The sequence below is a fragment of the Micromonospora sp. NPDC005299 genome (assembly GCF_042872345.1).
In the GTDB taxonomy this organism is placed as follows: Bacteria; Actinomycetota; Actinomycetes; order Mycobacteriales; family Micromonosporaceae; genus Micromonospora.
The window spans coordinates 165628-221492 of the sequence record NZ_JBIAKG010000012.1 but is presented as its reverse complement, the minus strand read 5'-3'; the positions used below and the strand labels follow the sequence as shown (position 1 = coordinate 221492).

At 73.1% G+C, this 55865-nt stretch carries 54 protein-coding genes (1 of these 54 running past the window's edge); 29 read left to right on the top strand and 25 right to left on the bottom strand.

Going from position 1 to position 55865, the window contains the following annotated elements; translation table 11 throughout:
* Nucleotides 1-79: 79 nt before the first annotated feature.
* Nucleotides 80-955, bottom strand: a complete 876-nt coding sequence (locus ACFYPD_RS28610) for a biotin--[acetyl-CoA-carboxylase] ligase (protein WP_387119962.1) — start codon at nt 953-955, stop codon at nt 80-82.
* 96 nt (nt 956-1051) lie between these two features.
* Here ACFYPD_RS28610 and ACFYPD_RS28605 point away from each other — a divergent pair, with 96 nt between their 5' ends.
* Entirely contained in the window at nt 1052-2635 is a 1584-nt protein-coding gene (locus tag ACFYPD_RS28605; RefSeq protein WP_387119960.1) for an acyl-CoA carboxylase subunit beta, read from the top strand.
* Between the two features lie 48 nt (nt 2636-2683).
* Here ACFYPD_RS28605 and ACFYPD_RS28600 read toward each other — a convergent pair whose 3' ends face one another.
* From ACFYPD_RS28600 to ACFYPD_RS28580, 5 genes are all read right to left on the bottom strand, one after another.
* Entirely contained in the window at nt 2684-3562 is an 879-nt protein-coding gene (locus ACFYPD_RS28600; protein ID WP_387119957.1) for a hypothetical protein, read from the bottom strand.
* The gene (locus ACFYPD_RS28595; protein WP_387119954.1) at nt 3555-4058 is read right to left on the bottom strand and encodes a SigE family RNA polymerase sigma factor; all 504 of its coding nucleotides are present in this window, start codon (nt 4056-4058) and stop codon (nt 3555-3557) included. The genes ACFYPD_RS28600 and ACFYPD_RS28595 overlap by 8 nt, the downstream gene beginning before the upstream one ends.
* 58 nt (nt 4059-4116) lie before the next feature.
* On the bottom strand, nt 4117-5100 hold the full coding sequence (locus tag ACFYPD_RS28590) for a ketopantoate reductase family protein (protein ID WP_387119951.1): 984 nt from the start codon (nt 5098-5100) through the stop codon (nt 4117-4119).
* Nucleotides 5101-5210: 110 nt separating this feature from the next.
* Nucleotides 5211-5678 (bottom strand): class I SAM-dependent methyltransferase, encoded by a 468-nt coding sequence (locus tag ACFYPD_RS28585; protein WP_387119947.1) that lies wholly within the window; start codon nt 5676-5678, stop codon nt 5211-5213.
* Nucleotides 5679-5721: 43 nt separating this feature from the next.
* Nucleotides 5722-6465, bottom strand: a complete 744-nt coding sequence (locus ACFYPD_RS28580) for a M50 family metallopeptidase (protein ID WP_387119944.1) — start codon at nt 6463-6465, stop codon at nt 5722-5724.
* 100 nt (nt 6466-6565) lie between these two features.
* On the opposite strand from ACFYPD_RS28580, the gene ACFYPD_RS28575 reads away from it, so the two are divergent.
* On the top strand, nt 6566-7126 hold the full coding sequence (locus ACFYPD_RS28575) for a Uma2 family endonuclease (protein WP_387119941.1): 561 nt from the start codon (nt 6566-6568) through the stop codon (nt 7124-7126).
* Nucleotides 7127-7252: 126 nt separating this feature from the next.
* Nucleotides 7253-8005 (top strand): GH25 family lysozyme, encoded by a 753-nt coding sequence (locus ACFYPD_RS28570; RefSeq protein ID WP_387119938.1) that lies wholly within the window; start codon nt 7253-7255, stop codon nt 8003-8005.
* Between the two features lie 97 nt (nt 8006-8102).
* Here the strand turns inward: ACFYPD_RS28570 and ACFYPD_RS28565 are convergent, their stop codons facing one another.
* Nucleotides 8103-8333 carry a hypothetical protein gene (locus ACFYPD_RS28565; protein ID WP_387119935.1) on the bottom strand — a complete coding sequence of 77 codons (231 nt, stop codon included), beginning with the start codon at nt 8331-8333 and terminating at the stop codon, nt 8103-8105.
* An 89-nt stretch (nt 8334-8422) separates the two neighbouring features.
* Nucleotides 8423-10399: a serine/threonine-protein kinase gene (locus ACFYPD_RS28560; RefSeq protein ID WP_387119933.1), complete on the bottom strand. Its 1977-nt coding sequence runs from the start codon at nt 10397-10399 to the stop codon at nt 8423-8425.
* Nucleotides 10400-10490: 91 nt separating this feature from the next.
* Here ACFYPD_RS28560 and ACFYPD_RS28555 point away from each other — a divergent pair, with 91 nt between their 5' ends.
* From ACFYPD_RS28555 to ACFYPD_RS28530, 6 genes are all read left to right on the top strand, one after another.
* The gene (locus ACFYPD_RS28555; protein ID WP_387119930.1) at nt 10491-10703 is read left to right on the top strand and encodes an acyl-CoA carboxylase subunit epsilon; all 213 of its coding nucleotides are present in this window, start codon (nt 10491-10493) and stop codon (nt 10701-10703) included.
* Nucleotides 10704-10803: 100 nt separating this feature from the next.
* Entirely contained in the window at nt 10804-11256 is a 453-nt protein-coding gene (locus ACFYPD_RS28550; protein ID WP_387119929.1) for a hypothetical protein, read from the top strand.
* On the top strand, nt 11253-12620 hold the full coding sequence (locus tag ACFYPD_RS28545) for a hypothetical protein (protein ID WP_387119926.1): 1368 nt from the start codon (nt 11253-11255) through the stop codon (nt 12618-12620). The genes ACFYPD_RS28550 and ACFYPD_RS28545 overlap by 4 nt, the downstream gene beginning before the upstream one ends.
* 2 nt (nt 12621-12622) lie before the next feature.
* Entirely contained in the window at nt 12623-13735 is a 1113-nt protein-coding gene (locus tag ACFYPD_RS28540) for a S8 family serine peptidase (protein WP_387120012.1), read from the top strand.
* A 10-nt stretch (nt 13736-13745) separates the two neighbouring features.
* Nucleotides 13746-14402 carry a Maf family protein gene (locus ACFYPD_RS28535; RefSeq protein WP_387119923.1) on the top strand — a complete coding sequence of 219 codons (657 nt, stop codon included), beginning with the start codon at nt 13746-13748 and terminating at the stop codon, nt 14400-14402.
* 9 nt (nt 14403-14411) lie between these two features.
* Nucleotides 14412-15065, top strand: a complete 654-nt coding sequence (locus ACFYPD_RS28530; RefSeq protein WP_357940917.1) for an O-methyltransferase — start codon at nt 14412-14414, stop codon at nt 15063-15065.
* A 74-nt stretch (nt 15066-15139) separates the two neighbouring features.
* Here ACFYPD_RS28530 and ACFYPD_RS28525 read toward each other — a convergent pair whose 3' ends face one another.
* The 4 genes from ACFYPD_RS28525 to ACFYPD_RS28510 all read right to left on the bottom strand — a co-directional run bounded on the left by ACFYPD_RS28525 (nt 15140) and on the right by ACFYPD_RS28510 (nt 19000).
* On the bottom strand, nt 15140-16483 hold the full coding sequence (locus ACFYPD_RS28525; RefSeq protein WP_387119920.1) for an MFS transporter: 1344 nt from the start codon (nt 16481-16483) through the stop codon (nt 15140-15142).
* Nucleotides 16484-16546: 63 nt separating this feature from the next.
* Complete coding sequence (locus ACFYPD_RS28520) at nt 16547-17302, bottom strand: ABC transporter permease (RefSeq protein ID WP_107076419.1); 756 nt, start codon at nt 17300-17302, stop codon at nt 16547-16549.
* Between the two features lie 17 nt (nt 17303-17319).
* On the bottom strand, nt 17320-18279 hold the full coding sequence (locus ACFYPD_RS28515; protein WP_387119917.1) for an ATP-binding cassette domain-containing protein: 960 nt from the start codon (nt 18277-18279) through the stop codon (nt 17320-17322).
* A gap of 121 nt (nt 18280-18400) precedes the next feature.
* Complete coding sequence (locus tag ACFYPD_RS28510) at nt 18401-19000, bottom strand: PadR family transcriptional regulator (RefSeq protein ID WP_387120009.1); 600 nt, start codon at nt 18998-19000, stop codon at nt 18401-18403.
* Between the two features lie 131 nt (nt 19001-19131).
* Here ACFYPD_RS28510 and ACFYPD_RS28505 point away from each other — a divergent pair, with 131 nt between their 5' ends.
* Complete coding sequence (locus ACFYPD_RS28505) at nt 19132-20883, top strand: acetyl/propionyl/methylcrotonyl-CoA carboxylase subunit alpha (protein ID WP_387119914.1); 1752 nt, start codon at nt 19132-19134, stop codon at nt 20881-20883.
* 81 nt (nt 20884-20964) lie between these two features.
* Nucleotides 20965-22404, top strand: coding sequence for a GuaB1 family IMP dehydrogenase-related protein (locus tag ACFYPD_RS28500; RefSeq protein WP_387119911.1), 1440 nt, complete (start codon nt 20965-20967; stop codon nt 22402-22404).
* A gap of 46 nt (nt 22405-22450) precedes the next feature.
* Here the strand turns inward: ACFYPD_RS28500 and ACFYPD_RS28495 are convergent, their stop codons facing one another.
* Complete coding sequence (locus ACFYPD_RS28495) at nt 22451-22999, bottom strand: TetR/AcrR family transcriptional regulator (RefSeq protein ID WP_387119908.1); 549 nt, start codon at nt 22997-22999, stop codon at nt 22451-22453.
* A 102-nt stretch (nt 23000-23101) separates the two neighbouring features.
* On the opposite strand from ACFYPD_RS28495, the gene ACFYPD_RS28490 reads away from it, so the two are divergent.
* Genes ACFYPD_RS28490 through ACFYPD_RS28480 form a run of 3 tightly spaced genes read left to right on the top strand, consistent with a single transcriptional unit; the run spans nt 23102 to nt 27485 of the window.
* The gene (locus tag ACFYPD_RS28490; protein ID WP_387120006.1) at nt 23102-23623 is read left to right on the top strand and encodes a MarR family winged helix-turn-helix transcriptional regulator; all 522 of its coding nucleotides are present in this window, start codon (nt 23102-23104) and stop codon (nt 23621-23623) included.
* On the top strand, nt 23617-25350 hold the full coding sequence (locus ACFYPD_RS28485; protein ID WP_387119905.1) for an ABC transporter ATP-binding protein: 1734 nt from the start codon (nt 23617-23619) through the stop codon (nt 25348-25350). The genes ACFYPD_RS28490 and ACFYPD_RS28485 overlap by 7 nt, the downstream gene beginning before the upstream one ends.
* The gene (locus ACFYPD_RS28480; protein ID WP_387119902.1) at nt 25347-27485 is read left to right on the top strand and encodes an ABC transporter ATP-binding protein; all 2139 of its coding nucleotides are present in this window, start codon (nt 25347-25349) and stop codon (nt 27483-27485) included. The genes ACFYPD_RS28485 and ACFYPD_RS28480 overlap by 4 nt, the downstream gene beginning before the upstream one ends.
* A gap of 46 nt (nt 27486-27531) precedes the next feature.
* Here the strand turns inward: ACFYPD_RS28480 and thrS are convergent, their stop codons facing one another.
* Entirely contained in the window at nt 27532-28764 is a 1233-nt protein-coding gene (thrS, locus tag ACFYPD_RS28475; RefSeq protein ID WP_387120004.1) for a threonine--tRNA ligase, read from the bottom strand.
* A 508-nt stretch (nt 28765-29272) separates the two neighbouring features.
* Between thrS and ACFYPD_RS28470 the strand changes: the two genes are divergently transcribed.
* The 3 genes from ACFYPD_RS28470 (at nt 29273) to ACFYPD_RS28460 (ending at nt 31051) form a co-directional block, all read left to right on the top strand.
* Nucleotides 29273-29944 (top strand): DedA family protein, encoded by a 672-nt coding sequence (locus tag ACFYPD_RS28470; protein ID WP_387119899.1) that lies wholly within the window; start codon nt 29273-29275, stop codon nt 29942-29944.
* Nucleotides 29941-30273 (top strand): helix-turn-helix domain-containing protein, encoded by a 333-nt coding sequence (locus ACFYPD_RS28465; RefSeq protein ID WP_387119896.1) that lies wholly within the window; start codon nt 29941-29943, stop codon nt 30271-30273. The genes ACFYPD_RS28470 and ACFYPD_RS28465 overlap by 4 nt, the downstream gene beginning before the upstream one ends.
* Nucleotides 30274-30373: 100 nt before the next feature.
* Entirely contained in the window at nt 30374-31051 is a 678-nt protein-coding gene (locus tag ACFYPD_RS28460) for a DUF998 domain-containing protein (RefSeq protein WP_387119893.1), read from the top strand.
* Here ACFYPD_RS28460 and ACFYPD_RS28455 read toward each other — a convergent pair.
* Entirely contained in the window at nt 31029-32432 is a 1404-nt protein-coding gene (locus tag ACFYPD_RS28455; protein ID WP_387119890.1) for an NAD(P)H-quinone dehydrogenase, read from the bottom strand. The two genes, ACFYPD_RS28460 and ACFYPD_RS28455, sit on opposite strands and share 23 nt — an antisense overlap.
* A 106-nt stretch (nt 32433-32538) precedes the next feature.
* Here ACFYPD_RS28455 and ACFYPD_RS28450 point away from each other — a divergent pair, with 106 nt between their 5' ends.
* Nucleotides 32539-32994, top strand: a complete 456-nt coding sequence (locus ACFYPD_RS28450; protein WP_091260426.1) for a gamma-glutamylcyclotransferase — start codon at nt 32539-32541, stop codon at nt 32992-32994.
* Nucleotides 32995-33066: 72 nt separating this feature from the next.
* Here ACFYPD_RS28450 and ACFYPD_RS28445 read toward each other — a convergent pair whose 3' ends face one another.
* From ACFYPD_RS28445 to ACFYPD_RS28430, 4 genes are read right to left on the bottom strand one after another with little or no spacing between them, the layout of a single operon-like run.
* Nucleotides 33067-34032 (bottom strand): GNAT family N-acetyltransferase, encoded by a 966-nt coding sequence (locus ACFYPD_RS28445; RefSeq protein ID WP_387119888.1) that lies wholly within the window; start codon nt 34030-34032, stop codon nt 33067-33069.
* A gap of 42 nt (nt 34033-34074) precedes the next feature.
* Entirely contained in the window at nt 34075-34815 is a 741-nt protein-coding gene (locus ACFYPD_RS28440; protein ID WP_387119885.1) for a hypothetical protein, read from the bottom strand.
* A gap of 43 nt (nt 34816-34858) precedes the next feature.
* The gene (locus tag ACFYPD_RS28435; protein ID WP_387119881.1) at nt 34859-35800 is read right to left on the bottom strand and encodes a hypothetical protein; all 942 of its coding nucleotides are present in this window, start codon (nt 35798-35800) and stop codon (nt 34859-34861) included.
* Nucleotides 35801-35806: 6 nt separating this feature from the next.
* Nucleotides 35807-36436: an MBL fold metallo-hydrolase gene (locus ACFYPD_RS28430; protein ID WP_387119878.1), complete on the bottom strand. Its 630-nt coding sequence runs from the start codon at nt 36434-36436 to the stop codon at nt 35807-35809.
* A 122-nt stretch (nt 36437-36558) separates the two neighbouring features.
* Here ACFYPD_RS28430 and ACFYPD_RS28425 point away from each other — a divergent pair, with 122 nt between their 5' ends.
* Nucleotides 36559-37515: a DUF4349 domain-containing protein gene (locus ACFYPD_RS28425; RefSeq protein ID WP_387119875.1), complete on the top strand. Its 957-nt coding sequence runs from the start codon at nt 36559-36561 to the stop codon at nt 37513-37515.
* Here ACFYPD_RS28425 and ACFYPD_RS28420 read toward each other — a convergent pair.
* Both ACFYPD_RS28420 and ACFYPD_RS28415 read right to left on the bottom strand, forming a co-directional pair.
* Complete coding sequence (locus ACFYPD_RS28420) at nt 37472-38731, bottom strand: amidohydrolase (protein ID WP_387119872.1); 1260 nt, start codon at nt 38729-38731, stop codon at nt 37472-37474. The genes ACFYPD_RS28425 and ACFYPD_RS28420 overlap by 44 nt on opposite strands.
* 638 nt (nt 38732-39369) lie before the next feature.
* On the bottom strand, nt 39370-40953 hold the full coding sequence (locus ACFYPD_RS28415; RefSeq protein ID WP_387119869.1) for a methylmalonyl-CoA mutase: 1584 nt from the start codon (nt 40951-40953) through the stop codon (nt 39370-39372).
* A 202-nt stretch (nt 40954-41155) separates the two neighbouring features.
* Between ACFYPD_RS28415 and ACFYPD_RS28410 the strand changes: the two genes are divergently transcribed.
* Complete coding sequence (locus ACFYPD_RS28410) at nt 41156-43201, top strand: protein kinase (protein ID WP_387119866.1); 2046 nt, start codon at nt 41156-41158, stop codon at nt 43199-43201.
* Nucleotides 43202-43250: 49 nt separating this feature from the next.
* Complete coding sequence (locus ACFYPD_RS28405; RefSeq protein WP_387119863.1) at nt 43251-44915, top strand: phospho-sugar mutase; 1665 nt, start codon at nt 43251-43253, stop codon at nt 44913-44915.
* Nucleotides 44916-44939: 24 nt separating this feature from the next.
* Here ACFYPD_RS28405 and ACFYPD_RS28400 read toward each other — a convergent pair whose 3' ends face one another.
* The 4 genes from ACFYPD_RS28400 to upp all read right to left on the bottom strand — a co-directional run bounded on the left by ACFYPD_RS28400 (nt 44940) and on the right by upp (nt 48120).
* Nucleotides 44940-45617, bottom strand: a complete 678-nt coding sequence (locus ACFYPD_RS28400; RefSeq protein ID WP_387119860.1) for a GPP34 family phosphoprotein — start codon at nt 45615-45617, stop codon at nt 44940-44942.
* Nucleotides 45618-45735: 118 nt separating this feature from the next.
* Entirely contained in the window at nt 45736-46785 is a 1050-nt protein-coding gene (locus ACFYPD_RS28395; RefSeq protein WP_387119857.1) for a CU044_5270 family protein, read from the bottom strand.
* Nucleotides 46786-46795: 10 nt separating this feature from the next.
* Complete coding sequence (locus ACFYPD_RS28390) at nt 46796-47335, bottom strand: RNA polymerase sigma factor (RefSeq protein WP_387119854.1); 540 nt, start codon at nt 47333-47335, stop codon at nt 46796-46798.
* Between the two features lie 152 nt (nt 47336-47487).
* Nucleotides 47488-48120 carry a uracil phosphoribosyltransferase gene (upp, locus tag ACFYPD_RS28385; RefSeq protein ID WP_387119851.1) on the bottom strand — a complete coding sequence of 211 codons (633 nt, stop codon included), beginning with the start codon at nt 48118-48120 and terminating at the stop codon, nt 47488-47490.
* Between the two features lie 136 nt (nt 48121-48256).
* Here upp and deoC point away from each other — a divergent pair, with 136 nt between their 5' ends.
* From deoC to cydD, 8 genes are all read left to right on the top strand, one after another.
* Complete coding sequence (gene deoC, locus ACFYPD_RS28380; protein ID WP_387119848.1) at nt 48257-49216, top strand: deoxyribose-phosphate aldolase; 960 nt, start codon at nt 48257-48259, stop codon at nt 49214-49216.
* Between the two features lie 5 nt (nt 49217-49221).
* On the top strand, nt 49222-50652 hold the full coding sequence (locus tag ACFYPD_RS28375; protein ID WP_387119845.1) for an aldehyde dehydrogenase family protein: 1431 nt from the start codon (nt 49222-49224) through the stop codon (nt 50650-50652).
* Nucleotides 50645-51469 carry an aldehyde dehydrogenase family protein gene (locus ACFYPD_RS28370; RefSeq protein WP_387119842.1) on the top strand — a complete coding sequence of 275 codons (825 nt, stop codon included), beginning with the start codon at nt 50645-50647 and terminating at the stop codon, nt 51467-51469. The genes ACFYPD_RS28375 and ACFYPD_RS28370 overlap by 8 nt, the downstream gene beginning before the upstream one ends.
* A gap of 32 nt (nt 51470-51501) precedes the next feature.
* The gene (locus tag ACFYPD_RS28365) at nt 51502-51930 is read left to right on the top strand and encodes a BlaI/MecI/CopY family transcriptional regulator (protein ID WP_387119839.1); all 429 of its coding nucleotides are present in this window, start codon (nt 51502-51504) and stop codon (nt 51928-51930) included.
* Between the two features lie 10 nt (nt 51931-51940).
* Complete coding sequence (locus ACFYPD_RS28360; RefSeq protein ID WP_387119836.1) at nt 51941-52846, top strand: M56 family metallopeptidase; 906 nt, start codon at nt 51941-51943, stop codon at nt 52844-52846.
* A gap of 99 nt (nt 52847-52945) precedes the next feature.
* Complete coding sequence (locus ACFYPD_RS28355) at nt 52946-54193, top strand: cytochrome ubiquinol oxidase subunit I (protein ID WP_387119833.1); 1248 nt, start codon at nt 52946-52948, stop codon at nt 54191-54193.
* 12 nt (nt 54194-54205) lie between these two features.
* Nucleotides 54206-55237: a cytochrome d ubiquinol oxidase subunit II gene (locus ACFYPD_RS28350; RefSeq protein WP_387119829.1), complete on the top strand. Its 1032-nt coding sequence runs from the start codon at nt 54206-54208 to the stop codon at nt 55235-55237.
* Nucleotides 55234-55865 carry the 5' end (the start) of a thiol reductant ABC exporter subunit CydD gene (cydD, locus tag ACFYPD_RS28345; RefSeq protein WP_387119826.1) on the top strand. 1045 nt of this gene lie beyond the right edge of the window, so the window shows 632 of its 1677 coding nt (coding positions 1-632); the start codon lies at nt 55234-55236; its stop codon lies beyond the right edge, outside the window. Before ACFYPD_RS28350 ends, cydD begins: the two co-directional genes overlap by 4 nt.

Here is a 55865-nt window from a genome sequence, read left to right as displayed (position 1 = left end):
CACGTCCCCGGATCAGCCGGGCGGCGGGTGTTGGGAGGGCCCCCTCCCATACCGGAGGCGTTAACCGGGGCCCCTCCTTTCACCGCAGGTGAAGCACGTCGCCGGCCGCGAGGCGCAGCTCGCCCTCCGGGCCGGCGACCAGCAGCTGCCCGTCCGGGTCCACGCCGGTGGCAGTGCCGCGTACCTCCCGGCCGTCCGGAAGCAGCACCCGGACCTCCCGGCCGACCGTGGCGCAGCCCGCCAGGTAGGCGTCCCGCAGGCCGCTGGCGACCGCGTCGCCCCCGGCGTCCCGCCAGCGCTCGTACCAGTCGGCGAGCGAGCGGAGCAGGGCGCGCAGCAGCGGGTCCCGGTCGGTGGCCGCGGCCCCGGCGAGCTGGAGCGAGGTGGCCGGCAGCCCGGTGGGGTTCTCCGGCAGCTCGTCGGCACGCAGGGTCACATTGAGGCCGATGCCCACCACGATCGCGGGCGGCTGGTCCGACGCCGCACCGGGCACCGCCTCGGCGAGCACGCCGGCGCACTTGGCACCGTCCAGCAGCAAGTCGTTCGGCCACTTGAGCCGGGCGTCCAGCTCGGCCAGCAGGGCCACCGCCTCGACCAGCGCGACGCCGGCCAGCAGCGGCAGCCAGCCGTACCCCTGCGGTGGCACGGGCGACCAGCCGCGCTCCGCGTCGGCCTCACCCGGCCGGAGCAGGACGCTGGTGGCGAGGCCGGCCCGCGGCGGCGACTGCCAGACGCGGCCGCGCCGGCCCCGGCCGGCCGTCTGCCGCTCGGCGACCACCACCAGGCCCTCCGGCTCACCGGCCCGGGCGGCCCCAACCACGTCGGCGTTGGTCGAGCCGGTCTCGGCGCGCAACTCCAGCCGGCGCCAGGGCCCGTTCGGCGCGACCAGCGCGCGCCGCAGCCGGGCCGCGGACAGTGGCGGGCGGTCCAGATCGGTGTACGGCGAGCCGGGCATCCCGCCAGCCTACGGCCCGCACGCCGGCCGGTCGCCGGGAAGCGGTGAGGCGCACTGCACAGCGTCACCCACCTGAACCATCGTTATATTCCCTGGGTGACTACCGAGACCGGGATCAACATCCACACGACCGCCGGCAAGCTGGTGGACCTGGAGCGACGGCTCGACGAGGCGGTGCACGCCGGGTCGGCGCGCGCGGTCGAGAAGCAGCACGCGCGGGGCAAGAAGACCGCTCGGGAGCGGATCGAGATGCTCCTCGACGAGGGTTCCTTCGTCGAGATGGACGAATTCGCGCGGCACCGCTCGACCAACTTCGGGCTGGAGAAGACCCGCCCGTACGGGGACGGCGTGGTGACCGGCTACGGCACGGTGGACGGCCGGCAGGTCTGCGTCTTCGCGCAGGACTTCACCGTCTTCGGCGGTTCCCTCGGCGAGGTCTTCGGCGAGAAGATCGTCAAGCTGATGGACCTGGCCATGAAGATCGGCTGCCCGGTCGTCGGCATCAACGACTCGGGCGGCGCACGCATCCAGGAGGGTGTCGCCTCGCTCGGCCTCTACGGCGAGATCTTCTTCCGCAACGTGCGGGCCAGCGGCGTCATCCCGCAGATCTCGCTGATCATGGGCCCGTGCGCGGGTGGCGCCGTCTACTCCCCGGCGGTCACCGACTTCACCGTGATGGTCGACCAGACCTCGCACATGTTCATCACCGGCCCCGACGTCATCAAGACGGTCACCGGCGAGGACGTGGGCATGGAGGAGCTGGGCGGCGCCCGCACCCACAACGCCCGCAGCGGCAACGCGCACTACCTCGGCACGGACGAGGAGGACGCGATCGAGTACGTCAAGGCGCTGCTGTCGTACCTGCCGTCGAACAACCTGGACGAGCCGGTGGTCTTCTCCGCTGATGTGGATCTCGACATCACGGACGAAGACCGGGAGCTGGACACGCTGATCCCGGACTCGGCCAACCAGCCGTACGACATGCACCGGGTCATCGAGCACGTCCTCGACGACGGCGCGTTCCTGGAGGTCCAGCCCCTCTACGCGCAGAACCTCGTGGTCGGCTTCGGCCGGGTCGAGGGGCGCCCGGTGGGCGTGGTCGCCAACCAGCCCATGCACTTCGCCGGCACCCTGGACATCGCCGCCTCCGAGAAGGCGGCCCGGTTCGTGCGCACCTGCGACGCCTTCAACATCCCGGTGCTGACCTTCGTGGACGTCCCCGGCTTCCTCCCCGGCACCGGGCAGGAGTGGGACGGCATCATCCGCCGCGGCGCGAAACTCATCTACGCGTACGCCGAGGCCACCGTCCCGAAGGTCACCGTCATCACCCGGAAGGCGTACGGCGGGGCGTACGACGTGATGGGCTCCAAGCACCTCGGCGCGGACCTGAACTTCGCCTGGCCGACCGCACAGATCGCGGTGATGGGGGCGCAGGGCGCCGTGAACATCCTCTACCGCTCGGAGCTGGCCAACGCCGAGGACCCGGCCGCCGTCCGCGCCGAGAAGATCGCCGAGTACGAGGACACCCTGGCCAACCCGTACATCGCCGCCGAGCGTGGGTACGTCGACGGGGTGATTCCGCCGCACGAGACGCGGACGCAGGTCGTGCGGGCGCTGCGGGTGCTGCGCACCAAGCGCGAGACCCTGCCGCCGAAGAAGCACGGCAACATCCCGCTGTAGCGGTCCCGCCGAGGCCCCCGCCGGATGTCCGGTGGGGGCCTCGGCGCGTCAGCAGCCGGGATTGGCGGCGACACACATCCGGTGGGCCGCAGTGCGCGCCACGTCGAGCAGTTGCGCCTGGTTCACCGTGCTACCCGGCACGTCAGGCTGCAGGGGCTCCTCCGGCACCAGCACGGTGACCAGGTCGCCGACCCGGACGACCAGCCGCTCCTCGGGGCGGGGTGGGATACCGACCGGTTCGCCGGTCGCCGGGTCCACCTGCACGGACATGCTGTGCCGGAGCAGGATCGCCTGGTCACCAGCGAAGCCACTCGCGGCCACCGCCCAGTGGTGCACCACCGTGGCGGTGACCGTCCCCGCGTCTCCCTGGACCGAGCTCACCTGCTGCCACCCTGCGCAGGCCGCCGCGAGCCGGTCGAGGTCGGCGAAGATTTGACCCGCCGCCGCGGCCTCCACCCGGTAGACGTCCTGGCTGACGACCGGCCTGCGGTACGGGGCGAAGCCGTCCACCTCGACCGTGCCCATCAGCGTCTGCGAACGGGAGTAGAGCGAAGCGGTGTCATCCGCCGGCAGCCCACGCTCCTGCCCGCAGGCACGGAGGATGTCGTCCACCCGTACCCGCTCACCGAGGCCCGTGTCGCCGAGCCGCTCATCACTCTTCGCCGGCACATCGGCCGGGGTCAGCATCGCCTCCACTGGGATCTCCGCGCGTCCGCCGGCGGTGGCGGCGGGCGGTGGCCCGGGGGTCCCGGCCCGCCCCACGACGACGGCGGAGACCGAGGCGACCACCAGCACCGCCGCCGCGGCCGCGGCCGCCGTACGCAGGCTGCGGCGCCGGGCCGCGGCCCGGATCTCGGCCGGCTCCGGCCAGCGGACCTCCCGCAGGTCCCGGTGCAACAGTTCGACGAAAGTCACATCGTCACGCATCTGCGGCCTCCTCCTCCAGATCCACGACGGCAAGCAGCCCGGCGAGCGCGGCCCGCCCCCGGGAAAGCCGGGCCTTGACGGTGCCCACCGGCACCTCGGTCTCCCGGGCCACCTCGGCCACCGGCATCCCGAGCAGGTAGTACAGCGCGATGGCGGTGCGCTGGGCCTCCGGCAGCCGGCGCAGCGCGGCCACCACCTCCAGCGTCTCGGTGCTCGGCGCGGGGACGCTCTCCGGTGCCCCGTGCCGCAGGTGGGCCTGGGCCCGGCTGCGCAGGCTGCGCCAGCGGCTCACCGCGATCCGGCTGGCCACCACCCGCACCCACGCCTCCGGGTCGTCGTACCCGTGCACCGTCGACCAGCGCTGCCAGGCCCGGATGTACGCCTCCTGCACGGCGTCCTGCGCCTCGGCCAGGTTGCCGGTGAGCACGTAGACGAAGCCCAGCAGTCGTTGTCGGCTGCCCCGGTAGAACTCGTCGAATCCGTCGCTGTCGGGCACCTGCCACCTCCCCGTGTTCGCAGGGGACACGCGTGGCGCGCAGCGTCCGGTTGCCCGGTCAGCCGACCATTTTCTCCAGTTCGGCGAGGGGGAAGCCGCCGGCCGGGATGCGCTCACGGACCGCCCGACGGACGGCGGCCTGGACCGCCTCGTTGGCCGGGGTGGGCACCCCGTGCAGCCGGCCGAGCAGCACGACCTCGCCGTTCAGGTGGTCCGCCTCGGCGGAGCCGGCGCCCCGGGCCAGGCTCTGCCAGGTGGAGCCCCCGGCTCGCTCCTCGCCGTCGACCGGCCGGTGCCGTACCAGCTCGCCCCGCTCGGCGGCCTCCTCCTCGCGGGTCGTGTGCGGGATGCCGGCGGCGGCCAGCGCCTCCTCCCCCTCGGCGCGGACCCGGGCGGCCAGCGGCTCGGGCACGTCCGGGCCGAGCAGCGCCTGGAGGCCGTTGCCGAGATTGCCGAGGAGCTTGCCGTACTTCCAGCGCATCACGTCGTCGCGGACGGGGGAGACGAACCCGGCGGCGGTCAGGTCGGCGGCGACCGCGCGACTGGTGTCGTCGGCGCCGGACGGGTAGCGGCCGAGGTGCAGCATCCCCGGGTGCGGGTACCCGTTCGCCACCACCACGCCGGGTTCCAAGTGGGTGGCGGGCAGCCAGACGCAGACCGGGTGCACCCGGGCGAACAGCCGCAGCGCGGCCGGCTCGTTGGCGACGCCGTTCTGGGCCAGCACGATCGGCAGCCGCTCACCCGCCGTGCCGCCGCCCTCGACCGGGGTGTCCACCCAGGTCGCCAGGGCCGCCGCGGTGTCCTGGGACTTGACCGTGAGCACCAGAACGGTGTCCGCCGGCAGCGGGCGGCCGTCCGGCCCGGCCACCGCGGGCAGCTGGCTGGTCACCGTGCCGTCGGGCGTCCGCAGGGTCAGGCCCCGCTCCCGGAGCGCGTCCAGGTGCGCGCCGCGGGCCACCAGCGTCACGTCGCGGCCGGCCTCTGCCAGCCGTACGCCGATGGTGCCGCCGACCGCGCCCGCCCCGATGATCACGTATCGCATCCGTCCGATTCTGCCCCGCCCCGGCCCCGCCCGCCGGGTGATCCACTCCACATCGGGCAGGTTGCGTGTCCGTGGGCCTCCTCGGCGAGTGGCGGTCGGCCGTCACCCGGTCAGGCCACGGTGCCGAGGTGGCAGAGCCACCGCTGGCCCAGGTCGGTGACGTCCCGCAGCAGCGGAGCGCCCGGTCGGAGCACCCGCCGGACGCCGGCCAGCGCCGCCGGCGCGGCAGCCTTCGGCAGGTGCAGCAGGGCCGCCGAGCACCATGCACCGCCGAAGGCACCGGCGCGGAACGGCAGCCGCAGCAGGTCGGCCTGGACCAGAGGCACGGCCACCCGCCGCCGGGCCTCGCGCAGCATCCCGGCCGAGAGGTCGAGCCCGACCGGCGTCGCGCCACGGTCGGCCCAGAAGGTGAGATCCCGCCCCGGGCCGCAGCCCAGGTCGAGCAACGGCCCGTCGAGCCGGCGGTGGAACTCCTCCGCCAGCTCACGGTAGGTGCCCGGCACCTCGGGGTTCCGGGCAGCGAAGTCGGCGGCGATCCCGTCGTACGCGGCCCGGTTCCGGGCGGTCACCTCGTCCATGCGGGCGCAGCCTAGCGGCGCTCCGGGCGGGCGGAGGTGCCGCTCAGATCGTCAGGCCGGCGTCGGTGAGGATCGGGCCGGCGAGCAGCAGCGCGCCGGCGCCCAGCGCGGCCAGGCTGACCAGCAGGAACACGGTCACCCAGAACAGCGGCGGGAAGGGGGTGAGCCGGGCGAGCTGGTCCGCGTCGGACTCGGGCATCCGCCCCCGGCTCCGCAGCCGTTGCAGCTCGATCACCGGGCGGACGCCGCCGAAGAGCAGGAACCAGACCGACGTCCAGGCGAACGCGGCCTGCACCTGCGGCGAGGCGTACCAGGAGACGGCGAGCACCACGCCGCCGGTGACCAGCAGCGACAGCACGCCGAAGACGTTGCGGATCATCACCAGCATGGCCAGCAGCAGCAGCACCGCGACCCAGAGCAGCAGGGTGATCCGGTTGCCGGCGAGCAGCCACGCCCCCGCCAGACCGATCAGGGACGGGGCCACGTATCCGGCGAGCAGGGTGAGGATCATTCCCGGGCCGGAGGGGCGGCCGGCGGAGAGGGTGAGTCCGGAGGTGTCCGAGTGCAGCCGGATGCCGCGCAGTTTCCGGCCGGTCAGCAGGGCCACGAGCGCATGGCCGCCCTCGTGGGCGATGGTCACCGCGTTGCGGGCGATCCGCCAGGGCAGCCGGGTGGCGACCACCACCACCGCCACGACGGCGGTGAGCAGCACCAGCAGCGGCGGCGGGTCCGGTTGGGCGCCGAGCAGCTTGTCCCAGAGGGTGGTGAGGCCGTCGATCAGGGGCATGAGCGGGGAGCCTACCGGCCTGAGCTGTGTCGTTGGCTGAGCGCAGCCTCGTAAGCTGTGAGACTGATCGGGTGGCGATCGGATCGGGAGGTGAATGCCGGTGAGTGCCGCTCCGCTGGAGCCCTTCGGGCAGCACGTCGGCCTCTGGACCGAGGCCGACTATCTCGCCCTGGGCGAGACACCAGACCGGATCGAACTGCTCGACGGGAGCCTGATCGTGAGCCCTGCCCCGAGCCGACGGCACCAGCGGGTGGCGCGACGACTGGCGAACAGTATCGAGGTGGCCGCGGAGCCGGAGGGGCTCTCGGTCTACGACGCGATCAACGTCCGGCTCGGGGTCGACCGGATCGTCATCCCGGACCTCGTCGTCACGGACGCCGACGACGAGGGCACGTTCCTCGACGCGGACCGGGTGTTTCTCGTCGGAGAGATCGTGTCACCGGGCAACGCCGCCGCCGACCGCCTGCTCAAGATGCAGCTCTACGCGATCGCCCGCATCCCCTGGTACCTGCTGGTGGAGCAGGACGGCGACAGCCACTCGCTACGGCTGCACCGGCTGGACGGGGAGCACTACGTCGAGGACCGGGTCGCCAAGGCTGGCGAGACACTGACCGTCACCGATCCCTTCCGCTGGGCGATCGACCCGAGCGCGCTCCGCTGAACCGTCCCGCGAGGGCCATTGAGGCGACGACGATCGTCAATGAAAAATTCTTTAAGCCCTCTTGCGATCTAGGGCACTTACCTCCAAAGATTGACGTCAATCAGTTGACGCCCCTGGGAGGCATCGATGGCTCGTACCAGACTCTCCGTGCGCCGGTTGCTCGCCGCCGGCCTGACCGTCGCCGCCACCGCGGCAGCGGCCCTCGTCGCGACCGCCGGACCGGCCGCCGCGGCCACCACCCCCGGCATCGACGTCTCCCGCTACCAGGGCAGCATCAACTGGACCAGCGTGCGGAACGCCGGCATCCAGTTCGCCTTCATCAAGGCCACCGAGGGCACGAGCTACAAGGACCCGAACTTCAACGCGAACTACGTCAACGCGTACAACGCCGGGGTCATCCGCGGGGCGTACCACTTCGCCCGGCCGAACATCTCCGCCGGCTCGACCCAGGCCAACTACCTGGCCTCCAACGGCGGCGCCTGGTCCGCCGACAGCCGTACCCTGCCCGCCGCACTTGACCTGGAGGGCAACCCGTACGCGGGCGGCTACTGCTACGGCCTGACCACCACCGGCATGCGCAACTGGGTCCAGGACTTCCTCAACACCTACCGGTCCCGCACCGGCCGGTACGCCGTCATCTACACCACCACCAGCTGGTGGAACCAGTGCACCGGCAGCTGGACCGCCCCGTGGGCCAACCACCCGCTCTGGGTCGCCCGGTGGTCCAGCACGGTAGGCACCCTGCCGGCCGGCGCCCCGTTCTGGAGCTTCTGGCAGTACACCAGCACCGGCGCCGTCTCCGGGATCAGCGGCAACGTCGACCGCAACTACTGGAACGGTGACCGGACCCGGCTGATCGCCCTGGCCAACAACACCTGACCATCCCCCACGGTCGCCAGTCGGCGGCAGCGGGATCGGCTACGACCGAGGTCGATAGCTGGTCCGGCTGCCGCCACTGCCGTCTTGACCGTCCAGGTCACGCCCTGCGTCGCGAGCCGACCGGCACGGGAACCGCGCCCCGCCCGGCCAGGGTGGTCCGGCGGGCCAGCCGCCACGTCGCCACCCCCGCGACGGTGAGGGCGACGACACCGAGCACCGCGACCGGCGCGGAGAGGCCGGCGCTCACCAGCAGCAGGACCACGTCCCCGAGCGCGACGAGCATCCACAGTGCCAGCCGGGGGCCGGTGTCCTTGTGTCGGTAACCCATGTCGTACCTCCTTCCGTCGTCGCGGGTCTCATTACCCCGGAGGACGGAAGGCCATGCGAGTCAGTTTCGCAACGGCGGGATTCGCCGGGTCAGTTCGACCGATCGGGCTGGAAGCCCTTGGTGATGATCTCCCAATTGGCCAGGTTGGCGTCCCAGGCGTCCGCCGGGACCTCCCAGCGCAGGGCGTAGCCCCGGTTGCTGGCGGTGGCCACGCCCCGGTTGCGCACGTGGAAGCGGACGCCGCTGTCCCGCGTCTCCAGCCAGTCCCAGTCGGCGCAGGTCCGGTACCAGTCACACGGCTTGATGCTGACGTACTGGTACGCGGTGACCCGGCTCCGCCGGTCCGGCTCCTTGCTCTTCCAGTCGGCGTACGCGTCCTTCTCCGGCGAGTTGGTCCACTGGATCAGCAGCACCCGGTTCGTGCCACCCACCTCGTAAAGCACCACCGAGTTGTCGGCGGAGCGGACCCGCGCCTTCCACCCGTTCGGGATCGGCACCTTGAAGCCGATGGGGCCCTCGTAGAGAGTCCACCCGGCCGGCAGCACGAAGGCCGTGGGCGACGGCGTCGCCGAGGGGGTCGCGCTGGGCGCCGCGCTGCTCGGCGCGGCCGAGGTCGGCCCGGCGCTGGTTCCCGGCGCGAGCGGGGCCGCGGCCGACGTCGTGGCGGCGGCCTGCTGCCCGCCGTTCCTGTCGTTGTCACCGGAGTTGAGCAGCGGCACGGCCACCGCGAGGCCGACCAGCAGCACCGCGACCAGGGCGCCGATCAGCAGGTTGCGCCGGTTGCGCTCCGGCTGCGTACCCGGGATCACCGCCGCCCGGCCGGCCGACGGCGCCGGGCTGACCGGCTCGGCCAGCACCGACGTGGGGTTCCTCGGCGGGGCCGGCGGCTCCACCACCGGCTCGCCGTCCAGCCGCGTCTCGTCCAGGGCCGGGTCGGGACCGTCCACCCGGGTGTCGTCGACCACCGGCTCGGCGTCGAGCTTCGTGGTCGGCTCGGCGACCGGCGGGGCCACCTTCGCGGTGGGCGCGGCGTCCGCGCCGGCCGGCACCTTTGCTGTGGCGCCGGCGATCCCGGCGGCGGCGGCCGCGGCCGTACCCCCCTCGGGCTTGCGCGGCGCCGGGGCCACCGGCGGCTCGGCCTGGTCGTCGGCCGGACGCGGCGCCGGCACCAGCGGCGGGCGCGGCCCGCGCGGACCGTTCGGCCCCGGCCGGCGTACGCCGTCCAGCAGCGAGATGCCCTTGGCCCGCCGCCCCAAGGCCTTGCGCAGCATGCGCTCCGCGACCTCGGCGGTGATCCGCTCCTCCGGGTCCTTACGCAGCAGGCCCTGGAGCACCGGCTTCAGCGGCCCGGCGTTCTTCGGCGGCGGCAGCGGCTCGGTGGCGAGCGCGGCCAGGGTCGCGATCGCCGACGGCCGCGCGTACGGCGATTTGCCCTCGACGGCGGCGTAGAGCGTGGCGCCCAGCGACCAGAGGTCGGCCTCCGGCCCCGCCGTGCCGTCCTTCGCCCGCTCCGGCGCGATGTACGCGGGCGAGCCGAGCACCATGCCGGTGCGAGTGACGTTCGGATCGCCCGGGATGGTGGCCAGGCCGAAATCGGTGAGCACCACGCGCCCGTCGTCGCCGAGCAGCACGTTGCCCGGCTTCACGTCGCGGTGCATGATGCCGGCCTTGTGCGCGGCCTTCAGCGCGCCCAGCACCCCCAGACCGATCTCCACGGCCTTCGCCGCCGTGACCGGGCCGTCCTCGGCGATGGTGTCCTGCAACGACTTCGACGCCACGTACTCCATGACGATCCACGGATCGCCGTCGGTGCGCAGCACGTCGAAGATGCGGACCACGTTGACGTTGTTGAGCCGGGCGATGGCCCGGGCCTCCCGCAACGAGCGTTCCCGCATCTCGCGGCGCTCCTCCGGGGTGAGGCTGGGCGGCGGGACGAGTTCCTTGATCGCCACGTCGCGGTGCAGCACCTCGTCGCGCGCCTTCCACACCCGACCCATGCCGCCCTGGCCGAGCGGCGAGATGAGCCGATACCGGTCGGCGACGAGTTGAGGAAGCGGGTTAGACATCGCTGAAACCGTACCCGGCAGCCCCGACGCGTACACCGGCGGCACGCCACTGTGCGGTGAAGGTCAAGTTCTGGACGCGTACCCTGTCGGCATGTCTGCCGAAGAGCCGCTGTTCCGGATCGTCCGCGGCGTGCCCACCGCCGAGGAACTGGCCGCCCTGGTCGGCGCGATCGTGGTGCGGACCCGACCGGCCGCGGCCCCCGCGCCGGCCGCCGTGTCGCAGTGGGCGCGCAGCGCCCGTCCGGCCGGCGCGGCGCCGGCCGCCGGCCCCGGCGCGTGGCGCGCCTCCGGCCTCCCCCGCTGACCCTTCCCGGGTACGCACCCCCGCATCAGGACTGCCGGGATCCGCGCCGAGCGATTAACCTCACTCAGGGAAACCGTGCGGTGACGGGCAGGGAGGGTCGATGATCCCGGAGGACAACCAGCCGGCCGGCTGGCTGCGTGACTACGGCGGCATCGAGGCCGACATCCAACGGATGCGCGAGTTCGCCGACCGGCTCCAGGACGGGGTCACCCGCAACTACGCCCCCCACCTGTCGTACATCGCCGACGACATGAAGGCCCCGATCCCCAACCCGGCCGACGCGTTCATCGAGCTGGTCCAGTTCCTCCAGGCCCACCACGAGACCCAGAAGGCCACGGTCACCATGGTCTGGGACCTGGCCCCGGCCACCGGCCGGCTGGCCGGCGCCGCCGGCCACATCGCGGCCGCCTACGACGACTCCGACGCCTTCTCCTCGGCCCGGGTCACCGACGTCGAACGGGCGTTGGCCGCGCCGTCGGCGGCGACCGCCCGCCCGGTGCCGCCGCTGACCGACCCCACCGCACCCGAGCAGGGGCGGGTGGTCCTGCCGTGATCGAACGGGGCAGCGGGCGCACCTCCGGGCTCACCGACTGGCGCCTCATGGACGTGCACAGCATGTGGGCGTGCCTCCAGGACCAGGACACCACCGGCCAGTGGAAGCAGGTCGCCGGCTGGCGCAAGGTCTGCGACCTCGCCCTGGCCCACGTCAGCCGGTTGCGCGAATACCGGCGCGGGCTCGCCGAGGCGTGGCCGCCGGAGACCAACGCCGCCGCGCGCGCGTACCTCGCCGAACTCGACCAGCTCATCGACCAGGTCCAGCGCACCCACGATGCCGCGGCCGCGAACTACGACGCGCTCGCCGCCGCCACCCGCGCCATTGGCAGCACCCGGGCCGAACTCAAACCGCTCTTTGACGAGTACGCGGAGAAGGTGCGGCGAAAGCGGGCGTACGAGACGGTGCTCGCCGACCCGAAGGCGGTGGCGGGAAGCCGGCTGCCGGAGAAGCCGCCGGTGACGGACGCGGATCTCGAAGAGTTGAACGTGCGGGCGCGCGGGTTGATGACGGGATTGAGCGGCGAACTCCAACAAGCCCAAGTCATGCTCCGCCAACCTCCACCCAGGTCGGTTCCGAAGGTGGACGAGAACATCCAGACGTCAGGGATCGACGGCACCACACCGCTGATTCCACCGATCGTTCCTGTGCCGATGTCGGTCCAAAAGTCATCTTTTGCCGGTCGACCTAGTGTTACCGCAGCGCCGACACCGATGCCTCAAGCGACCGGCGTCGGCCCAATTTTGGGTGGGACGGGCGCTGGCTTGGCCCCAGCGCCGCCGCTGACCGTCACGCCTACCCCGTCAACACCTGCCAACACCCCGCCGGCAGTCGGTGTTACCGGACCGCCGCCTCCGGTAGCCGGAGGAGCAAAGTCACTGCCTACGCCAGGATTTCCTCGAGGCGGAGTCGCTCGTGGCGGCGGCGAGAGGTCTACGACACCCCCTCCTCCCTCGCGGTCGGTGCCATCTGGCGGCCTAATCGGCGGTCCTTATTCAGGACTAAACCAGCCGACCAGCGGAACTTCACCTCGTCGAGTCAATCCCGTCGGTGGCGTGATTGGTGGCGGCGCGGCCGGCACGGCTCCAGCCGGCGCTGCAGGCTCCCGACCAGGTACAGGTCGATACTCCCAACACGCCAACATTGGCGGGCTGCACCCGATCGGCGGCAGTCCTAGCGCAACCGGAACCAACTCCTTCGGCCCGTTGGGTCGACCCGCAAGGAAGTCGGGCGACGAAATTAAGGGGCTCGACTGGGATCCCAATGACCCCTGGAAGACTGATGAAGGTGTGCCGCCCGTCGTCCGCGCCCCAGAGGAAGAGGGGCCGATCGATCCGGGCCCTGCAATCGGATTTGACAGGTGAATCTGACGGGTTACCGCTTCGGTACTGCGGTGGCTGCACTTACGGCAACAGTTCTCTTTGCGCCTGGCCAGTCCGATGCCGCCTTGAGTAGAGATGCTCAATGGCACGTCGGGTATCTACGAGTGGGCGCAGCACACGCCGTTGCTGAGGGCGACGGCGTTGTAGTTGCGGTAGCAGACAGCGGAGTCGCCAGCCACCCCGACTTAAGCAACAATGTCCTGCCTGGAATCGACGTCATTCCAGGCGGCGCAGGCGACGGCCGCCGCGACGAAGACGGGCACGGGACCGGCATGGCCGGGCTGATTGCCGCTCACGGCCACGGCGTCAGGGAGGGGACTATCGGCATCGCTCCAAGGGCCAAGATACTGCCAATCTACGCGTCTCCGCCCCATCAGGATGGAAGTTCAGAGGCACTAGCCGAAGCCGTCGAGTACGCCGTGTCCCGGCACGTAGACGTCATAAGCATCTCGGCCGCCGGCGGGGCAGAAAGACGGCTCCAACGAGCTATCAAAGAAGCGATTCAGGCAGACATCATCGTTGTAGCCGGGGCAGGAAATACGACGAGGTCGTCGTTCGTTGGGTACCCTGCAAGTGAGCCTGGCGTTATTGCCGTCGGCGGTGTCGACCGAAACGGAAACCATGCGGCCATCTCTGTCACCGGGCCGGAAATCGACGTGGTGGCGCCGGCGGTGGACATCTACAGCACGGGAATCAACGGTGGTTATCGCGTCGGCACCGGCACCTCCGATGCCACTGCCATCGTGGCCGGTGCCGCCGCCTTGATCCGATCGAAATACCCCCACCTCCCCGCCCAGGAGGTCGCGCACCGCCTGACCGCCACCGCGATCGACAAGGGCCCACCCGGCCGCGACGACGAGTACGGCTACGGGGTCATCGACCTGGTCGCCGCCCTCACCGCCGACGTTCCTCCACTCGGCTTCGAAACGCCGTCAGTCACCGCGCCTCCCGCGACCGCGGCAGGGAACAAGAACGACGACGACTCCACCGCGCGCGGCCTGGCGACGTTGGGCGTGCTGCTGGCGGCGGGTGTCGGCTACCTGGTCTGGCGCCGGCGTCGACGTGGCGACGACCCGCCGCCGCGGATCAGCCGGTAGCGTCGGTGGGGTGTCGACCTCCGTGCCGCTCCGCCTCGTGCTCGCCTCGCAGAGTCCCGCCCGCCGCAAGCTGCTCCAGGCCGCCGGGATCGAACCCGACGTGCTGGTCAGCGGCGTTGACGAGTCGCAGGTGGTCAGCGACCGCGCCGAGGAGCTGTGCCTGGAGCTGGCCCGGCTGAAGGCGCAGGCGGTGCTGGGCCGGCTGCGTCCCAACCCCGACGAGCGGACGCTGGTGCTCGGCTGCGACTCGGTGCTGGCGTTCGACGGGAAGATCCTGGGCAAGCCGGCGGACGCGGCGGACGCCACCCGGCGCTGGCGGCGGATGCGCGGGCGCAGCGGGGTGCTGCACACCGGTCACTGCCTGCTCGACGCCGTGCAGGAGTCCGGCGCAGAGGGGGTCGCCTCGACCACCGTGCACTTCGCCGACATCAGCGACGCGGAGATCGCCGCGTACGTGGCGACGGGTGAGCCGTTGGCGGTGGCCGGGGCGTTCACCATCGACGGGCTGGGCGGGGCGTTCCTGACCGGCATCGACGGCGACCCGGGCACCGTGGTGGGGCTTTCCCTGCCGCTGCTGCGTGGTCTCCTCGCCCAGTTGGAGCTGAACATCACCGACCTGTGGACGAAGGTCGCGCCAGGGGGCCAACAGATCGAACATCTCGGCTAACGTCCGATCATGAGCACGAAGCCGTTGCCGCTGACCCCGGAACTGCACGCGTACCTCGTGGCGCACGGATCCGCCCCGGACGAGATCGTCCGGGAGCTGGCCGAGGAGACCCGCGCCGCCCTACCCGCCCAGGCGGACATGCAGGTCGCGCCGGAGCAGGCCGCGTTCCTGACCTTCCTGACCCGGCTGCTCGGTGTCCGGCAGGCGGTGGAGGTGGGCACGTTCACCGGGCTCTCCTCGCTGGCCATCGCCCGGGGCCTTGCCGAGGGCGGCCGCCTGACCTGCTTCGACATCTCCGAGGAGTACACCGGCGTGGCCCGGCGGTACTGGACCCGCGCGGGCGTCCAGGACCGGATCGAGCTGCGCATCGGCCCGGCCAGGGACACCCTCCGTGAGTTGCCGCAGGAGCGCTACCTGGACTTCGCGTTCATCGACGCCGACAAGGTCGGCTACCCGGTCTACTGGGACGAGTTGGTGCCCCGGATGCGGCCGGGCGCGGTGATCGCGGTGGACAACACGCTGCGCGGCGGGCGGGTGCTCGCCCCGCAGAATGCCGACGACCGCGCGATCGCCGCCTTCAACGACGAGATTCTCGCCGACGTCCGCGTCGAGGTCGTCATGCTTCCCATCGCCGACGGCGTGACCCTGGCCCGGGTGCTCTGAGCAAGCATGCCGAGGTGGCGGTGTCCAGCAGGCTCGGACACCGCCACCACTCCGAGCGGAGTTCGATCAGGCGATCACGCGGCGGCGGAGACCGGGGTGCGGTCGTCGGTGGGTGCGCGTAGGCGCAGGGCGCGGCCGAGGCGCACGGTGAGCAGCATGGCCGCGGCGATGAAGCCGGGCAGGAGCAGGAAGGCCAGGTGCGGGCCGACGCCGTCGGCCACCCAGCCGAGCGCGACCGGCGCGATCCCGAAGCCCACCCCCATCGAGTACGACGCCCAGCCGGCCGCCTTGTCCGCGGCCGGCCCGGCCACGGCGAGGGCGATGGAGATCGCCAGGGGGTAGTGCAGGGCGTTGCCCAGCCCGAGCACGACCAGGCCGGTGACGGCCAGCCAGCCCACCGGGGCGGACCAGAACAGCGCGAACCCGGCCAGCGAGATGGTCAGCGCGGCGAGCAGCAGCGGCACCGGCGGCCAGCGCAGCGCGAGCCGGCCGCCGGCCAGCCGGCCGGCGAACATGCCGCAGACGATCGCCGCGACCGCGGCCGATGCCCCGCCGGCGTTGAGGCCGGCGTGGGTACGGAGCACGTCGGCGGTCCAGAGCGACAGGCAGACCTCGATCGAGCCGGTGACCGACATGAGCACCCAGGCGATCCAGTACGCCCGCGGCAGCCGCCCCGACATCGCGCGGCCGGCAGGGTCGACGCCTGCCCTCGCCGCCGCCTCCATCGCTGCCGGACGAGGGAGATCTTGGACAGTTTCCGTGCGAGGCGAACGGAAAGTTTCCGAGATCGGGGGTGCGGAGGGAGCGGACGGGGAGGTGGGCGGGTTGGCGGCAGCCGCGGTAGCGGGGGCGGCTTTCGCCAGGCGTACCCGGAATGTCATGGCGGCGAGCGCGACCACGGTGATCAGCCCGACCTCGGCGGCCATCGCCGGCCGCCAGCCGAGGCCCGCGTCCACGGTCGTGCCGATGACCAGCGGCGCGAGGATGCCCATGCCGGCGCAGGCGGCGTTGGCCTCGGTGAGCGCGGCGGGTGCGGCGAGCCCGTGGTGGGCGGTGAGCACCACGCTGACCCCGCTGATCACCATCATGCCGAAGGTGGCGATCACCGCGACGGCGGCGATGGTGGCGGGCAGCGGGTGGAGCAGGCCGAGCGCGGTGACGCCGGCGGCCACGCCGGCGAGCCCGAACCAGATGGCGGGGCCGCGGCCGAGGCGGCGGGCGGCCGGCGCGAAGAGCGCGCCGCCGGCCAGCGCCCCGACCGCGATGCCGGTGCTGTGCAGGCCGGCGACGGCGGCGCTGGTGCCCTGTTCGTCGCGGAGCAGCGGTACGACGGGACCGAACCCGTAGAGGAAGAAGCCCCACAATCCCAGCTGGGCATAGCTCAGCCAGGTCGTCCGGTCACGGGTGAGGCGGGGCACCGGCCTTACGGTACGCGCGGCCGGCCGGCACCCCGCCCCGGTTGAGAGGCAGCTCTCGTCGGGTCAGCGGACGCTGCGGGCGAACTGCCGGGCGGCCCAGACCACCCCGGCGACGGCGAGCACCGCGATGATGGTCAGGCCCTGCCAGACCTTGTCGTTGCTCAGGTCACCGGCGAAGAGCGCCCGGACGCCGTCGACGGACCAGGAGAACGGGTTCCACTTGGCGACGCCCTGGAGCCAGCCGGGGGCGAAGGTCAGCGGCAGCAGGATGCCGGAGAGCAGCAGCACCGGCTGGGCCACGGTGTTCATCAGCGGGGCCAGCGCGTCCTCGCTCTTGACCTTGAGCGCGACGCCGTAGGAGACGGCCGAGGTCATGAGTGCGATGAGGGCCAACATCAGGTACGCGAGCAGCAGGTAGCCGATGAAGACGCGCAGGTCGAACAGGAGCGCCAGCAGGGTGATGATGACCGCCTGCGCGACCAGCGAGACCACGTCGCGCAGCGAGCGACCGAGCAGCAGGGCGAGCCGGCTGACCGGGGTGACCCGGGACCGCTCGATCACCCCGGCGCGCAGCTCGGCGATCAGGCCGAAGCCCTGGAACAGGCCGCCGAAGATGGCCAGCAGCACGAGCAGGCCGGGCACGAAGATCTTGTATGCCTCGGCCTGGGTCGGCGCGTTCAGCGCGGGCTTGAGCAGCGGGGCGAAGAGCAGCAGGTACATCACCGGCTGGAAGACGCCGACGAAGACCCACACGGGGTTGCGCAGCAGCAGTTGGATCTGGCGCTGGAAGATCAGCCAGGTGTCGCGGGCGAGTTTCATGACAGTGCTCCCGATGCTCAGGACTCGCGCAGCGAGCGGCCGGTCTTGGTGAGGAAGACGTCGTCGAGGCTGGGGCGGTGCAGCTCGATCGAGCGCAGCTCCAGCCCGGCGTGGTCGAGGCGGCGCAGCACCTGCGGGATGGCGGTGGCGCCCTCGTCGACGTAGAGGCGCAGGCCGCCCTCGTCGGCGGTCTCCAGCTTGCTGACGTACGCCTCGGTGTCGAGCAGTTCGGCGGCCTGCGGGGTGGAGGCCGCGTCGAGGCCGACCAGCACCACCTCGCCGGAGATCTCGCGCTTCAGCTCGGCCGGGGTGCCCTCCGCGACCACCTCGCCGTGATCCATGATCGCGATCCGGTCGCAGAGCGCGTCGGCCTCGTCGAGGTAGTGCGTGGTGATGAAGACGGTCATGCCCTCGGTGCGCAGCCGGCGGATCTCGTCCCACATGTGCGCCCGGCTCTGCGGGTCGAGGCCGGTGGTCGGCTCGTCCAGGAAGACGATCTTCGGTTCGTGGATGATGCCGAGCGCGATCTCGACCCGCCGGCGCTGGCCGCCGGAGTAGGTCTTGCACTTGCGGTCGGCGTACTCGCTGAGCTGGAAGGCGTCCAGGGCGCGGGTGGCCCGGCGGTTCGCCTCGGCCTTGGCGATGCCGTAGAGCCGGGCGTGCAGCACCAGCTCCTCGCGGGCGGTGGACTCGTCCCAGGTGCTGCCGCCCTGGGCCACGTAGCCGATGCGCCGGCGCACCTCGGCCGGGTCCTTGCGCAGGTCGGCCCCGGCGATGGTGGCCTCGCCGCCGTCCGGCTCGATGAGGGTGGCGAGCATCCGCAGGGTGGTGGTCTTGCCGGCGCCGTTGGGGCCGAGGAAGCCGAAGATCTCCCCCTCGGCCACCTCGAGGTTGACGCCACGGACCGCGTCCACGGTCTTCGTCTCGCGACCCGCGCGGGAGCGGAACGACTTCCGCAGCCCCCTGGTCTCGATCATGTCTGCTCCTGGTCCTCCGGGCCGGACGCGACCGGCCGCCGATGGTCCGCGAGGAGGACGCACGGCTTCCCCACGGCTCGCGCAGAGAGTAACGCGATATAACTCTTGTGGTCAACGTTGATTATTCCGCGTCGGTGGCGCCGTCCGTCCAGCCCGACCACCCCTCGGCCTGCTCCAGCCCAGCAGGCAGGTACGACACTCCGGACTCGATCCGCTCGGCGATCCGCTCGCACCAGGCCATGTCCGCCTCGGCCCGGGCCAGCCAGAGCTCGAACATCCAGCCGACGTGCACCGGCTTGCGGTTGCGCACCCAGTCCGACTCCAACGAGGCGCGCATCGACTCAACGCCGGCGCGGATCAGGTTCGCCCGGTTGCGCAGCGCCGCCGCCGCCTCGTCGCGCGGCATGGCCGGCAGGAACGAGAAGGCCGCCGCGAACGGATCCGGCGGCTCGTTGAGCTGCCACCACTGCGCCCGCAGCAGGGTCTCGAACTCCTCGTCCCCCTTCGGCGTCACCTCGTAGGTGGTGCGGGCGGGGCGGGCGCCGACCTGCTCGACGGAGACCGTCCGGAGCAGCCCCTCGTCGGTGAGCTTGCGCAGCGCGTGGTAGATCGAACCGGGCTGCACGTTGGCCCACTTGTCCGCGCTCCAACTGAGCAGCTCACGGCGTACGTCGTAGCCGTGCACCGGCTGCATCCACCGCACCAGGCCCAGAATCATCATCCGTGTTGCCGACACCGGACAAGCGTAATAGCCAAATTTGACTACAGTGCGGCATCCCACACTGAGCGATCGTTAGGGCCGAATCCCCGGCCGATACACTCCCGGCAACGACCTCGGGAGGAGCCACCAAGGTGCGCAAGGTACTCATCGCCAACCGCGGCGAGATCGCCGCTCGCGTCATCCGCGCCTGCCGCGACGCCGGCCTGGCGAGCGTCGCCGTCTACGCGGACTCCGACCGGGACGCCCTGCACGCCACTCTCGCCGACGAGGCGTACGCCCTGGGCGGCGACACCGCGGCCGACAGCTACCTGCGGATCGACAAGCTGATCGACGTGGCCGCCAAGGCCGGCGCCGACGCGGTGCACCCCGGCTACGGCTTCCTCTCCGAGAACGCCGACTTCGCCCAGGCCGTCATCGACGCCGGGCTGACCTGGATCGGCCCCACCCCGCAGGCGATCCGCGACCTCGGCGACAAGGTGACCGCCCGGCACATCGCCCAGCGGGCCGGCGCGCCCCTGGTCCCCGGCACCCCGGACCCGGTCGGCAACGCCGACGAGGTGATGGCCTTCGCCGTCGACCACGGCCTGCCGGTCGCCATCAAGGCGGCCTTCGGCGGCGGCGGGCGCGGCCTCAAGGTGGCCCGCACCATGGAGGAGATCCCGCACCTGTTCGAGTCGGCCACCCGCGAGGCGGTCGCCGCGTTCGGCCGGGGCGAGTGCTTCGTCGAGCGCTACCTGGACCAGCCCCGCCACGTCGAGGCGCAGGTCCTGGCCGACCAGCACGGCAACGTGATCGTGGTGGGCACCCGCGACTGCTCGCTCCAGCGCCGGCACCAGAAGCTGGTCGAGGAGGCGCCGGCGCCGTTCCTGACCGAGGCCCAGCGCCGGCAGATCCACGACAGCGCCAAGGCGATCTGCCGGGAGGCCGGCTACCACGGCGCCGGCACGGTGGAATACCTGGTCGGCGCGGACGGCACCATCTCCTTCCTGGAGGTCAACACCCGGCTCCAGGTGGAGCACCCGGTGACCGAGGAGACGGCCGGCGTCGACCTGGTCCGCGAGCAGTTCCGCATCGCCGACGGCGAGAAGCTCCGGTTCACCGAGGACCCGACGCCGCGCGGGCACGCGATCGAGTTCCGGATCAACGGCGAGGACCCGGGCCGCAACTTCCTGCCCGCCCCGGGCACCATCACCGCGCTGCGGCTGCCCACCGGCCCGGGCGTCCGGGTCGACACCGGCATCTCGGCCGGCGACGTGATCGGCGGCAACTTCGACTCGCTGCTGGCCAAGGTGATCATCGTCGGAGAGACCCGCACGGAGGCGCTGGAGCGGGCCCGCCGCGCGCTGGACGAGATGGTCGTCGAGGGCATGGCCACCGCGCTGCCCTTCCACCGCCTGGTGGTCCGCGACGAGGCGTTCACCGCCGAGCCGTTCACCGTGCACACCCGGTGGATCGAGACCGGGTGGAACAACACCGTCCCGGCCTTCACCGCCCCCGCCGGCGCCGTCGAGGGCCCGGCCGAGCGCGAGACCGTCGTGGTCGAGGTGGGCGGCAAACGGCTGGAGGTCACCCTCCCGACCGGCCTCGGCGGGGGTACGGTGGCCGCCGCGCCCGCCGGGAAGAAGCCGGCCCGCCGGGGCGGCGGCGCCAAGGCCGGCGCCGCGGTCGGCGGCGACGCGCTCACCTCGCCGATGCAGGGCACCATCGTCAAGATCGCCGTGGCGGACGGGGACACCGTCGCCGAGGGCGACCTGGTGGTGGTCCTCGAGGCGATGAAGATGGAGCAGCCCCTGCACGCCCACAAGGCCGGCACGATCAGCGGCCTGTCCGCCGAGGTCGGCGCGGTCATCACCGCCGGCGCCGCCATCTGCACCATCTCCTGACGTCCGCGGCGGTCCCGCCGGCCGGGGTGGTTTGGGCCACCAGCGGCGGCAGGACCGGCGGCGAGCAGGAATGATGGCCGGGTGCGGTTCCTTCATGGCGCGGTTCCCGCGCACGACCTGACCTACAACGACGTCTTCATGGCGCCCAACCGTTCCGAGGTGGGCTCCCGGCTCGACGTCGACCTGGCCGCGGCCGACGGCACCGGCACCACCATCCCGCTGGTGGTGTCGAACATGACCGCGGTCGCCGGCCGGCGGATGGCCGAGACGGTGGCCCGGCGCGGGGCCATCGCGGTGATCCCGCAGGACATCCCGATCGAGGTGGTGGCGAACGTCGTCGCCTGGGTCAAGCAGCGGCACCTGGTGCACGACACCGCGATCACGCTCGGCCCGACGGACACCGTCGGCGACGCCATCCACCTGCTGCCGAAGCGGTCGCACGGCGCGGTGGTCGTGGTGGACGAGGCCGGCCGCCCGCTCGGCGTGGTCACCGAGGCGGACACCGTCGGGGTGGACCGCTTCGCCCAGCTCCGGCACGTGATGTCGACCGAACTGCACACCGTGCCGGCGGACGCGGACCCGCGTACCGGCTTCGACCGGCTCTCGGCGGGCCGGCGGCGGCTCGCCCCGGTGGTGGACGCCGAGGGCCGCCTGGTCGGGGTGCTGACCCGGTCGGGCGCGCTGCGCGCCACGCTCTACAAGCCGGCCGTGGACGACCGGGGCCGGTTGCGCGTCGCCGCCGCGGTGGGCATCAACGGCGACGTGACCGGCAAGGCGGCCGCCTTGCTGGAGGCCGGGGTGGACACCCTGGTGGTGGACACCGCGCACGGGCACCAGGAGCGGATGATCTCGGCGCTGCGGACGGTCCGCAAGCTCGACCCCGGGGTCCCGGTGGCGGCCGGCAACGTGGTCACCGCGGACGGCGTACGCGACCTCGTCGAGGCGGGCGCCGACATCATCAAGGTCGGTGTCGGGCCGGGCGCCATGTGCACCACCCGGATGATGACCGGCGTGGGCCGCCCGCAGTTCTCCGCAGTGCTCGACTGCGCCGCGGCGGCCCGCTCGCTCGGCCGGCACGTCTGGGCCGACGGCGGCGTACGCCACCCGCGGGACGTGGCGCTGGCGCTGGCGGCGGGCGCCTCGAACGTGATGATCGGCTCCTGGTTCGCCGGCACCTACGAGTCCCCCGGCGACCTCTACACCGACGCCGACGGCCGCCGCTACAAGGAGAGCTTCGGCATGGCCTCGGCCCGCGCGGTGAGCGCCCGGACGGCCGAGGACAGCGCGTTCGACCGGGCCCGGAAGGCGATCTTCGAGGAGGGCATCTCCTCCGCCCGGATGTACCTGGACCCGGCCCGGCCGGGCGTCGAGGACCTGATCGACGAGATCATCTCCGGGGTACGCAGCGCGTTCACCTACGCGGGCGCGCGCAACCTGGAGGAGTTCCACGAGCGGGCGCTGGTCGGCGTGCAGAGCACCGCCGGCTACACCGAGGGCATGCCGCTGCCGACGAGCTGGTGACCCCGGCGGCCGGGCCCTCGCCACAGCGGGACGAGGGGCCCGGCCGTCAGGGGAAGAGCCGGCCGATCACGGCGCGGGCGGCGGCCTCCGGGTCGGGGCCGACCCGGGGCGGCAGGGCGCCGGAGAGCCAGAGCGTGGCGAAGCCGTGCACGATCGACCAGGCCGCCAGCGCGTCGACGTCCGGCCCCCGCCCGGTGCGCCGGGCCACGCCGGTGCGCAGCAGCTCGCCGGCCCGGGTCCGGGCGGCCACCACCTCGGGGTCGTCCGCCCGGTAGAGGTCGGGGCGGAACATCACCTCGAAGTGCGCCCGGTGCCGGACCGCGAACCCCACGTACGCCACCCCGGTGTCGACCAGTTCGTCGCCGGCGTCGCGCAGCGCCTCGGCCAACAGCTCGAAGCCCTGGGCGGCGAGCGCGGTGAGCAGCCCGGCCTTGTCGCCGAAGTGGTGGGCGGGGGCGGCGTGCGAGACGCCGGCCCGGCGGGCCAGGTCGCGGAGGCTCAGCACGGCCGGGCCGGACTCCGCCATCACCTCCACCGCCGCGTCGAGCAGGGCGCGGCGCAGGTCGCCGTGGTGGTACGCGCGGGACTGGGTCACGCGCACCACCCTAACTTGCCATCGACAAGATGCCTCTGCCGGCGACACCGCGAAATTAGTTTGGGGCCTGACCGTTCGGGGGCTAACCTAGCGCCCGTGAACATGGGACCGCTCGTCCGCTTTCCCGACGCGCTGCAGCACGCGCCGCTCGGCCGGCTCATCTCGATCGCCGGGCACATCGTCGAACAGCACTGGGGCCGCTACCTCGCCGAGCACCACGGGCTCACCTCCGCCGGCATGCGGGTGCTGCTCGTCCTGCTGCGGGCCGGCGACAGCACCCACCGGGAAATGGCCGAGCGGTGCTTCGTCCGGCCGGCAACCCTCACCGGCATCGTCGACACGCTGGAGCGCGACGGCTTCGTGGCCCGCAACCGGGATCCCCACGACCGACGCAGCGTGCAGCTCAGCCTGACCGACAAGGGCCGGAAGCACGCCCTCGCCATCATCGACCTGATCCACAGCAACCGGCCACTGACCTCGGTCGACGCGGACCCGGCGAAGCAGGCGGTGATCCGCGAGTTCCTCACGGAAATCATCACGAGCATGTCCGACGGGGACCTTCGGCGGTTGAACCGGGACAGCGAGTCCGACACCGAAGACCCACCGGGGAGCCGTCCGTGCTGATCCGCCTGCTCCGTACCCACCTGCGCCCCTACCGGCGGTTGCTGGCCGCGGTGGTGGCCTTCCAGTTCGTCGGCACGATGGCGTCGCTCTACCTGCCGAGCCTCAACGCCGACATCATCGACCGGGGCGTGGCCCGCGGCGACACCGACCAGATCATGCGTACGGGCGGCTGGATGCTGCTCGTCAGCCTGCTCCAGATCGCCTGCTCGATCGTCGCCGTCTACCTCGGCGCGAAGACCGCGATGGGCTTCGGCCGGGACGTCCGGGCCGGCATCTTCGCGCACGTCAACAGCTTCTCCGCCCGCGAGGTGGCCCGGTTCGGGGCGCCCTCCCTGATCACCCGGAACACCAACGACGTCCAACAGGTGCAGATGCTCGTGTTGATGAGCTGCACCATGCTGGTCGCCGCGCCGATCATGAGCGTCGGCGGCGTCGTGATGGCGCTCCAGGAGGACGTGGGGCTCTCCTGGCTGATGCTGGTCTGCGTGCCGGTCCTGGCGATCACGCTGGGCCTGATCACCCGGCGGATGGTCCCGGGCTTCCGGCTCATGCAGACCCGGATCGACACGGTCAACCGGGTGCTGCGCGAGCAGATCACCGGCATCCGGGTGGTCCGGGCCTTCGTCCGCGAGCCGTACGAGACGGAACGCTTCCGGGTGGCGAACACCGACCTGACCGCGACCGCCCTGCGGATCGGCCGGCTCCAGGCGCTGATCTTCCCGGTGGTGATGCTGGTGCTCAACGTCTCCAGCGTCGCGGTGCTCTGGTTCGGCTCCGAACGCGTCGACTCCGGCCAGATCCAGATCGGCGCGCTCACCGCCTTCCTGCAATACCTGATGCAGATCCTGATGGCGGTCATGATGGCCACCTTCATGCTGATGATGGTGCCCCGCGCGGCGGTCTGCTCCGAGCGGATCGTCGAGGTGCTCGACACCGAGTCGTCGGTCGTGCCGCCGATCGAACCGATGATCGCGATGACCCGCCGCGCGGAGCTGGAGTTCCGCCGGGTCGCCTTCCAGTACCCCGGGGCGAGCGCGCCGGTGCTGCACGACATCTCGTTCCGAGCCACGCCCGGCCGGACCACGGCCATCATCGGCTCCACCGGCGCCGGCAAGACCACCCTGCTCACCCTGATCCCCCGGCTGGTCGACCCGACCGCCGGCGCCGTGCTGGTCGACGGGGTGGACGTGCGGCTGCTGGAACCCGACGAGGTGTGGCGCCGGATCGGGCTGGTGCCGCAGCGGCCGTACCTGTTCAGCGGCACCGTCGCCAGCAACCTCCGCTACGGCAACCCGGACGCGAGCGATGCCGAGCTCTGGGCGGCGCTGGAGATCGCCCAGGCCCGGGATTTCGTCGCCGAGATGCCGGGTGGGCTGGACGCGCCGATCGCGCAGGGCGGCACGAACGTCTCCGGCGGCCAGCGGCAACGGCTCGCGATCGCCCGCGCGCTGGTCCGCAAGCCGGAGATCTACCTCTTCGACGACTCCTTCTCCGCGCTCGACCTCGGCACGGACGCCCGGCTGCGGGCCGCGCTGAAGCCGGTCACCGCGGACGCGGTGGTGGTGATCGTGGCGCAGCGGGTCTCCACGATCGTCGACGCCGACCAGATCATCGTGCTCGAGGACGGGGGCATCGTCGGGATGGGACGACATGACGACCTGCTGGTGACCTGCCCGACGTACGCCGAGATCGTGGCGTCCCAGCAGACGGCGGAGGTGACGGCATGACCGCCGTACCCGGGCAGAAGCCGGCGCCGGAGGCGAAGGCCGACGGGGGGCCGCCGCAGCGGCTGCCCGCGGCGGCCGCACGGCGCGGCGGCGGCGGGCCGCCGTGGATGGGCGCCGCCATGCCGGCGGAGAAGTCCATGAACTTCGGACCGTCCGCCCGCCGGCTGCTGGGCCGCCTCCGGCCGCACCGGTTCTCGCTGACCGCGATCATCACCCTGGCGGTGGCCAGCGTCGGCGCGAGCGTGATCGGGCCGAAGATCCTCGGGCACGCCACCGACATCATCTTCGCCGGGGTGGTCGGCCGGCAGATCCCCGCCGGCACCACCCAGGAGCAGGCGGTGGCGGCGGCCCGGGCCGCCGGCAACGACAACTTCGCCGACATGCTGGCCCGGATGGACGTGGTGCCCGGGGCGGGCATCGACTTCACGGCGCTGGGCCGCACGCTCACCCTGGCACTCGCCCTCTACCTGGGCGCCAGCCTGCTGATGTGGTGGCAGGGCTGGCTGCTCAACGGGGTGGTGCAGCGGACCGTGCTGCGGCTTCGCGCCGAGGTGGAGGAGAAACTCAACCGGCTGCCGCTGCCCTACTTCGACAAGCAGCCCCGGGGCGAGCTGCTGAGTCGCGTCACCAACGACATCGACAACATCTCGCAGACCCTGTCGCAGACGCTGAGCCAACTGCTCAGCGCGCTGCTCACGGTGGTCGGCGTGCTGGCCATGATGGTCTGGATCTCGCCGCTGCTGGCCCTGGTCGCCCTGGTGGCGGTGCCGCTGTCGGTGGTCGTCACCCAGCAGATCGCCAAGCGGTCGCAGCGCCGGTTCATCGCCCAGTGGCGGCACACCGGTGAGCTGAACGGCCTGATCGAGGAGACGTACACCGGCCACGAGCTGGTCAAGGTCTTCGGCCGGCAGCGCGAGGCGCAGGCCGCCTTCGCGGCCAAGAACGAGGAGCTGTTCCGGGCCAGCTTCGGGGCCCAGTTCATCTCCGGGATCATCATGCCGGCGATGATGTTCGTGGGGAACCTCAGCTACGTCGCGATCGCCGTGGTCGGCGGGCTGCGGGTGGCCTCCGGGTCGATGAGCCTGGGCGACGTGCAGGCGTTCATCCAGTACTCGCGGCAGTTCACCCAGCCGCTCACCCAGATCGCCTCGATGGCCAACCTGCTCCAGTCCGGGGTGGCCTCGGCCGAGCGGGTCTTCGAGGTGCTCGACGCCGAGGAGCAGGCCCCGGACCGGCCCGCGCCGCCCCGAGTCACCGGGCGGGTCGAGTTCGAGCACGTCTCCTTCCGCTACGACCCGGACAAGCCGCTCATCGACGACCTCTCGCTGGTGGCCGAGCCCGGGCACACGGTGGCGATCGTCGGCCCGACCGGCGCCGGCAAGACCACCCTGGTCAACCTGGTCATGCGGTTCTACGAGCTGGACGCCGGCCGGATCACGCTGGACGGGGTGGACATCAGGTCGATGAAGCGAGCCGAGCTGCGCGGCAAGATCGGCATGGTGCTCCAGGACACCTGGCTCTTCGGCGGCACCATCCGGGACAACATCGCGTACGGCCGGCCGGCCGCCACCGAGGAGGAGATCCTGGCCGCGGCCCGGGCCACCTTCGTGGACCGGTTCGTGCGCAGCCTCCCCGACGGCTACGACACCGTGATCGACGAGGAGGGAAGCAACGTCAGTGCCGGCGAGAAGCAGCTCATCACCATCGCGCGGGCGTTCCTCGCCGAGCCGTCGCTGCTCATCCTCGACGAGGCGACCAGCTCGGTCGACACCCGCACCGAGGTGCTGCTCCAGCGGGCCATGGCGGCGCTGCGCACCGAGCGGACCAGCTTTGTCATCGCACACCGGCTCTCCACCATCCGCGACGCCGACCTGATCCTCATGATGGACCAGGGCCGGATCGTCGAGCAGGGCACGCACGACGAGCTGGTCGCCGCGAACGGCGCCTACGCCGAGCTCTACCGGTCGCAGTTCTCCGCCGCGGTGGTCGACGAGGAGGCTGCCGCGCCGCTGCCGGTCGGCGGACCGCCCGGACGGCCTGGCGGTGGACCCCCCGGGCGGCCCGGCGGTGGACCGCCCGGAGGGCCCGGTGGCGGACCGCCCGGGAAGCCAGCGGCCGCGCCGGCCGGGCGCTGACGTGGACACCACGAGCGGCGACCCGGCCGGACCGGCACGCCGGCGGTCAGGCCGGCGGGAGCAGGCCGGCCGAGCGGGCGGCCACCACGGCGCCGACCAGCCCCAGCGCGTCGGCCGCCGGCATCGGGTCGAGCCCGCGCCCGTCACGCAGGCGCAGGGCGACCGATCCGTCGGCAACCTCCCGGCGGCCGATCACCCCGACGTACGGCACCTTCCGCCGGGCCGCGTCGCGGATCCGGGCGCCCAGCGAGCCGGCCAGGTCGACCTCGGCCCGCAGCCCGGCCGCCTCCGCCCGCCGGGCCAGCTCGATGGCCGCGTCGGCCTGCCCGTCGTCCACCGGCAGCAGCACCAGCTGCACCGGGGCGTACCAGGCCGGGAAGGCGCCGGCATGCACCTCGATGAGGTACGCGAAGAGCCGCTCCATGCTGCCGACCAGGCTCCGGTGCACCATGACCGGCCGCTTCCGGCGCCCGTCCGCGTCGGTGTACGACAGGTCGAACCGCTCCGGCTTGTCGAAGTCGAGCTGGATGGTGGAGATGGTCGACTCCCGGCCGGCCGCGTCCACGATCTGGATGTCGATCTTCGGGCCGTAGAAGGCGGCCTCGCCGGGGCCCTCGTGGTAGTCCACCCCGTCGAGCGCGGCGCGGAGCAGCTCCTCGGCCCGCGCCCAGTCGGCGTCGTCGCCGACGTACTTCTCCCCCGGCCCGCGCAGCGACAGCCGGAACCCGGCCGACCGGACGCCGAGTGCGGCGTGCGCCTCGCCGATCAGCCGGAGGATCTCGCGCACCTCGTCGCCGACCTGCTCCAGCGCGCAGAAGTTGTGCGCGTCGTTGAGCGAGATGGCGCGCACCCGGGACAGCCCGCCCAGCACCCCCGAGCGCTCCGCCCGGTACATCCCGCCGATCTCCGCGACCCGCAGCGGCAGCTCCCGGTAGGAGCGGCCCCGGGCACGGAAGACCAGCGCGTGGTGCGGGCAGAGCGCCGGGCGCAGCACGAACTCGTCGTCGGCGCTCAGCCGCATGGGCGGGAACATGTCGTCGGCGAAGAAGCCGAGGTGACCGGAGAGCTCGAACAGCTCCCGTTTCCCGAGCGGCGGCGAGTAGACGTGCCGGTAGCCGGTCCGGCGCTCCAGCTCCCGCACGTACTCCTCGACGGCGTGCCGGGCGGCGGCGCCGGCCGGCAGCCAGATCGGGAGCCCGGCGCCGGCCAGCGGGTCGGAGACGAACAGCTCCAGGTCCCGGCCGAGCCTGCGGTGGTCGATCATGTCGCTCTCCTTGATCGGGTACGACCCGGAGGCGAGCTGACCCGGAACGCCGCGAGGCCCCGGAGCGGATCGCCCCGGGGCCTCGTCGACGGAAACGTCAGTGCGGCACGCCGGGGATACCCGGCGTCGTGGTCACCACCGCGCTGCGCATGCGGCGACGGTACGCGCGGCGACGCGGCGGACGCACCTGGATTTCGCGACGCACCTGAACCTGGTGCGGTGGGGGCGGGTCGCCGGCACGGGACCTGCCGGCGACCCGCGGCGGCCCGGCCGTCGGGAACGGGGGACCCGACGTCTCCGGAGCCGCGCGCCGACAACGGTACGCCGCCGATCGGCGATCCGCCGCCCGCCCCGGTGGCCGGCGACGCCTCGGCAGGTCGTCACATTCGGCGGCGCTGCATCGTTGAACACCAGTGGCCTGCTGGTGTCGGCCGTCACCGCCGGGCAGGGCTCCTCGCGGTGACGCGGGACATGCCGTCAGGCTCGGTGCGGTCGAACGGGGAACTCCGGCGAGGTGGCGGTCGTGGCCGAACTCATCTCTGACGTCGCGTCGCCCACCTGGGCGTACGCGGTGCTGCTCACACTGCTGGTCGCCGACGCCTTCGTGCCGGTGGTGCCGACTCAGGTCGTCATGATCACCAGCGGGGCACTGACCGTCTACGGCGGGCTCAGCCTGCCGCTGACCATCGCGGTCGGCGCGGTCGGCGTCTTCGCCGGCGACCTCGCCTGCTACCTGCTGGGGCGCACCGCCCCGACCCGCCGCGAACCGCGACACGCGACGCCGGGACGGGCCCGCCGAGCCGCCGCCCGGGTCACCCGTGGGCTGCGCGAACCGGGGCCGCTGGTGATCCTGCTCTGCCGGTTCGTGCCCGGGGGCCGGATGGCGGCCTGCTTCTCGGCCGGGCGCAGCCGCTACCCGTACCGCCTCTTCGTCCTCTACGAGGCGGCCGCGGCCACCTGCTGGGCCGCGTACGGGACGCTGGTCGGCCACCTCGGCGGCGCCGCGCTGACCGAATCGGCGTGGCGGCTCCTGCTGATCGGCGGGGCGGCGGCGGCCGGGTTCGCGGCGGCGGGCTGGGCGATGACGGTGATCAGCGCCCGCCACTCCCGCACGGCCGGCGAGGCGACGGCCGTCCCCCTGGCGGACGCACGCTTTCCGGAACACCTCATCAGCCTGAAGGAAGACCAGCCATGACCCACGAAGCGAACCCGCGCGACGCCAGAGCCAGGGCCACGAAGGTCGACCCCACCTGGGACGAGCCCGATCGCGTGGCTCGGCGTGCCCATCTGCGGGAGCAGATGCTCGCCTCGGTCAGCGGTGTGCAGCTCGCCGAGATCCGCGAGCAGTTGGGCATGAGCCAGGCGCAGCTGGCCGAGGCCGCGGGGCTGCCGCCCGCGAGGATCAGCCAGATCGAGAACGGGGAGAGCAGCAACCTGGAGACGCTGAAGGCCTACGTGACGGGCCTCGGCGGGCGTCTCGACATCGTCGCCCGGGTCGGAAACATCCAGCTCGACGTGGCCTGAGTCCCGCCCACCCCCGGACAGTCGGTAGGGGGCGACCCCCGGATCGAAGTGGGTGGTGGTCCCGGATCCGTTTCGGGCGGTTCCGGCGACAGGCTGAGGCATGCCTGGAACCCGGAGCAGTGGTCTGCTGGCCCTCGGCGGGATCGCCGTGGCGGCGGTGCTCGCCGTCCTCGGTCACCTTGAGGTGAACGACGACCTGAATCCCTGGTCGCTGACCGTCAGCGACTTCGCCGTCTCCGAACGGGGCGGCGTCATCGACACAGCCATGGCCGTGCTCGCCGCGGCCACCGTCGTCCTCCTGCCGGCGCTGCGCCGGGCCGGCGCGGGCCGGCTCGCCGGGCTGCTGCTGGTGGCCTGGTCGGCCGGACTGATGGCCGCCGCGGTGGTGCCCACCAACGAGCCGGGGCTGCCCATGGACACCGCCGCCTACCTGCACCGGTACGCCTCGGTGGTGGCCTTCCTGGCCCTGCCCGTCGCCGGCTGGCTGCTCGCCCGGCGGCTCGGCGGGCGGGCCGCCGGGTGGGTGCGCGGGCTCGCCCTGACCAGTCTCGTGCTGGCCGCGGCGATGGTCTGGTCCGCCTACCCCGGCGACCGGCTGCTGATCGGCCTCGCCGAACGCCTGCTCATCCTCGCCGAGGTCGCCCTGCTCGCGGTGGTCGCGGCCACGCTGGCCGGGCGCCGGACCCGCGAGGCGGCGGCGCCCCGAGCCTGGGAACACCGCCACATCGCCGGGGTGGTGCTGCGGGACCGCGAGGTCACTCCAGCTCGTGGAGCATGAGCTGGCGGGCGGCCTCGGTGATCGAGCCGGACAGGCTCGGATAGATCGTGATGGTCTGGGCCAGCTCGTTGACGGTGAGGTTGTTCTCCACCGCCATGGTGATCGGCAGGATCAGCTCGCTGGCCTTCGGCGCGACCACCACGCCGCCGATCACCTGGCCACTGGCCGGCCGGCAGAAGAGCTTGACGAAGCCGTCGGCCAGGTCGGCCATCTTCGCCCGGGCGTTGCCGGAGAGCGGCAGCATCACCTGGCGGGCCGGGACCTTGCCGGCGTCGACCTCGTCCTGCGAGACGCCGACGGTGGCGAGCTCCGGGTCGGTGAAGACGTTCGCCGCGACGGTACGCAGCCGCAGCGGCCGGACCGCCTCGCCGAGCGCGTGCCACATGGCGATGCGGCCCTGCATGGCGGCGACGCTGGCCAGCAGCAGCACCCCGGTGCAGTCGCCCGCCGCGTAGATGCCGGGGACGTTGGTCCGGGAGACCCGGTCGACCGTGACGTAGCCGCCCCGGGCCAGCTCGACGCCGTACTCGGCGAGACCCAGGTCGGCGGTGTTGGGGATCGAGCCGACCGCGATCAGCGCGTGCGAGCCGGCCACCACGCGGCCGTCGGCGAGCACCACCTCGACGCCGTCGCCGATCCGGCGGACCGCCTCGGCGCGGGAGTTGTTGAGGATGGTCATGCCCCGGTTGCGGAACACCCGCTCGATGGCCGAGGCGGCGTCGGCGTCCTCGTGCGGCATGACCCGGTCCCGGCTGGAGACCAGGGTGACCTCGACCCCCATGGCCAGGTAGGCGCTGGCGAACTCGGCGCCGGTCACGCCGGAGCCGACCACGATCAGGTGCTCGGGCAGCTCGGGCAGGTCGTACACCTGGCGCCAGGTCAGGATGCGCTCGCCGTCGGGCACGGCGGTGGGGAGCTGGCGCGGGGTGGAGCCGGTGGCGATCAGCACGGTGGTGGCGGCGATCGAGTATTCGGCGCCGCCGTCGGCCGGGGTGACGATCACCCGGTGGGTGTGACCGAGGGTGTCCTCGCCGAGCCGGGCGGAGCCGGCGACGAACTCGACGCCGGCCTTCACCAGCTTGGCGTGGATGTCGGCGGACTGGGCGAGGGCGAGCCGCTTGACCCGCTCGTGCACGGTCCGGGCGTCGACCGTGACCGCCTCCAGCCCGTCGGAGTGCACCCCGAACTCCTCGGTGTCCCGGTAGCCGGTGACCACCTCGGAGCTGGCGATGAAGGTCTTGGACGGCACGCAGTCGGAGAGCACGCAGGCGCCGCCGGCCCCCTCCGCCTCGACCACGGTCACATCAGCGTCCAGCTGGGCGGCGACCAGCGCCGCCTCGTACCCGGCCGGCCCCCCGCCGATGATCACGATCTGGCTCACAGCGCTCGCCCCTCGTCAGTGCTCACAGTGACTTTCTTCTCCCCGTCGCGCTCGACACGCACCGTCGTATTCTCCCCCACCCGTCGGCGGGGCTATCGTCATCGCCGTGCGTCTTTACGCCGCTTACGGCTCAAACCTGGACCCCGCCCGCATGCGTGCCTACTGTCCGCATTCGCCGATGGTGGGAACCGGCTGGCTGGAGGGGTGGCGGCTCACCTTCGCGGGCGAGGACGTCATCGGCTGGGAGGGCTCGGTCAGCACCGTGGTCGAGTCGCCGGGTGACCGGGTCTTCGTGGCGCTCTACGACATCCACCCGTACGACGCGGCCCAGCTCGACGAGATCGAGGGCGTGACCTCCGGGACGTACCGCAAGCTGACCGTCCGCGTCTCGACGCTGGACGGGGACGTGACCGCCTGGGTCTACGTCTTCGACGGTTACGAGGGTGGCCTGCCGACGTCGTGGTACCTGTCGGAGATCGCGAACGCGGCGGAGAAGGCGGGCGCGCCGGACGACTACGTCACCGAGCTGCGGTCCCGCCCCACCGGCACCGCGTCCGCGTAGCGCGTATCCCACGACTCCAGTTTGCTCCGGCCGGTTCCTTGACGGGGCGGCGACCCCGCGGCGGGTCGCGTATCACACACCCGCGGCGAGGACGCTCCGCTCGTACATGTCGGTCCAGCGCGCCTCGGCCAGCCCGACCGAGCGGTAGAGGGTGACCGGGGCGGTCGGGTTGGCCAGGTCGACGCCGAGACCAGCCTCGGTCCGGCCCTTGGCCGCGTAGACGGCGAAGGCCCGGCGCAGCAGTGCCGCCCCCACCCCGCGCCGCCGGTACGCGGGCAGCACGGACAGCGTCCGGACCCAGCCCATGTCCTGGTCCAGCGCCTGATCGGAGGACTGGAGGGCGCCGGCCGGCGCGCCCTCGACCTCGGCCACGAACCACTCGTCCCACACCTTGCCGGACGAGGGGAGCGCCTCGCGCCACCGCTCGAAGTTGACCGGCTCGTAGTCCGGGGTGTCCCGGAACGCGGTGTCGAAGATCCGGTGGAACAGCCGCAGGTCGGCCTCGTCGTCGACGCGCAGCGGCCGGACGGTCACCCCGGCCGGGGGCGGCGGCGCCTCGGCGGGCAGGTCGGCCAGCGAGCGGGTCATCCGGATGTACCGCTTGATCCGGGTGAAGCCGGCCTCGGACAGCTCCTTCGCCCAGCGGGTCTCGGGCGCGAAGACGCCGGTCCGGGCGGTGAGGGCGGGCAGGCCACGTTCGGCGGCCCGCTCGGCGACCCGGTCGAGCAGCCGGACCAGCAGCGGGGCGCGCAGGTCGGCGGCGCGGTCCGGGTCCACCAGGACGTCCACCCACTCCCGGCCCACTCCGGTGGGGTTGCTCAGGATCGTCCAGGCCACCGCGGTGCCGTCCGGGTCGGTGACCAGCCAGGAGTCCCGGGCCGGGTGGACGAACGGCGCGGTCAGGGCGTCCCGGACGTCCTCGGCGTCGAAGTCGGGGTAGCCGACGGCGAAGGTGTCGGCGGCGTGCACCACCGCCAGGATCGCGGGCACGTCGTCGAGGGTGGGTCGGCGGGCGATCCAGCCGGCGGGGAGCGTCACGCGGCCGATCCTGGCAGCCGCCCCGGCGGCGGCGCTCCCCATTTATCCGCCGCGGACGTGCAGCCGTGCGGCGGTGAGCAGGTTGAGCAGTTCCGCGCCCTCGCCGGGGCCGAGCGCCCGGAACGCCGGGGACACCAGCCGGTCGGTCACCGCCTCGGCCCAGAGCCGCCGCCGCACCAGCGGCCCCACCGGTGGATACGGCGGCGACCAGCCGCACGCCGCGGCTCCGGCGTCCCCCTCGGGCCCGGCCAGCACCGCCTCCAGCGGTGTCATCCCGGCGGCCCGCACCGCCAGCAGGTACGCCCCGGCGAAGTGCTCGCGGAGCAGCAGCAGCGCGACGGCCGCCCGGGCGCCCGGCGCGGGGTCGTCGACCGGCATGGCCCGCCAGGCGGCGAAGAGCGGCATGCCGCTGCCGTCCGCCGCGTCGACCGTCCGGCGCAGCAGCGCGGCGAGGCGGGACGTCTCCGGGGCGTCGCCCAGGTTGGTGGCGCCCCAGCGGCAGCACTCGGCCAGGTTCGCGCCCGCCACCTCCAGCGGCGGGACGGTGCGCACGGCGGCGTCCCAGCCGTCGGCGACGGCCTCCGGGGCGATGAAGCCGAGCGCGGCGGCCACCGTCTCGGCGCGGACGTCGCCGAGCGCGCCGGCGCGGCCGGTGATGTAGAAGGCCCAGCCGGAGATGCCGAGCAGCCGGGCCCGGCGCAGCGTCGACGGGCAGCGGGAGAACGCCTCCCCGAGCTCCAGCACCAGCGGCTTGCTGGCGGCGGCGACCTGCTCCGGGGTCATCGGCGGCACCCCACCGTCCGTCCACCGTGGTCATCCATCACGATCAGTCTGCCTCGTGACCACCCTCCGCGGCATCCCCCTCTTCGGCGTCCAGCGCCTCCAAGGCGGCCTCCACCTCACCGGTGCGCCGGCGGGCGGCGGTGAGCGCGCGTTCCGCGCCGCGACGGGCCAGCTTGGCCCGGCTCAGCTCCTGCTCGGCGACGGCCCGGCGGCGTTCCAGCTCGGCCAGTTCCGTCTCGATCCGGTCCAGCGTCGCCCCGCCGTCCCGTTCCGCGTCGGTGGCCTCGGTCAGCTCCGACTCGGCCCGGTCCTGGTCGTCGCGGGCCTTCGCCAGCTCGCGTTCCACGGCCCGGCGGCGCTTCGCCCGCTCGGCCCGGGCCGCCCGCTCGGCGGCCCGCTCGTCGCGCGTCCGCCGGCTCTCGGCCCGCTCGGCCGCCCGGTCGGGTACGGCGGGTTCCTCCTCGCCACCCCCGGTGACCAGCCGCAGCTGCGGCCGGGGCACCTCGCCGAACCCGGCGTAGTGGGTGGACCGCAGCAGCCGGCCGGCGCGTACCTGTTCGGCCACCTCGGTGTCGGAGAGCGCCGCGTTCAACGTCGCCTCGACCTCGCCGAGCGGCAGCTTCCCGACCGGTGGGGCGGCCGGCTCGGCGGCGGCCAGCTTGCGGACCTCGGCGACGAGCGCGCCCACGACCGCCCGGCGCTGCGCGGAGAGCTCACGGAGCTTGCCGCCGCGCAGGTCCCGCTGGGCGGAGCGGAGCGACTCGGCGAGCTGCGCCAGGTCGGCGACCAGCTCCGGGCGCTTGATGGCGAGCAGATTGACCAGCCAGGCGGCGACGGTGGGCCGGCGCAGCTTGCCGATCTCCCGGGCGGCCTTCGGGTCGCCGGCCCGGCGCGCCTCGGCGACCGCGGCGTCCCGGGCCGCGACGAACCGGTCCGGCGGCGTCGCGTAGAGCCGCTGGACCAGGTCGGGGGGTGGACCGGCCATGCGTGCTCAGGCGTCGATCCGGGTGCCCGGTTCCAGGCGCCGGTACTCGGTCTTCGACAGCGCGGTGTACTGGCGGTCGAGCACGCCGAAGCCGTTGGCGTTGAGCAACGCGTCGTGCAGCGCGAACGCCCGCCGCGGGGCGACCGCCCGGATGAAGTCGACCACCTCGGAGAACTTCGACCAGGGCGCGTGGATCGGGGCGAAGAGCGTGTCCACCTGGACGTCGTCGGGGACGACGAGCGCGTCGCCGGGGTGGTAGACGACGTCGTTGAACAGGTAGCCGAGGTTCGGGACGACGGGGATGTCCGGGTGGATGACCGCGTGCTCGCCGCCGTACGCGCGGACCGCCATGCCGGCCGCGGTGAACGACTCGCCGGGCGCGACCACGGTCAGCGCCTCGGCGGTGTCGCCGAGCACCCCGGCGAGCGAGGCCGGGCCGTGCACCCGGACGGGCCGCCGGTCCAGCGCCCGGGTCAGCGCCTCGACGTCCACATGGTCCGGGTGCTCGTGGGTGATGAGCACCGCGTCGGCCCCGTCCAGCGCCTCCGGATCGCTGAAGACTCCGGGGTCCACGACCAGCACTCCCCCGTCGTGCTCCAGCCGGACGCAGGAGTGGGCGTATTTGGTGAGGTGCATCGTGACTCCTCGATTATCGAATCGTGACGTCCTCAGCGCAGTCTGCCGGAACCGGCGCGGTGTCGCGTCGCGTCCGACGTATCGGTCCCACCGCGGGACCGTCGAAGGATCGGAGCCGGGACATGAGGATACGGGACAGCCGCCGCCGGGGCCGGGCGCTCGCGGCCGCCGGGCTGCTGGTGGTGTTGGGTGCCGGGGCGTGCAGCGCGGACGGCGGGACCGACGACTCGGGCTCGGTCGCGCAGCCGCAGGCGGTGGCAGGTGGGGCGGCGGACCGGGACCAGGGGGCGCCGGAAAAGGCGCAGCCCGGTGCGGGCGGCGCGGACCTGCGGGTCGACCAGCGGGCGATCATCTACACCGGAACGCTCCAGGTGCGGGTGGCCGACGTGGAGCGGGCGGCCCGCGACGCGAGCACGGCGGTGACGGCGGCCGGCGGCTTCGTCGGCGGCGACCAGCGCAACAGCGACTCGGCGGACGCCCGGGCCGAACTGATCCTGCGGGTGCCGGCGGACCGGTTCACGAATGTGCTGGAGGCGCTGGTCAAGCTCGGCGAGCAGGAGCGGCGCGAGGTGCGGACCGAGGACGTCACCGAGGAGACCGTGGACCTGGACGCCCGGATCGCCACCCAGCGCGCCCGGGTGGACAGCGCCCGGCGGCTGCTGGCCCGGGCCACCTCGATCAACGACCTGGTCACGCTGGAGAACGAGGTGGGCCGCCGGGAGGCGGACCTGGCCTCGCTGGAGGCGAAGAAGCGGCGGCTCGCCGACCTGACCGCGCTCTCCACCATCACGGTGACCTTCGTCGGCCCGGAGGCCGCGGCCACCGAGGACGAGGAGGACCTCGGCTTCCTGGCCGGGCTGCGGGGCGGCTGGTCGGCGTTCCTGGGCTCGCTGCGGGTGGCGCTCACCGTGCTGGGCGCGGTGCTGCCGTTCGCGCTGGCGATCGGCGTGCCGGTGGCGCTCGTGCTGGCCCTGGCCCGCCGGCGGGGTCGTCGTACGCCGCCGGGCGGCCCGGCGCTGCCGGACGGTCCGGTGCCTAGCGGGCCGCCGCCAGTGCCCGCAGCGCGGTCTGGACCATGAGGCGTACGCCGGCCGGGATGGCGCGCTCGTCCACGTCGAACGAGGCCCGGTGCAGGTCCACGTTGGGCCCGTTCCGGCCGACGCCGAGGCGGGCGAGCGCGCCGGGCACGTGCTCCAGGTACCAGGAGAAGTCCTCGCCGCCCATGCTCTGCGGGGTCTCCGCGATGCCCTCCGGCCCGAGCGCGGCCGCGGTGGCCGCGGTGAGGACGCCGATGGCCCGGGCGTCGTTCGTGACCGGCGGCCGGCCGCGCAGGTACTCCAGGTCGACGGTGGCGCCGGTGGGGGCGAGGACGTCCCGCACCACCTGAGCCACGATCTTCGGGGCCTGGTCCCAGGTGTCGCGGTCCATCACCCGCAGGGTGCCGGCGGCGCAGGCCTCGGAGGGGATGACGTTGTAGCGGGTGCCGGCCGAGGCGTGGCCGAACACCAGCAGCAGCCCGCTGTTGGCCGGCACCCGGCGGCTGACCAGGGTCGGCACCTCGGTGACCAGCCGGCCGAGCGCGTCGACCAGGTCGACGGTCAGGTGCGGGCGGGCGGTGTGCCCGCCGGGGCCGGTGAGCCGGACGGTGACGTTGTCGGCGGCGGCGGTGATCGGGCCGACCCGCAGGCCGACCTTGCCGACCGGCAGGTTCGGGTCGCAGTGCACGGCGAAGATCTGCACCACGTCGTCGAGGCCGCCGGCCTCGATGACCTCCAGCGAGCCGCAAGGCAGGATCTCCTCGGCGGGCTGGAAGATGAGCCGCACCCGGCCGTCGAGCTGGCCGAGGTCGGCGAGCTGGGCGAGCAGCATGCCCACACCGAGCATCACGGTGGTGTGCACGTCGTGCCCGCAGGCGTGGCAGACCCCATCCACGGTGGACCGGTACGGCACGTCCTTCGGGTCGCTCAGCGGCAGCGCGTCGATGTCGGCGCGGAGCGCGATCACCGGGCCGTCCGGGCGCCCGTCGATGTCGCAGATGACGCCGTTGCCCTTCGGCAGCAGGCGCGGCTTCAGGCCGGCGAGGGAGAGCTCCCGGTGCACCAGGGCGGCCGTCTCGAACTCCTCGCCCGACAGCTCCGGGTGGGAGTGGATGTGACGGCGGGTGGCGATGAGGCCGGGTACGCGCAGCGCGAGCAGATGGTCGAGCTCCATGGGCAGGGGCTGGGACCCGGTCGGCGCCTCCGGCCAGGACGACGCCAGCGGGCTGCCCGAGGGCAGCGTCAACGCACTCGTCACGTCGAATTCTCGATCACTAGAGATGGATGGATCATCGGGGAGAACAGCAGACAGCCTAGACCTCCGGCGGTGACGCTGCGCAACATCTTTCGCGTAGCGGTCGGACCGCGCAGCGTCACGAATGCCCTGGTGGGAGGGCCCGAATATCTGCGGGACAGCAGGTAGATCGCGGTCGAACGCCGTCATCTGCCCCACACCTCCTACAACGCGTAACCGATTCAACGGTCACCAAATCGCGGGCCGTCGTTCCGAATTGTCGCATTAGTCGCGACAATTAACTGCCGCTCGGACAATTGCGCGACAACGGTCGGCTGTCGGACGACTCCTCACGGTGACATGCCGGCCCGGAGTACGACCGCACAGGCTGTCCGTCCCGTTCACCCGACCGGGTTACCCGCAATCCCGATCCGCACACGCGCGCCGGCTCCGGCCACGCTGCCCGACGGCTCCGGGAGCGGCGCCCGGGCGGCGTCGCCCGGGGAGGATCCGCACCGAGCCGTCACCGCCCCCGCCGCGTGCGGGGAGACCACTGACTGTACGCCGTGGCACGGCATTCGCCCAGGTCAGAGCGGTCGGGAACACGACGGCGGCCCGCGCCGGACACCGTGCGGGGTGCCGGCGGGGCCGCCGTCGGCGACTTAGAACCGGTCGCTCGGCCGGTGGATCCCCCACACGTCGCGCAGCGTCCCGCACACCTCACCGACGGTGGCCCGGGCGCGCAGCGCCTCCCGCATCGGGTAGAGCACGTTGGCGTCGCCCTCGGCCGCGGCCCGCAGCTCGGCCAGAGCGCGCTCGACCGTCCCGGAGTCCCGCTGGGCGCGCAGCTTGGCCAGCCGCTCCGCCTGGCCCACCTCGATCGCCGGGTCCACCCGCAGCGGCTCGTACGGCTCCTCCTCGTCGATCTGGAACCGGTTGAGCCCGACCACCACCCGCTCACCCGAGTCGATCTCCTGGGCGATCCGGTACGCGGACTGCTCGATCTCCCGCTTCTGGAAGCCGGCCTCGATGGCGTCCACGGCCGATCCGTGGTCGAAGACCCGCTGCATCAGCTCGTCGGCGGCCGTCTCCAGCTCGGCGGTCATCGCCTCCACCACGTACGACCCGGCGAACGGGTCGACGGTGGCCGTCAGGTCCGTCTCGTACGCCAGCACCTGCTGGGTGCGCAGCGCCAGCCGGGCCGCCTTCTCGGTGGGCAGCGCGATCGCCTCGTCGAAGCTGTTGGTGTGCAGCGACTGGGTGCCGCCGAGCACCGCGCCGAGGCCCTGGACGGCCACCCGGACCAGGTTCACCTCCGGCTGCTGGGCGGTGAGCTGCACACCCGCGGTCTGGGTGTGGAACCGCAGCATCATGGACTTCGGGTTCTTCGCCCCGAACTCGTCGCGCATCAGCCGGGCCCAGATGCGCCGGGCCGCCCGAAACTTGGCGACCTCCTCCAGCAGGGTGGTGCGGGCCACGAAGAAGAACGACAGCCGGGGCGCGAAGTCGTCCACGGCCAGCCCGGCGGCGAGCGCCGCCCGGACGTACTCCACGCCGTTGGCCAGGGTGAACGCGATCTCCTGCGCGGGCGACGCACCGGCCTCGGCCATGTGGTAGCCGGAGATGGAAATGGTGTTCCACTTCGGCACCTCGGCCCGGCAGTAGGCGAAGGTGTCGGCGACCAGCCGCAGCGAGGGCTTCGGCGGGAAGATGTACGTCCCCCGGGCGATGTACTCCTTGAGGATGTCGTTCTGGATGGTGCCGTTGAGCGCCGAGCCCGGCACCCCGGCCTCCTCGGCCACGAGCTGGTAGAGCAGGAGCAGCACCGAGCCGGGGGCGTTGATGGTCATCGAGGTGGAGACCTTGTCCAGCGGGATGCCGTCGAAGAGCGTCCGCATGTCCTCGATGGAGTCGATGGCGACGCCGACCTTGCCGACCTCGCCGTGCGCGATCGGGTCGTCGGAGTCGTACCCCATCTGGGTGGGCAGGTCGAAGGCGACGGAGAGGCCCATGGTGCCGGCGCGCAGCAGTTGGTGGTAGCGGGCGTTGCTCTCCGTGGCGGTGCCGAAGCCGGCGTACTGCCGCATGGTCCACGGACGGGAGGTGTACATCGTGGGGTAGACCCCGCGGGTGTACGGGTATTCGCCCGGGCCGCTCAGCCGGGAGTCCAGGTCCTCCGGAAGGTCGGCCGCCGTGTAGAGGCCCTTGATCGGGAAACCCGACTCGCTTGACCGCGCTTCGCTCATTACCGGATGGTAGGACGCGGCCGCCGTTCGTTGGGTGAGGGATACCGCACACCGCGACGGCGCATCGACCGGAGGTGAGTACCTGGCCACATACCGTCGAGTAGGTAAACGTCCGCCGCGTCGGGTTTCGCATCGGCCGTCGGAACCAGCAAGATAGGGGGGTTGTGTCCCAGCCCCCTCGATATCCCCCGGTGGCTTTTCTGTGACTCAGATCCCGACGTGGAGCGGCGGACCCGCCAGTCCCCCCACTGGACGCGCAGCACCCGGCACCACCATCGGTGGCCGCTACTCGCTGCGCTCGCCGGTGGGCAACGGCGGCATGGGCACGGTCTGGCGTGCGACAGACACGCTGCTGCGCCGCGACGTGGCGGTGAAGGAGGTCGTCCTCCCGCCGGGGCTCGCCCCCAGCGACCGCGACGCGATGTACGAACGGACTCTCCGCGAGGCCCGCGCGGCCGCCGCGATCCAGCACCCCGCCGTGGTCCAGGTCTACGACGTGGTCACCGAGGGTGGCCGCCCGTGGATCGTGATGGAGCTGCTGGACGCCCGCAGCCTGGCCGACATGGTGATCGAGGACGGGCCGGTCGCGCCCCGCGCGGTCGCCAAGATCGGCATCGCCCTGCTCGGCGCGCTGGAGGTGGCGCACGCGATCGGCGTGCTGCACCGCGACGTCAAGCCGGCCAACGTGCTGATCTGCACCGACGGCCGGTGCGTGCTGACCGACTTCGGCGTGGCCCGGATGCCCACCGACGTGCAGCTCACCACGCCGGGCATGGTGCTCGGCTCGCCGCACTTCATCTCTCCCGAGCGGGCCATGGGTCAGGAGTTCGGCCCGCCCAGCGACCTCTTCTCGCTCGGTGTCACGCTCTACACCGCCGTCGAGGGGCGTCCCCCGTTCGACAAGGGCGACCCGATCGAGACCATGCACGCGGTGGTCGAGGACCCGCCGGCCACCCCGCAGCGCAGCGGCCCGCTGACCCGAGTGCTGATGGGCCTGCTGGAGAAGGACCCGGCCCGCCGGTTGGACGTGCACACCGCCCGGGGCATGCTACGCGAGCTGCTCGCCGGCCCGCTGACCAGCACCGCCACCGCGGTCAACTCGGTCACCGACCCGTACGCCGTGGTGCCGGTGCAGCGGCCGTCGACGCCGCCGGCGATCATCACGCCCGAGCCGAAGCCGAGCGGCCAGATCGGCGGCCGGGCGATGATCGGCCCGGGCGAGTCGCTGACCGACCGGCTCGCCTCCCTGCGCCGCGGCGAGCGGCCCGAACCCACGGCGGCCGGTGCCGCCGCGCTCGACGAGACCAGCGCCGACGCGCTGGCCGGCCCGCTGCACACCCCCACCGGGGCGATGTCCGGGCCGGGTGCGGCCCCGGAGACCACCCAGCGCATCTCACCCGACGCCACCCAGCGGCTCGGCCAGACCGCCGGGCCGGACGCCACCCAGCGGGTGCCCGGCCACCCGGACGCCACCCAGACGGTCTACGGCCGGGGCGCCGACACCACCCAGCCGGTCTACGGCGGCAACCAGTGGTCGGTGCCCGGCACGGGCCAGCCCTGGACGACGACTCCGGGCGCCGCGCCGGCCGACGGCGGCGCGCTCGGCCGGGCCAAGGGCGTCGGCGGCCAGCTCGTCGGCCGGGTCAAGGGCTGGCCGCGCAAGGTCCAACTCGCCGCCGCCGCCGGCGTGGCCGTGCTGCTCCTGGTCGGCGTGATCGCGCTGACCAGCGGCGGCGACGACGAGCCCCCGCCGATCGTGGGCGCGCTGCCCTCGGGGTCGGCCGAGGCGCCGCCCGTGGAGATGCAGGCGCAGTCGGTCAAGGGCGTCAACGTGCAGGTGCCAAAGGGCTGGCAGCGGCAGACGGGCGGCCTCTACGTCGACTTCGTCGACCCCCAGGACAGCGGCCGCAAGGTCCGGGTCATCGCGGAGGAATGGAACGGCACCCCGGTCAGCTGGGCGGAGTTCGCCTCGCGGAACCTCAAGAAGAACAGCACCAAGAGCAAGAACTGCCCCGAGCCGTACACCGAGCTGGCGATCTCGGAACAGCAGCTGGCCGGCCAGGGGGCGGCCCAGCTGGAATACACCTGCGGCGAGGGCGACGCCATGCGGCACGGGATGTGGCGCGGCTTGGTGAAGGACGGGAAGGTCTACTCGTTCTACCTCTCCTCGACCGACGCCAAGTTCGCCGAGAGCAAGCCGATCTTCGAGGCGATGGCGCGGTCGTTCCAACTCACCGGAGCCAACTGAGTCGAGGCCGACGGCCGGTGGTGATCCGCCGCCATGCTTTCATGAGGCAATGGCGGCGGACACCACTGACCTTGACGACCTTCGCGACCGGGCCGAGCGCTGGCTCGACGACGACCCCGACCCGGCCGACCAGGACGAGCTGCGCGCCGTCCTCGCCGGGCTGCCGGGCAGCGCGCCCGAGCTGGCGGACCGGTTCGCCGGCCCGCTGACCTTCGGCACCGCCGGGCTGCGCGGCCCGCTGCGGGCCGGCCCGAACGGGATGAACCTCGCGGTGGTCACCCAGGCCGCCGCCGGGCTGGTCGGCTGGCTCGCCGCCCAGGGCGGCGAGGGCCCGCTGGTGATCGGGTACGACGCCCGGCGCGGCTCGCGGGCCTTCGCCGAGCGCACCGCCCAGGTGGCCACCGGCGCGGGTCGCCCGGCGCTGCTGCTGCCCCGCCCGCTGCCCACCCCGGTGCTGGCCTTCGCGGTGCGGCACCTCGGGGCGGTGGCCGGCGTGATGGTCACCGCCAGCCACAACCCGCCCCAGGACAACGGCTACAAGGTCTACCTGGGCGCGCAGCTCGGCGGGGAGCTGGGCGCGGGCGCGCAGATCGTGCCGCCGGCCGACGCCGGCATCGAGGCGGCCATCCGGGCGGTCGGCCCGCTGGCCGAGGTGCCGCTCGGCCCGGCCGGCCAGGTGCTCGGCGACGACCTGGTCGCCGGGTACGTGGAGCGGGCCGCCGCGGTGGTCGACCCGGCCGGCCCGCGGGACCTGAAGGTGGCGTACACGCCGCTGCACGGTGTGGGCGCCGCGGTGTTGACCGCCGCGTTCGCGCGCGCCGGTTTCGCGACGCCCGGCGTGGTGCCCGAGCAGGCCGAGCCCGATCCGGCCTTCCCGACGGTCAACTTCCCCAACCCGGAGGAGCCGGGCGCGGTGGACAAGCTGGTCGCGCTGGCCGGCAGCACCGGCGCGGACATCGCCGTCGCGAACGACCCGGACGCGGACCGGTGCGCGGTGGCCGTGCCGGCGGACGGGACCTGGCGGATGCTGCGCGGCGACGAGGTGGGCGCGCTGCTCGCCGACCACCTGATGCGGCGCGGGGTGACCGGCCTCTACGCCACCACGATCGTCTCCTCCAGCCTGCTCCGGGCGATGGCCGCGGCGCGGAGCCTGCCCTACGACGAGACGCTGACCGGGTTCAAGTGGATCGTCCGGGCCGGGGGCGGTCGGGAGCCGCTGGTCTTCGGCTACGAGGAGGCGCTCGGCTACTGCGTCGCGCCGGAGCACGTCCGGGACAAGGACGGCATCACGGCCGCGCTGACCGTCGCCGAGCTGGCCGCCGGCCTCAAGGCCGAGGGCCGGACGTTGACCGACCGGCTGGACGAGCTGGCCGCCGAGTTCGGCGTCCACCACACCGACCAGCTCTCGGCGCGGGTGGAGGACCTGCGGGTGATCGCCGAGATGATGAGCCGGGTCCGGGCGGCCACCCCGACCGCCCTGCTCGGGCACCCGGTCACCGAGGTGTCCGACCTGCTCCCCGAGGCGGACGTGGTGATCCTGCGGACCGACGCCGCCCGGGTGGTGATCCGCCCCTCCGGCACCGAGCCGAAGCTCAAGGCGTACCTGGAGGTGGTGGAGCCGGTGACGGACGGCGACGTGCCCGCGGCCCGCCACCGCGCCCAGACCGCGGTAGCCGCCCTCCGCACCGAGATCGCCTCAGCCCTCGGCCTCTAGCCAGCCGTAAGCAGGGGCCCTTCCTTACGGGCGCTTGCCCAGGGCGGCGTCCACGGCCTGGGCCAGGGCGGCGATCACCAGGCTGACGCTGGGGCGGACGACGCTGTCGTCGAGGCTCACCGTCCCGGAGAAGCCGGCGCCCGTGGCAATCTCCTCCAGACGCTTGCCGGCGTCGTCGGCGGCGGCGCCGGTCAGGCGGAGCGCCGGCTCCATCCGCAGCACCGCGACCAGGGTGGCGAGCGCGGCGGTCCGCTCGTCGGGGAGCTGCCCGACGGTCAGCGCCTCGGCCAGCCGCCCCCGGATGTCGGCCTCCACCGAGGCGTCGGCGACCGGGTAGCGGTGCACGTGGATGAAGCCCAGCTCGGTCTCGTCGACGTCCCGGACCACGCCCCGGCCGCAGAGGTCGCCGAGGATGCGGTCGCGCAGGCCGTGCCGCAGCCGCTGCACCCACGAGGACGGGGTGTGCGGGGTGTCGGCGGCGATCCGGGCGAGGACCTCGTCGGCGATCGGCTCGCCGGTCGGCGCCGGGTCGAGCACCGCGAGGTTCCCGTCGGCGTACGCGATCCGGCCGGCCAGGGCCAGCTCGACCAGCACCGCGGCGGCCATGCCCAGGTCCAGGCTGATCCGCGGCATGGTCGCCTTGCCGGTTTCGTCGTCATAGGCGAGGAGCAGCAGCTCTTCGGCGAGCGCAACACCAGTCATGGCCGCAGACGCTAGCGGGTACGCGCATCCCGCGCACGAACTCCCCGCCGATGGCGTGCCGACCTCGGCGTGGCCGAAACACGTGCCCCGCCCACGCCGGCCCGCATCCCCCGTCCGGTCAGCCGAGGGTGTCGGTGCGGCTGGCCTGGAGCAGGAGCCCGTAATGCATTACGCGGCGCCGGGGAGCCAGCTCCAGGTACTCGTGGGCGAGCAGCTCGCCGGTGCTGGGATCGAAGACCAGCAACATCTGCGCCCGCTGCGGATCCTGCGGCCGGTCCGCCGGTGGGGTGAGGTCGGCGGTGACGGCCAGACCCCAGCGACCGGCCCGATCGACGACCCGTCCGCGCCACACGAAGCCGGGCTTTCCGGCCAGGGTGGTGAGGATGTCGGCACGGGTCCGCCGCGGGACCAGGTGCCGGACGTACAGGTCGTACACGGCCTTGGCCACGTCGCCGGCCGATTGGTCGATCCGGAGCAGGCGGGCGAGCGCCGCCCGGTCGGTGGGCAACGGGCCCCCGTTCGGATCCTGCGGTTCCTCGACCGGCCCTCCATCTGGTGGGGTCGACCGGCCGGCGGCGGGCGCGGACAGCTGTTTCGTCCAGTAGTCGCGGGACGCCGCATCGGGGAACTCCAGGTCCAGCACTGTCGTGTCCGACCACCGACGACCGTCGGGCGTCACCCAGCTCCGGCGTTCCTCCACGAAACTGGCCAGGTAACCCTCGGGCGACTCCTGGACCATGCCGCCCCAGGACTTCACCCGGTGGTAGGCGTACCGGCCAGTCGCCCAGTCCGAGGGGGCGTCCGTGGCCCGTCGGGCGAGCGCCCGAAGGTGCGGCCCGGCCGGTTCGGCGTCGGCGGCGATCTCGTAGGTCACCGGTTGGAGCACGGTCCCGTCCACCGGCTGGGGCGGCGTCGAGCGGGTGGGCGCCGTGGCGTGCCGGAGGGCCGGCACCAAGCCGGCGGAGGCGACCGCACCCGTCGCGACGGCTGCGCCGACCAGAAAGGTACGCCGGCCGGTCCGCAGGTGAGGCGGCACCGGCGCGGGCGACGCGTCAGTCTCCGCCCGGACGATCACGTCGTGCGCGGAGAGCGGCGCCGGCGGTACGACGACGCCACGCGCCGGGTCGGCCGGGCCCAGGAGGCCCCGGACCTGCTGCTGCGTGTGCATGGTGCTCCTCTCAGACATGGGCGGACGCCGACCGGGGGTCGCGCAGCGGCGGGCGGGCGGCCAGGGCGGAACGCAGTCGACGCCGGGCTCTGAACAGCCGGACTGCGGCGGCGGACCGGGTACACCCCAGGGCGACGGCCGCGTCCGCGACGCTGAGGTCTTCCCAACCGATCAGCCGGAGGATCTCCTGGTCGGCCTCGGGCAATTCGGCCAGTGCCCGGCGCAGGTCGAGCACCGGTGCCACGGCGTCGGGCTCGACGAAGCCCGCAGGGATGTGATCCGCCGCGGCGAGCGGGACCAGAGTGGGAGCGACGCGCCCGTGCCGCCACCGGTTCATCACGGTGTGGCGCGCGACGGCGTAGAGCCATGGAAGAGGGTTCTCGGGGACCTCGCTCCGCCGCCGCCACGCGACGACGAACACGTCCTGGGCGAGTTCGGCGGCCGCGTCGGCGTCCGGAAGTCGCCGCAGGCCGTACCTGACGATGGCCGGGTAGTGCCGGGCGTAGAGGCTGGTGAACCAGACCTCACCCCGCTCACCCACGGGTTTCATCTGATCGCTCTCCCGACCGGAGTTCCTGACAGAGACACCACGTATGTGTCAGGGGCGGGGCGGATCGTTACCGGTGGGCGGGGAAGGGCCCGAGGGCGTCGCACGGGCACCGCCCCGGTCCAGGCCGGGGCGGTGGGCCCGTCGGAAAGGAGTCAGAAGCGGGGCATGCCGCCGAACTGGCGGTCCCCGGCGTCGCCGAGGCCCGGGACGATGAACATCCGGTCGTTGAGGCCCTCGTCGATCGACGCGGTGACCAGGCGCAACGGCAGCCCGGACCGCTCCAGCCGCTCGATGCCGACCGGCGCGGCCAGCACGCAGAGCACGGTGATGTCGGTGCAGCCGCGGTCGGCGAGCAGCCGGCAGCTGTGCTCCAGCGAGCCGCCGGTGGCCAGCATCGGGTCGAGCAACAGCACCGGCAGACCACTCAGGTCCCGGGGCAGCGACTCCATGTACGCCCGCGGCTCGTACGTCTCCTCGTCGCGGGCCAGGCCGACGAAGCCCATCGACGACTCGGGCAGCAGGCCGAGCGCGGCGTCGGCCATGCCCAGACCGGCCCGCAGCACCGGCACCAGCAGGGGCGGGTTCGCCAGCCGGGTGCCCTCGGTGGCGGTGACCGGGGTCTGCACCGGGTACTTCTCGACGGGGAATGAGCGCGCGGCCTCGTACACCAGCATGGTGGTGAGTTCGTGCAGCGCGGCCCGGAACGACGCGGAGTCGGTCCGGGCGTCCCGCATGGCGGTCAGCCGCGCCTGGGCGAGCGGGTGGTCAATGACGTGTACGTCCACGATCGCTCAACCTACCGGTCCCGGGGCGGGCGCATCGCAGGTGCGTGCGGACCAGCGACGCCGCTCACGTGCGGCACCGCCGACCGGTGGAGCGTGACCAAGATCACTCGGCGCGCGGGTGCGTAGTATTCGGGGCATGACGGCGACAGCGACGTCGGCCCGGTCGGACCTCTCCGAGCTGGGACGATCCGAGACCGCTCTGCGGACCTTCCTGCACGGCCTGCCCGGCGTGGACCAGGTCGGCGCGGAGCAGCGGGCGGCACAGCTCGGCACCCGCTCCATCAAGACCACCGCCAAGGCCCAGGCCATCGACCTGGCGATCCGGATGGTCGACCTGACCACCCTCGAAGGGGCCGACACCCCCGGCAAGGTGCGGGCGCTCGCCGCCAAGGCGTTGCGCCCCGACCCGGCCGACCTGTCCTGCCCGCACGTCGGCGCGGTCTGCGTCTACCCCGCGATGGTCCCGTACGTGGCCGAGGTGCTGCGTGGGTCCGGCGTGCACCTGGCCAGCGTGGCGACCGCCTTCCCGTCGGGCCAGGCGCCGCTGGAGATCAAGCTCGCCGACACCCGGGCGGCCGTCGCGGCCGGCGCGGACGAGATCGACATGGTGATCAACCGGGGGGCCTTCCTGGCCGGCCGGTACTCCGAGGTCTACGACGAGATCGTGGCCACCAAGGAGGCCTGCGGCGACGCCCACCTCAAGGTGATCCTGGAGACCGGCGAGCTGGCCACGTACGACAACGTGCGCCGGGCGTCCTGGCTGGCCATGCTGGCCGGCGGCGACTTCATCAAGACCTCCACCGGCAAGGTTCCGGTCGCGGCCACCCTGCCGGTGACCCTGGTGATGCTGGAGGCGGTCCGCGACTTCCGCGCCGCCACCGGGCGGCAGGTCGGCGTGAAGCCGGCCGGCGGCATCAAGACCACCAAGGACGCGATCAAGTACCTGGTCATGGTCAACGAGACCGTCGGCGCCGACTGGCTGGACCCGGACTGGTTCCGGTTCGGCGCGTCCAGCCTTCTCAACGACCTGCTCATGCAGCGCACCAAGCTGACGACCGGCGTCTACGCCGGCCCCGACTACTTCACCCTGGACTGAGCCCGATGTTCGAATATGCCCCCGCCCCCGAGTCGCGCTCGGTGGTGGACATCAAGCCCTCGTACGGGCTCTTCGTCGACGGCACGTTCGTCGACCCGACCGACGGCGCCAGCTTCAAGTCGATCAACCCGGCCTCCGAGGAGGTGCTGGCCGAGATCGCCGAGGCCGGCAGCCAGGACGTGGACCGTGCGGTCCGCGCCGCCCGCGAGGCGTACGAGAAGGTCTGGGGTCCGATGCCGGGCCGGGACCGGGCCAAGTACCTGTACCGGATCGCCCGGATCATCCAGGAGCGCTCCCGCGAGCTGGCCGTGCTGGAGTCGCTGGACAACGGCAAGCCGATCAAGGAGTCCCGGGACGTCGACCTGCCCCTGGTCGCCGCGCACTTCTTCTACTACGCGGGCTGGGCCGACAAGCTGGAGCACGCAGGCTTCGGCGCGAATCCCCGCCCCCTCGGTGTGGCCGCGCAGGTCATCCCGTGGAACTTCCCGCTGCTCATGCTGGCCTGGAAGATCGCCCCGGCGCTCGCGGCCGGCAACACCGTGGTGCTCAAGCCGGCCGAGACCACCCCGCTGACCGCGCTGCTCTTCGCCGAGATCTGCCAGCAGGCCGACCTGCCGGCCGGCGTGGTCAACATCGTCACCGGCGCCGGCGAGACCGGCCGGGCGCTGGTCGAGCACCCGGGCGTGGACAAGGTCGCCTTCACCGGCTCCACCGAGGTCGGCAAGGCCATCGCCCGGGCGGTCGCCGGCACCCGCAAGAAGCTGACCCTGGAGCTGGGCGGCAAGGCCGCCAACATCGTTTTCGACGACGCCCCGGTCGACCAGGCCGTCGAGGGCATCGTCAACGGCATCTTCTTCAACCAGGGGCACGTCTGCTGCGCCGGCTCCCGGCTGCTGGTCCAGGAGTCGGTCGCCGACCGGGTGCTGGAGTCGCTGAAGCGGCGGATGGCCCAGCTCCGGGTCGGCGACCCGCTGGACAAGAACACCGACATCGGCGCGATCAACTCCTCCGCCCAGCTGGCCCGGATCCGGGAGCTGTCGGAGGCCGGCGCCGCCGAGGGCGCCGAGCGCTGGTCGCCGCCGTGCGAGCTGCCGGACCGCGGCTTCTGGTTCGCGCCGACCATCTTCACCGGGGTCACCCAGGCCCACCGGATCGCCCGCGAGGAGATCTTCGGCCCGGTGCTGTCCGTGCTGACCTTCCGCACCCCGGCCGAGGCCGTGGAGAAGGCCAACAACACGCCGTACGGGCTGTCGGCCGGGATCTGGACCGACAAGGGCTCCCGGATCCTGTGGATGGCCGACCGGCTGCGCGCCGGCGTGGTCTGGGCCAACACGTTCAACAAGTTCGACCCGACCTCGCCGTTCGGCGGCTACAAGGAGTCGGGCTACGGTCGCGAGGGCGGCCGGCACGGGCTGGAGGCGTACCTCAATGTCTGAGCGGGTCGCGGTACGCAAGACGTACAAGCTCTTCATCGGTGGGAAGTTCCCGCGCAGCGAGTCGGGACGGTCGTATCTCGTGCAGGACTCCAACGTGTCGCTGGCCTCCCGCAAGGACGCGCGGGACGCGGTCCTCGCCGCCCGGGCCGCCGTGAAGGGCTGGGCTGGGGCGACGGCGTACAACCGCGGTCAGATCCTCTACCGGGTCGCCGAGATGCTGGAGGGCCGGCGCGACCAGTTCGTCGCCCTCGGCGCGTCCGCCGACGAGGTCGACGCGGCCATCGACCGCTGGGTCTGGTACGCCGGCTGGTCCGACAAGCTCCCCCAGGTCTACGGCGGGGCGAACCCGGTGGCCGGGCCGTACTTCAACCTCTCCGCGCCCGAGCCGACCGGCGTGGTGGCCGTGGTGGCCCCGGAGTCCCCGGCGCTGCTCGGCCTGGTCAGCGTGATCGCCCCGGCGATCGTCACCGGCAACACCGTGGTGGTCGCGGCCTCGCCGTCGGCGCCGCTGGCGGCGGTAACCCTGGCCGAGGTGCTGGCCACCTCCGACCTGCCGGGCGGGGTGGTGAACATCCTCACCGGGCGGCTGTCGGAGACCGTGCCGACGCTGGCCGCGCACATGGACGTCAACGCCATCGACCTGACCGGGGTCGCCGACGCCGACCTGGCCGTTGAGCTGGAGGTCAAGGCCGCGGAGAACCTCAAGCGGGTGCTCCGGCCGGCCCCGGCGGACAACGACTGGTACGCCGACCCGGGCATCACCCGGATGACCACGCTCCTGGAGACCAAGACGGTCTGGCACCCCAAGGGCGTGTGAGCCTCTTCTACTACGCGAGGTAGGATTACGGGGTGACTCGGCTCGGTGATCTGGAACGTGCGGTGATGGACGTGCTGTGGGACTCGGTCCCCGGCACGTCGGACGGCGTGACCGTACGCGAGGTCGCCGACGCCCTCGACGGGCGGGAGTTGGCCTACACGACGGTGATGACCGTGCTCGACCGGCTCGCCGGCAAGGGCATGGTGCAGCGCGAGCGGGAGGGGCGGGCCTGGCGTTACCGGCCCGCCGCCACCCGCGAGGCGCACATCGCCCAGCTCATGCTCGACGCCCTCGACCTCGGCGGCAGCCGGGACGCCGCGCTGGTGCGCTTCGCCCGTTCGGTGACCGGCACCGAGGCGGACGTGCTGCGCGCCGCGCTCAGCGCCGAGGCCGGGCTGACCGACCGGGTCGAGGACCCGCGGGCCGGCGGCCCGGCGCTCGACGAGGCGACGGACCGGTAGGGCGGCCGCCGTGGCGTACGCCCTGCACTTCGCCGCGACCATCCTGGCCTGCTGGCTGACCGCGCAGGTCCTGGCCGCCGCGCGGTGGACCTGGCAGGCCCCGCGGGTGGCGATCGTCTGCTGGCAGGCGGTCGGGCTGGCGCTCGGCCTCTCCGCCATGGGGCTGCCCATGGCGCTCGGCCTGAGCGCGTACGAGCTGCCGACCGGGAGCGCGCTGCTGACCCTCGTCGACGATCTGATCCACGGCACGCTGCCGGCCGGGCTGGGCGCGCTGCACCTGGGCCTGGTCGGGGTCGGTTTCGGCATCGGCGCGGTGCTGCTCACCACGACCGTGCGCAGCATCCACGGCACCGTACGCGCCCAGCGCCGGCACCGGGAGCTGCTCAGCCTGGTCGCCCGGCGGGACCCCACGGTGCCCGGCGCGCTGGTGCTGGACCACCCGAGCGCGGCCGCCTACTGCCTGCCCGGGGTGAAGCCGCGGGTGGTGGTCAGCGCCGGCACGCTCAGCCTGCTCGACCGGGCCGAGCTGGCGGCGGTGCTCACCCACGAGCGGGCGCACGCCCAGGAGCGGCACGATCTCGTGCTGCTGCCGTTCACCGCGCTCTGCCGGGCGCTGCCCTGGTTCCGCTGGGTGCGGGACGCGCACGAGCGGGTGGCGCTGCTGGTCGAGATGCGCGCCGACGACAAGGCCCGTGAGCTGCACGCCGGGGCACCTCTGGCGGGGGCGCTGCGCCGGTTCGCCGCCGCGGGGCACCGGGTCACCCCGGCCGGCACGCTGGGCCTGGGCGACCGCGACCTCGACGTACGGGTGCAGCGGCTCATGGTCGCCGACCGGCCGCCGCGGGTGCTCGGCGCCACCGCGCTGTCCGTCGCGACCCTCCTGGTCGCCCTGCCGACCTCCCTCTTCCTGAGCTGACCGACGAGAAGCCCACCCGGGTCGCCACCGGACCGCATAGGTAGCCAGGCTACGTGTAGGCTCCCTATGACAAGCGAGTCAACACGTGGGAGGACGGCCATGGATCCCCTGCTCCTCGCCCGCCTGCAGTTCGCCACGACCACCTCGATCCACTTCCTCTTCGTGGTGGTCACCCTCGGCCTGGTCACCCTGCTGGTCGGCCTGCAGACGGCCGGCTTCGTCACCGGCAAGCCGGTCTACGAGCGGCTGACCCGCTTCTGGGGCCAGCTCTACGTGATCAACTACGTGCTCGGGATCGCCACCGGGATCGTCATGGAGTTCCAGTTCGGGCTGAACTGGAGCGGCCTCTCCCGCTACGTGGGCAACGTGTTCGGGGCGCCGCTGGCCATCGAGACGCTGGTCGCCTTCTTCCTGGAGTCCACGTTCCTCGGCATGTGGATCTTCGGCTGGCACCGGCTGCGGCGCGGCGTCCACCTGGCGCTGCTCTGGGGCGTCGCGCTCACCGCGTACGCCTCGGCGTTCTGGATCATGGTGGCCAACGCCTGGCTCCAGCACCCGGTCGGCTACGAGGTGCGCGACGGCGTCGCCCACCTCACCGACTTCGGCGCGCTGCTCACCAATCCCACCCTCGGCTTCGCCTTCGGCCACGTGGTCTCGGCCGGCCTGGTCACCGGCGGAATGCTGATGGCCGCGGTCAGCGCCGGGCACCTGCTGCGGCGTACCCCGGACTTCCTGCTCTTCCGGAAGTCGCTGCGGCTCGGGCTGATCACCGCGGCGCTCGCGGTGACCACGCTCCAAGGCTTCGGTTTCGCGCAGTTCGGCCCGGTCGGGGAACTCCAGCCGACCAAGTTCGGCGGCGGGGCCGACCGCGACGCGCTGGTCGCCGAGTGGACGGCGCGGTTCGGCCCCGGCGACTACACGCCGCCGGTGCTGTCCAACGTCGGCCTGGGCTTCATGATCCTGATCGGCTTCACCCTGGGCTGCGCCTGGCTGCTGCTGCCCCTGCTCTGGCGGGACTGGATCATCCGGCTGAAGTTCCCGCTCTGGCTGGTGCTGCTCGCCGTGCCGCTGCCGTTCGTCGCGGTGCTCCTCGGCTGGATCGCCCGCGAGGTGGGACGCCAGCCCTGGGTCGCCTACGGGCTGCTGCCCACCGGGCAGGCCGTCTCGCCGGTGAGCGGCGGGCTCATGCTCACCTCGCTGATCGGCTTCACCCTGCTGCTCGGCACCCTCGCCGTCACCAACTGGGTGCTGCTGGCCCGGCACGCCGCCCGGGGCGCGCACGACCCCGCGCTCGGCCGCCCACCCGCGCCGGACACCGACCACCACCCCCACCCCGTGTTCGCCTGAGGGAGCCCCGCCGTGGAACTCGTCTGGTACGCCCTGCTCGGCCTCTTCTTCGCCACCTACCTGGTGCTTGGCGGCTACGACTACGGCGTCGGGCTGCTGCTGGCCTGGGGCGCCACCCCGGCGGCGCGGCGGGCCGCGCTGAACGCGGTGGGGCCGTTCTTCCTCGGCAACGAGGTCTGGCTCGTGGCCGCGGTCGGCATCCTGTTCGGCGCCTTCCCCACCCTGGAGGGCGAACTGCTCTCCGGTCTCTATCCGGCCGTGCTCGGCGCGCTCGCCGGGGTGGTGCTGGTGACGGCCGGCGTACAGCTCCGAAGCCGGCCGCGCGCCGGGGCGGCCCGCGCCTTCTGGGACCGGGTGGTGGTGGCCGGCTGCGTGCTGGCCGCGCTCGGCTGGGGCGCGCTGCTCGGCGGGCTGCTCCAGGGCGTGCCGCCGGCCGGCGACGGGCACGCGGCCGGGGTCGGCCACCTGTTCACCCCGTTCGTGGCCGCGGCCGCGCTTGCGCTGCTCGCGCTGGTCGCCGTGCACGGTGCGACCTTTCTCACGCTGCGGCTGCCGCCCGCCGACGTGCCGTCGGTCGCCCGGCTCGCCCGCGGCCTGGTGCCGGCCGCGCTCACCGCGGTCGCCACCGCCACCGTCCTGGGCCTGCTCTCCGATCGCGTACGCGCCGCGGTGGCCCGCCCGGCGGTCGCCGTACTCCTGCCGTTGGCGCTGGTGGCGGCGCTGCTGGTGGCCCGCGCGGCGCTGCGCGGGGGCCGGGCCGGGGTGGCCTTCGCGGCGACCAGCGCGGCGCTGGCCCTGCCGGTGCCGCTGGTCGGCGCGGCGCTCTGGCCCCGGGTGCTGGTCTCCACCGTCGACCCGACCGCCGCGCCGCAGATGACCGACGCGGCTGTGCTGACCGTGGCCGACGCGGCGGCGAGCGGGCCGACGCTGGCGCTGCTGGGCTGGCTGGCGCTGCCGCTCGTGCCGGCCCTACTAGGCTTTCAGGCGATGAGCTGGTGGGTGTTCCGGGGACGGACCGACGGCAGGGCACCGGTGTACTGGTGAACCGCCGACCGTTCGACCCGCGGCTGCTGCGCCGGGTCCCCGCGGCCCGGCGCGACCTCGCCGTGCTCGCGGTGCTGGGCGGGCTGACCGCGCTGCTCGTGGTCGCACAGGCCACCGCGCTGGCCACCCTGCTCGCCACGGCGATCGACGGGCGGCTGCACCGGCCGGCGCTGGCCGGTTTCGTGGTGGCGGTCGCGGCCCGGGCGCTGGTGAGCTGGGCGCAGGGCACCGTGGCGGCCCGGGCGGCGGCGACGGTCAAGGCGGCGCTCCGGGCCGACCTGCTGCGGGCCGTCGGCCGGCACGGCCCCACCTGGGTCGCCGGCCGGCGGGCCGGGCAGCTCGCCACCCTGGCCGGGCGTGGCCTGGACGCGCTCGACCCGTACTTCACCGGCTATCTGCCGCAGCTCGTGCTGAGCGTGACCGTGCCGCTGGCCGTGCTGGCCCGGATCGTGCTCGCCGACTGGAGTTCGGCGCTGATCATCGCACTGACCATCCCGCTCATCCCGGTCTTCGGGGCGCTGCTCGGCTGGCAGGCGCAGGCCGCCACCGAGCGGCAGTGGCGGCGGCTGTCGCTGCTCGGCGGGCACTTCCTCGACATGGTGGCCGGGCTGCCCACGCTGCGCGCGTT

What these genes read in the sequence shown, in the direction of transcription:
- ACFYPD_RS28610 (WP_387119962.1), bottom strand. Translation starts at nt 955, where the DNA reads ATGCCCGGCTCGCCGTACACCGATCTGGACCGCCCGCCACTGTCCGCG.
- ACFYPD_RS28600 (WP_387119957.1), bottom strand. Translation starts at nt 3,562, where the DNA reads ATGCGTGACGATGTGACTTTCGTCGAACTGTTGCACCGGGACCTGCGG.
- ACFYPD_RS28590 (WP_387119951.1), bottom strand. Translation starts at nt 5,100, where the DNA reads ATGCGATACGTGATCATCGGGGCGGGCGCGGTCGGCGGCACCATCGGC.
- ACFYPD_RS28585 (WP_387119947.1), bottom strand. Translation starts at nt 5,678, where the DNA reads ATGGACGAGGTGACCGCCCGGAACCGGGCCGCGTACGACGGGATCGCC.
- ACFYPD_RS28580 (WP_387119944.1), bottom strand. Translation starts at nt 6,465, where the DNA reads ATGCCCCTGATCGACGGCCTCACCACCCTCTGGGACAAGCTGCTCGGC.
- ACFYPD_RS28570 (WP_387119938.1), top strand. Translation starts at nt 7,253, where the DNA reads ATGGCTCGTACCAGACTCTCCGTGCGCCGGTTGCTCGCCGCCGGCCTG.
- ACFYPD_RS28565 (WP_387119935.1), bottom strand. Translation starts at nt 8,333, where the DNA reads ATGGGTTACCGACACAAGGACACCGGCCCCCGGCTGGCACTGTGGATG.
- ACFYPD_RS28560 (WP_387119933.1), bottom strand. Translation starts at nt 10,399, where the DNA reads ATGTCTAACCCGCTTCCTCAACTCGTCGCCGACCGGTATCGGCTCATC.
- ACFYPD_RS28555 (WP_387119930.1), top strand. Translation starts at nt 10,491, where the DNA reads ATGTCTGCCGAAGAGCCGCTGTTCCGGATCGTCCGCGGCGTGCCCACC.
- ACFYPD_RS28550 (WP_387119929.1), top strand. Translation starts at nt 10,804, where the DNA reads ATGATCCCGGAGGACAACCAGCCGGCCGGCTGGCTGCGTGACTACGGC.
- ACFYPD_RS28530 (WP_357940917.1), top strand. Translation starts at nt 14,412, where the DNA reads ATGAGCACGAAGCCGTTGCCGCTGACCCCGGAACTGCACGCGTACCTC.
- ACFYPD_RS28520 (WP_107076419.1), bottom strand. Translation starts at nt 17,302, where the DNA reads ATGAAACTCGCCCGCGACACCTGGCTGATCTTCCAGCGCCAGATCCAA.
- ACFYPD_RS28515 (WP_387119917.1), bottom strand. Translation starts at nt 18,279, where the DNA reads ATGATCGAGACCAGGGGGCTGCGGAAGTCGTTCCGCTCCCGCGCGGGT.
- ACFYPD_RS28510 (WP_387120009.1), bottom strand. Translation starts at nt 19,000, where the DNA reads ATGATGATTCTGGGCCTGGTGCGGTGGATGCAGCCGGTGCACGGCTAC.
- ACFYPD_RS28490 (WP_387120006.1), top strand. Translation starts at nt 23,102, where the DNA reads ATGGGACCGCTCGTCCGCTTTCCCGACGCGCTGCAGCACGCGCCGCTC.
- ACFYPD_RS28480 (WP_387119902.1), top strand. Translation starts at nt 25,347, where the DNA reads ATGACCGCCGTACCCGGGCAGAAGCCGGCGCCGGAGGCGAAGGCCGAC.
- ACFYPD_RS28465 (WP_387119896.1), top strand. Translation starts at nt 29,941, where the DNA reads ATGACCCACGAAGCGAACCCGCGCGACGCCAGAGCCAGGGCCACGAAG.
- ACFYPD_RS28460 (WP_387119893.1), top strand. Translation starts at nt 30,374, where the DNA reads ATGCCTGGAACCCGGAGCAGTGGTCTGCTGGCCCTCGGCGGGATCGCC.
- ACFYPD_RS28440 (WP_387119885.1), bottom strand. Translation starts at nt 34,815, where the DNA reads ATGACCCCGGAGCAGGTCGCCGCCGCCAGCAAGCCGCTGGTGCTGGAG.
- ACFYPD_RS28435 (WP_387119881.1), bottom strand. Translation starts at nt 35,800, where the DNA reads ATGGCCGGTCCACCCCCCGACCTGGTCCAGCGGCTCTACGCGACGCCG.
- ACFYPD_RS28430 (WP_387119878.1), bottom strand. Translation starts at nt 36,436, where the DNA reads ATGCACCTCACCAAATACGCCCACTCCTGCGTCCGGCTGGAGCACGAC.
- ACFYPD_RS28425 (WP_387119875.1), top strand. Translation starts at nt 36,559, where the DNA reads ATGAGGATACGGGACAGCCGCCGCCGGGGCCGGGCGCTCGCGGCCGCC.
- ACFYPD_RS28415 (WP_387119869.1), bottom strand. Translation starts at nt 40,953, where the DNA reads ATGAGCGAAGCGCGGTCAAGCGAGTCGGGTTTCCCGATCAAGGGCCTC.
- ACFYPD_RS28405 (WP_387119863.1), top strand. Translation starts at nt 43,251, where the DNA reads ATGGCGGCGGACACCACTGACCTTGACGACCTTCGCGACCGGGCCGAG.
- ACFYPD_RS28400 (WP_387119860.1), bottom strand. Translation starts at nt 45,617, where the DNA reads ATGACTGGTGTTGCGCTCGCCGAAGAGCTGCTGCTCCTCGCCTATGAC.
- ACFYPD_RS28395 (WP_387119857.1), bottom strand. Translation starts at nt 46,785, where the DNA reads ATGCACACGCAGCAGCAGGTCCGGGGCCTCCTGGGCCCGGCCGACCCG.
- ACFYPD_RS28390 (WP_387119854.1), bottom strand. Translation starts at nt 47,335, where the DNA reads ATGAAACCCGTGGGTGAGCGGGGTGAGGTCTGGTTCACCAGCCTCTAC.
- deoC (WP_387119848.1), top strand. Translation starts at nt 48,257, where the DNA reads ATGACGGCGACAGCGACGTCGGCCCGGTCGGACCTCTCCGAGCTGGGA.
- ACFYPD_RS28375 (WP_387119845.1), top strand. Translation starts at nt 49,222, where the DNA reads ATGTTCGAATATGCCCCCGCCCCCGAGTCGCGCTCGGTGGTGGACATC.
- ACFYPD_RS28370 (WP_387119842.1), top strand. Translation starts at nt 50,645, where the DNA reads ATGTCTGAGCGGGTCGCGGTACGCAAGACGTACAAGCTCTTCATCGGT.
- ACFYPD_RS28355 (WP_387119833.1), top strand. Translation starts at nt 52,946, where the DNA reads ATGGATCCCCTGCTCCTCGCCCGCCTGCAGTTCGCCACGACCACCTCG.